Source organism: Pantoea sp. K16 (assembly GCF_048452805.1).
Classification (GTDB): domain Bacteria; phylum Pseudomonadota; class Gammaproteobacteria; order Enterobacterales; family Enterobacteriaceae; genus Pantoea; species Pantoea agglomerans.
Genome location: NZ_JBLWNV010000008.1, coordinates 115522 through 172182 on the forward strand (window position 1 = coordinate 115522; position 56661 = coordinate 172182).

General features: G+C 54.9%; 49 protein-coding genes (1 of these 49 only partly in view). 38 read left to right on the forward strand and 11 right to left on the reverse strand.

Features of this window, described 5'->3' with window-relative positions; all coding sequences use genetic code 11:
• From truA to hisP, 12 genes are all read left to right on the forward strand, one after another.
• On the forward strand, positions 1-124 hold the 3' end of the coding sequence (gene truA, locus ACK13D_RS12525) for a tRNA pseudouridine(38-40) synthase TruA (protein WP_008926481.1). Its footprint begins 680 nt before the window's first position; the window shows 124 of its 804 coding nt (coding positions 681-804); the start codon falls outside the window, past its left edge; the stop codon is at positions 122-124.
• Positions 125-153: 29 nt separating this feature from the next.
• On the forward strand, positions 154-816 hold the full coding sequence (locus ACK13D_RS12530) for a DedA family protein (protein ID WP_010257990.1): 663 nt from the start codon (positions 154-156) through the stop codon (positions 814-816).
• Between the two features lie 144 nt (positions 817-960).
• Positions 961-1875, forward strand: a complete 915-nt coding sequence (gene accD, locus ACK13D_RS12535) for an acetyl-CoA carboxylase, carboxyltransferase subunit beta (protein WP_010257992.1) — start codon at positions 961-963, stop codon at positions 1873-1875.
• 94 nt (positions 1876-1969) lie between these two features.
• Complete coding sequence (gene folC / locus ACK13D_RS12540; protein ID WP_418796509.1) at positions 1970-3238, forward strand: bifunctional tetrahydrofolate synthase/dihydrofolate synthase; 1269 nt, start codon at positions 1970-1972, stop codon at positions 3236-3238.
• Complete coding sequence (gene dedD / locus ACK13D_RS12545) at positions 3228-4016, forward strand: cell division protein DedD (protein ID WP_167423467.1); 789 nt, start codon at positions 3228-3230, stop codon at positions 4014-4016. The genes folC and dedD overlap by 11 nt, the downstream gene beginning before the upstream one ends.
• Before the next feature lie 265 nt (positions 4017-4281).
• Positions 4282-4767: a colicin V production protein gene (gene cvpA / locus ACK13D_RS12550; protein WP_003854265.1), complete on the forward strand. Its 486-nt coding sequence runs from the start codon at positions 4282-4284 to the stop codon at positions 4765-4767.
• 37 nt (positions 4768-4804) lie between these two features.
• Complete coding sequence (purF, locus tag ACK13D_RS12555; protein WP_010258001.1) at positions 4805-6322, forward strand: amidophosphoribosyltransferase; 1518 nt, start codon at positions 4805-4807, stop codon at positions 6320-6322.
• A 112-nt stretch (positions 6323-6434) separates the two neighbouring features.
• On the forward strand, positions 6435-7004 hold the full coding sequence (locus ACK13D_RS12560) for a UbiX family flavin prenyltransferase (RefSeq protein ID WP_010258003.1): 570 nt from the start codon (positions 6435-6437) through the stop codon (positions 7002-7004).
• Positions 7005-7263: 259 nt separating this feature from the next.
• Positions 7264-8046 carry a lysine/arginine/ornithine ABC transporter substrate-binding protein ArgT gene (gene argT, locus ACK13D_RS12565; RefSeq protein WP_010258004.1) on the forward strand — a complete coding sequence of 261 codons (783 nt, stop codon included), beginning with the start codon at positions 7264-7266 and terminating at the stop codon, positions 8044-8046.
• Positions 8047-8225: 179 nt separating this feature from the next.
• The gene (locus ACK13D_RS12570; RefSeq protein ID WP_010258006.1) at positions 8226-8915 is read left to right on the forward strand and encodes a histidine ABC transporter permease HisQ; all 690 of its coding nucleotides are present in this window, start codon (positions 8226-8228) and stop codon (positions 8913-8915) included.
• The gene (locus tag ACK13D_RS12575) at positions 8908-9624 is read left to right on the forward strand and encodes an ABC transporter permease (RefSeq protein WP_418796513.1); all 717 of its coding nucleotides are present in this window, start codon (positions 8908-8910) and stop codon (positions 9622-9624) included. Before ACK13D_RS12570 ends, ACK13D_RS12575 begins: the two co-directional genes overlap by 8 nt.
• A gap of 8 nt (positions 9625-9632) precedes the next feature.
• Positions 9633-10406, forward strand: a complete 774-nt coding sequence (gene hisP, locus ACK13D_RS12580; RefSeq protein ID WP_010258014.1) for a histidine ABC transporter ATP-binding protein HisP — start codon at positions 9633-9635, stop codon at positions 10404-10406.
• A 135-nt stretch (positions 10407-10541) separates the two neighbouring features.
• Here hisP and ACK13D_RS12585 read toward each other — a convergent pair whose 3' ends face one another.
• Complete coding sequence (locus ACK13D_RS12585; protein ID WP_010258017.1) at positions 10542-11489, reverse strand: sugar-binding transcriptional regulator; 948 nt, start codon at positions 11487-11489, stop codon at positions 10542-10544.
• Positions 11490-11684: 195 nt separating this feature from the next.
• On the opposite strand from ACK13D_RS12585, the gene dalD reads away from it, so the two are divergent.
• From dalD to ACK13D_RS12600, 3 genes are read left to right on the forward strand one after another with little or no spacing between them, the layout of a single operon-like run.
• Positions 11685-13073: a D-arabinitol 4-dehydrogenase gene (dalD, locus tag ACK13D_RS12590; RefSeq protein ID WP_418796515.1), complete on the forward strand. Its 1389-nt coding sequence runs from the start codon at positions 11685-11687 to the stop codon at positions 13071-13073.
• Between the two features lie 2 nt (positions 13074-13075).
• On the forward strand, positions 13076-14545 hold the full coding sequence (gene xylB / locus ACK13D_RS12595; RefSeq protein WP_033778732.1) for a xylulokinase: 1470 nt from the start codon (positions 13076-13078) through the stop codon (positions 14543-14545).
• Between the two features lie 27 nt (positions 14546-14572).
• Positions 14573-15853, forward strand: a complete 1281-nt coding sequence (locus ACK13D_RS12600) for an MFS transporter (protein WP_010258025.1) — start codon at positions 14573-14575, stop codon at positions 15851-15853.
• Between the two features lie 33 nt (positions 15854-15886).
• Here the strand turns inward: ACK13D_RS12600 and ACK13D_RS12605 are convergent, their stop codons facing one another.
• Positions 15887-16783, reverse strand: a complete 897-nt coding sequence (locus tag ACK13D_RS12605; protein WP_010258028.1) for a TIGR01777 family oxidoreductase — start codon at positions 16781-16783, stop codon at positions 15887-15889.
• A gap of 182 nt (positions 16784-16965) precedes the next feature.
• Here ACK13D_RS12605 and yfcF point away from each other — a divergent pair, with 182 nt between their 5' ends.
• Both yfcF and yfcD read left to right on the forward strand, forming a co-directional pair.
• A complete protein-coding gene (gene yfcF, locus ACK13D_RS12610) occupies positions 16966-17607 on the forward strand; it encodes a glutathione transferase (protein WP_010258032.1) in 642 nt (213 codons plus the stop codon).
• Positions 17608-17715: 108 nt separating this feature from the next.
• On the forward strand, positions 17716-18240 hold the full coding sequence (gene yfcD / locus ACK13D_RS12615; RefSeq protein ID WP_010258035.1) for an NUDIX hydrolase YfcD: 525 nt from the start codon (positions 17716-17718) through the stop codon (positions 18238-18240).
• Between the two features lie 109 nt (positions 18241-18349).
• Here yfcD and pta read toward each other — a convergent pair whose 3' ends face one another.
• Both pta and ackA read right to left on the reverse strand, forming a co-directional pair.
• A complete protein-coding gene (gene pta, locus ACK13D_RS12620) occupies positions 18350-20482 on the reverse strand; it encodes a phosphate acetyltransferase (protein WP_031292718.1) in 2133 nt (710 codons plus the stop codon).
• An 85-nt stretch (positions 20483-20567) separates the two neighbouring features.
• Complete coding sequence (gene ackA / locus ACK13D_RS12625) at positions 20568-21770, reverse strand: acetate kinase (RefSeq protein WP_418796518.1); 1203 nt, start codon at positions 21768-21770, stop codon at positions 20568-20570.
• 337 nt (positions 21771-22107) lie between these two features.
• Between ackA and yfbV the strand changes: the two genes are divergently transcribed.
• The 3 genes from yfbV (at position 22108) to ACK13D_RS12640 (ending at position 23873) form a co-directional block, all read left to right on the forward strand.
• Positions 22108-22560 (forward strand): terminus macrodomain insulation protein YfbV, encoded by a 453-nt coding sequence (gene yfbV, locus ACK13D_RS12630; protein ID WP_045139796.1) that lies wholly within the window; start codon positions 22108-22110, stop codon positions 22558-22560.
• Positions 22561-22705: 145 nt separating this feature from the next.
• Positions 22706-23200, forward strand: a complete 495-nt coding sequence (locus ACK13D_RS12635) for a YfbU family protein (RefSeq protein WP_010671451.1) — start codon at positions 22706-22708, stop codon at positions 23198-23200.
• A 13-nt stretch (positions 23201-23213) separates the two neighbouring features.
• A complete protein-coding gene (locus ACK13D_RS12640) occupies positions 23214-23873 on the forward strand; it encodes a sugar phosphatase (RefSeq protein ID WP_045139799.1) in 660 nt (219 codons plus the stop codon).
• 29 nt (positions 23874-23902) lie between these two features.
• On the opposite strand, the gene yfbR is transcribed toward ACK13D_RS12640, so the two are convergent.
• Positions 23903-24502, reverse strand: coding sequence for a 5'-deoxynucleotidase (yfbR, locus tag ACK13D_RS12645; RefSeq protein WP_010258048.1), 600 nt, complete (start codon positions 24500-24502; stop codon positions 23903-23905).
• Between the two features lie 75 nt (positions 24503-24577).
• Positions 24578-25795, reverse strand: coding sequence for a pyridoxal phosphate-dependent aminotransferase (locus ACK13D_RS12650; protein WP_010258051.1), 1218 nt, complete (start codon positions 25793-25795; stop codon positions 24578-24580).
• A 960-nt stretch (positions 25796-26755) separates the two neighbouring features.
• Between ACK13D_RS12650 and lrhA the strand changes: the two genes are divergently transcribed.
• The 15 genes from lrhA (at position 26756) to ACK13D_RS12725 (ending at position 44062) form a co-directional block, all read left to right on the forward strand.
• The gene (gene lrhA / locus ACK13D_RS12655) at positions 26756-27679 is read left to right on the forward strand and encodes a transcriptional regulator LrhA (protein WP_010258055.1); all 924 of its coding nucleotides are present in this window, start codon (positions 26756-26758) and stop codon (positions 27677-27679) included.
• 638 nt (positions 27680-28317) lie between these two features.
• On the forward strand, positions 28318-28761 hold the full coding sequence (locus ACK13D_RS12660) for an NADH-quinone oxidoreductase subunit A (protein ID WP_418796521.1): 444 nt from the start codon (positions 28318-28320) through the stop codon (positions 28759-28761).
• Positions 28762-28776: 15 nt separating this feature from the next.
• Positions 28777-29454, forward strand: coding sequence for a NuoB/complex I 20 kDa subunit family protein (locus ACK13D_RS12665; protein ID WP_003854245.1), 678 nt, complete (start codon positions 28777-28779; stop codon positions 29452-29454).
• Between the two features lie 113 nt (positions 29455-29567).
• Positions 29568-31367, forward strand: coding sequence for an NADH-quinone oxidoreductase subunit C/D (nuoC, locus tag ACK13D_RS12670; RefSeq protein ID WP_010258063.1), 1800 nt, complete (start codon positions 29568-29570; stop codon positions 31365-31367).
• Between the two features lie 2 nt (positions 31368-31369).
• Entirely contained in the window at positions 31370-31885 is a 516-nt protein-coding gene (nuoE, locus tag ACK13D_RS12675; RefSeq protein WP_010258066.1) for an NADH-quinone oxidoreductase subunit NuoE, read from the forward strand.
• A gap of 2 nt (positions 31886-31887) precedes the next feature.
• Positions 31888-33228: an NADH-quinone oxidoreductase subunit NuoF gene (gene nuoF / locus ACK13D_RS12680; protein ID WP_029519446.1), complete on the forward strand. Its 1341-nt coding sequence runs from the start codon at positions 31888-31890 to the stop codon at positions 33226-33228.
• 112 nt (positions 33229-33340) lie between these two features.
• Positions 33341-36064, forward strand: a complete 2724-nt coding sequence (gene nuoG / locus ACK13D_RS12685) for an NADH-quinone oxidoreductase subunit NuoG (RefSeq protein ID WP_010258072.1) — start codon at positions 33341-33343, stop codon at positions 36062-36064.
• The gene (gene nuoH, locus ACK13D_RS12690; protein WP_003854240.1) at positions 36061-37038 is read left to right on the forward strand and encodes an NADH-quinone oxidoreductase subunit NuoH; all 978 of its coding nucleotides are present in this window, start codon (positions 36061-36063) and stop codon (positions 37036-37038) included. Before nuoG ends, nuoH begins: the two co-directional genes overlap by 4 nt.
• Positions 37039-37049: 11 nt before the next feature.
• Positions 37050-37592 carry an NADH-quinone oxidoreductase subunit NuoI gene (nuoI, locus tag ACK13D_RS12695; RefSeq protein WP_003854239.1) on the forward strand — a complete coding sequence of 181 codons (543 nt, stop codon included), beginning with the start codon at positions 37050-37052 and terminating at the stop codon, positions 37590-37592.
• A 10-nt stretch (positions 37593-37602) separates the two neighbouring features.
• Positions 37603-38154: an NADH-quinone oxidoreductase subunit J gene (gene nuoJ / locus ACK13D_RS12700; protein ID WP_010258075.1), complete on the forward strand. Its 552-nt coding sequence runs from the start codon at positions 37603-37605 to the stop codon at positions 38152-38154.
• On the forward strand, positions 38151-38453 hold the full coding sequence (nuoK, locus tag ACK13D_RS12705) for an NADH-quinone oxidoreductase subunit NuoK (RefSeq protein ID WP_003854236.1): 303 nt from the start codon (positions 38151-38153) through the stop codon (positions 38451-38453). The genes nuoJ and nuoK overlap by 4 nt, the downstream gene beginning before the upstream one ends.
• Complete coding sequence (nuoL, locus tag ACK13D_RS12710; RefSeq protein WP_418796525.1) at positions 38450-40285, forward strand: NADH-quinone oxidoreductase subunit L; 1836 nt, start codon at positions 38450-38452, stop codon at positions 40283-40285. Before nuoK ends, nuoL begins: the two co-directional genes overlap by 4 nt.
• 210 nt (positions 40286-40495) lie before the next feature.
• Positions 40496-42016, forward strand: a complete 1521-nt coding sequence (gene nuoM / locus ACK13D_RS12715; RefSeq protein WP_010258081.1) for an NADH-quinone oxidoreductase subunit M — start codon at positions 40496-40498, stop codon at positions 42014-42016.
• 6 nt (positions 42017-42022) lie between these two features.
• Positions 42023-43480 carry an NADH-quinone oxidoreductase subunit NuoN gene (gene nuoN / locus ACK13D_RS12720; protein ID WP_010258083.1) on the forward strand — a complete coding sequence of 486 codons (1458 nt, stop codon included), beginning with the start codon at positions 42023-42025 and terminating at the stop codon, positions 43478-43480.
• Between the two features lie 123 nt (positions 43481-43603).
• Entirely contained in the window at positions 43604-44062 is a 459-nt protein-coding gene (locus ACK13D_RS12725; RefSeq protein ID WP_010671456.1) for a GNAT family N-acetyltransferase, read from the forward strand.
• 32 nt (positions 44063-44094) lie between these two features.
• On the opposite strand, the gene ACK13D_RS12730 is transcribed toward ACK13D_RS12725, so the two are convergent.
• A complete protein-coding gene (locus ACK13D_RS12730; RefSeq protein WP_029519710.1) occupies positions 44095-45753 on the reverse strand; it encodes a glucan biosynthesis protein D in 1659 nt (552 codons plus the stop codon).
• 335 nt (positions 45754-46088) lie between these two features.
• Here ACK13D_RS12730 and elaB point away from each other — a divergent pair, with 335 nt between their 5' ends.
• Both elaB and ACK13D_RS12740 read left to right on the forward strand, forming a co-directional pair.
• A complete protein-coding gene (gene elaB, locus ACK13D_RS12735; protein ID WP_010258091.1) occupies positions 46089-46400 on the forward strand; it encodes a stress response protein ElaB in 312 nt (103 codons plus the stop codon).
• Positions 46401-46639: 239 nt separating this feature from the next.
• Positions 46640-47836 carry a nicotinamide mononucleotide deamidase-related protein YfaY gene (locus ACK13D_RS12740; RefSeq protein WP_418796527.1) on the forward strand — a complete coding sequence of 399 codons (1197 nt, stop codon included), beginning with the start codon at positions 46640-46642 and terminating at the stop codon, positions 47834-47836.
• 337 nt (positions 47837-48173) lie between these two features.
• Here ACK13D_RS12740 and yfaE read toward each other — a convergent pair whose 3' ends face one another.
• From yfaE to ubiG, 4 genes are all read right to left on the reverse strand, one after another.
• Positions 48174-48434 (reverse strand): class I ribonucleotide reductase maintenance protein YfaE, encoded by a 261-nt coding sequence (gene yfaE, locus ACK13D_RS12745; RefSeq protein ID WP_010258095.1) that lies wholly within the window; start codon positions 48432-48434, stop codon positions 48174-48176.
• A 2-nt stretch (positions 48435-48436) separates the two neighbouring features.
• Complete coding sequence (gene nrdB, locus ACK13D_RS12750; RefSeq protein ID WP_010258096.1) at positions 48437-49567, reverse strand: class Ia ribonucleoside-diphosphate reductase subunit beta; 1131 nt, start codon at positions 49565-49567, stop codon at positions 48437-48439.
• A 72-nt stretch (positions 49568-49639) separates the two neighbouring features.
• Positions 49640-51925: a class 1a ribonucleoside-diphosphate reductase subunit alpha gene (gene nrdA, locus ACK13D_RS12755; protein WP_010258098.1), complete on the reverse strand. Its 2286-nt coding sequence runs from the start codon at positions 51923-51925 to the stop codon at positions 49640-49642.
• 526 nt (positions 51926-52451) lie between these two features.
• Positions 52452-53177 (reverse strand): bifunctional 2-polyprenyl-6-hydroxyphenol methylase/3-demethylubiquinol 3-O-methyltransferase UbiG, encoded by a 726-nt coding sequence (gene ubiG, locus ACK13D_RS12760; RefSeq protein ID WP_010671459.1) that lies wholly within the window; start codon positions 53175-53177, stop codon positions 52452-52454.
• Between the two features lie 177 nt (positions 53178-53354).
• Between ubiG and gyrA the strand changes: the two genes are divergently transcribed.
• Entirely contained in the window at positions 53355-56027 is a 2673-nt protein-coding gene (gene gyrA / locus ACK13D_RS12765; RefSeq protein ID WP_089413983.1) for a DNA topoisomerase (ATP-hydrolyzing) subunit A, read from the forward strand.
• Positions 56028-56661 lie beyond the last annotated feature (634 nt).

Below are 56661 nucleotides of genomic sequence, written 5' to 3' on the forward strand. Positions count from 1 at the left end.
GAAGGATCGGACATTAGCCGCAGCCACAGCCCGGGCAGAGGGGTTGTATCTGGTGGCGGTGGATTACCCATCCCACTTTGCGTTACCACAGCCGTCGATGGGACCGTTGTTCCTCGCGGATTAATTCACTTTCAGGACTTAAAAGGGCGCGCCATGGAGTTTCTCCATTTTCTGGTTGATTTTATTCTGCACATTGATGTGCATCTTGCCGAACTGGTTGCACAGTACGGTATCTGGATTTACGCTATTTTGTTCCTGATTTTGTTCTGCGAAACCGGTCTGGTGGTGACGCCCTTCCTGCCGGGTGACTCGTTGCTGTTTGTGGCGGGCGCACTGGCGGCGTTGCCGGGTAACGATCTTAATGTGCATGTGATGGTGGCATTATTAGTGGTGGCCGCGGTTCTGGGCGACGCAGTGAACTACACCATTGGCCGCCTGTTTGGCGAACGGTTGTTCAGTAACCCGAACTCGAAGATTTTCCGTCGCAGCCATCTGGATAAAACCCATGCGTTTTATGCCCGTCACGGCGGAAAAACCATTATCCTGGCGCGCTTCGTGCCGATCGTGCGAACCTTTGCGCCGTTTGTTGCCGGTATGGGCCATATGTCCTATCGCCACTTCGCGCTGTTCAACGTAACGGGTGCGCTGCTCTGGGTGCTGCTGTTCTCCTATGCCGGCTACCTGTTTGGCGATCTGCCGGTGGTGCAGGAAAACCTGAAGCTGCTGATTGTGGGCATTATCCTGGTCTCGATTCTGCCAGGTGTGATTGAAGTCTGGCGTCATCGCCGTCAGGCTAAGCAGCAGAAGCAGCCGTAAGGCTGCGCTCAGGGGTAAGACCAGATTTTTATCCACAGTCTGAACAGGTTGTGGTTTAATGAGCGACATTTACCGTCTGCTGAAGCGGTTTTCAGCAGTATCAAGACGACTGGACCAGGTCAGTTTTAAACAGAAAGGTCATCAATGAGCTGGATTGAACGCATTCTTAATAAAAGCACCGGAACGCCTGTGCGCAAAGCCAGTATCCCGGAAGGGGTCTGGACCAAGTGTGACAGCTGTGGTCAGGTGCTCTACCGCGCCGAGCTGGAGCGTAATCTTGAGGTCTGCCCGAAGTGTGACCATCACATGCGGATGCACGCACGTGAGCGCCTAGGCAGTGTCCTCGATCAGGGCACGATGGTTGAGCTGGGTAGTGAACTTGAACCTAAAGATCTGCTCAAGTTCCGTGACTCCAAAAAGTACAAAGATCGTCTGATCGCGGCCCAGAAAGACACCGGTGAGAAAGATGCGCTGGTGGTCATGAAAGGTCAGCTGCACGGCATGCCGGTTGTTGCGGCGGCCTTTGAATTTGCCTTTATGGGCGGTTCAATGGGCTCAGTGGTCGGTGCGCGTTTTGTACGTGCGGTTGAGCAGGCGTTAGAAGATAACTGCCCGCTGATCTGCTTCTCCGCCAGCGGCGGGGCGCGTATGCAGGAAGCGCTGCAGTCGCTGATGCAGATGGCGAAAACCAGTGCGGCACTGGCCAAAATGCGGGAGCGCGGTTTGCCTTATATTTCCGTGCTGACTGACCCGACTATGGGTGGTGTTTCGGCCAGTTTTGCCATGCTGGGCGACCTCAATATCGCGGAACCTAAAGCACTGATTGGCTTTGCCGGCCCACGCGTTATTGAGCAGACCGTGCGTGAAAAACTGCCGCCGGGCTTCCAGCGCAGTGAGTTCCTGATTGAAAAGGGCGCGATTGATATGATTATTCGCCGTCCGGAAATGCGCTACAAACTGGCAAGCCTGCTGGCAAAAATGATGAACCTGCCGGCACCGCTGCATGACGGTGAACAGTCCGCTCCGGCGACGACTGAATCGGAAAGCAACGAGGCCTGACAGGAGATAGAGAGGTGCGTCCAAAGCACCTCTTACCAATGCACCGTATACCGCAGCAGCAGCCTGCCAGGTATAAATAAGCAAAACGGGACATATGGACAATCTTCACCTTCCCCAAGCCACGTCGCCTTTGGCCACGTGGCTTTATTATCTTGAGCACCTGCATACTCAGGCCATTGAACTGGGTCTGGACCGTATTCGTCAGGTAGCGCTTCGTCTCGACCTGCTGAAACCCGCTCCTTTTGTCTTTACCGTGGCCGGTACCAATGGCAAAGGCACCACCTGTCGTACCCTGGAAACGCTGCTGATCGCCGCGGGCTACCGCGTGGGCGTGTACAGCTCACCGCATCTGGTGCGCTATACCGAGCGCGTTCGGGTTCAGGGAGAGGAGCTGAGTGAAGCGCAGCACTGTGCCAGCTTTGCGGAGATTGAAGCCGGACGAGCAGATATTTCGCTGACCTATTTTGAATTTGGCACGCTCTCCGCGTTGAATCTGTTCCGCCAGGCGCAGCTGGATGTCGTGATCCTCGAAGTCGGCCTCGGCGGACGGCTGGATGCGACAAACATCGTGGATGCCGATGTCGCGGTGGTCACCAGCATTGCGCTCGATCACACCGACTGGCTTGGCCCGGATCGCGAAAGCATCGGGCGTGAAAAAGCCGGTGTGTTCCGGGCGGGAAAACCTGCGGTAGTGGGTGAACCGGATATGCCGCAGAGTATTGCCCTGGTCGCACAGGAAAAAGGTGCGCAGCTGTTGCAACGCAACCATGACTGGTCGTGGCATGCGCAGGCAGAAAGCTGGTCACTGCGTGATGCGACAGGTGAGCTGAACGATCTGCCGCTGCCGCAGGTGCCGCTGCCTAACGCGGCGACCGCGCTGGTGGCGCTGCGGGTCTCCGGGCTTGAGGTCAGTGAGGCGCAGATTCGCGCCAGCCTGCCGCTGGCGATGCTGCCAGGCCGTTTTCAGACCCTCAGCGAATCACCGCGCGTTATTCTGGATGTCGCCCATAACCCGCATGCGGCAGCATATCTGGCGTCGCGGCTGGCGGCACTGCCGAAACGCGGCAAAGTGCATGCCGTGGTGGGCATGCTGCATGATAAAGATATCGCCGGAACGCTGGCGGCGCTGGCACCGGTGGTCGATGCCTGGTACTGCGGGCCCCTCGCGGGTCCGCGCGGCGCCAGTGCTGAGCAACTGCTGAACAACCTGCCGCAGGGCGAGGCTTTTAGTTCGGTTGAGCTCGCCTGGCAGCAGGCACGCCAGCGGGCAGCGCCGCAGGACATTGTGCTGGTCTGTGGTTCATTCCACACCGTTGCACAGGTCATGGAATCGATTGAAACGGAGAAAGGACGTGGCAAGTAAGTTTCAGAACCGTTTAGTCGGCACCGTTATTCTGGTCGCCGTTGGCGTGATTGTGCTGCCAGGGCTGCTGGATGGTCAGAAAAAGCATTACAAAGAGGAGTTCGCCGCCATTCCGCTGGTGCCGAAACCTGACGATCAGCAGGACAGCGAAATGGTGCCGCCGGTAACCCAGTCGCTGCCGGCACAGCCGCCGGAAGGCGCGGGCAATGCGGTCAGCAGCAGCAATGGCAATGGCAACGGTAAAACCAACGCTACGGCAGAGCAGGGTCGGACTCAACCGGAAGACGAGAGCGATCCGGTAGTGGTCTCGCCGCCGCCGGTTCATCAGTCTGTGCCCGCACAGACGGTGACGAAGCCGAAGGTCGTTGAGCAGCAGAAACCGAAAGTAACAGAGCAGCCTAAGCAGAAGCCGGTCGAACAGCAGAAGCCAAAAGTCGTGGAGCAGCCTAAACCTAAACCGGTTGAACAGCCTAAAGTGGTCGAACAGCCGAAGCAGGAAGAGGCGCCAAAATCAGCAGAGACGACAGCGCCGGCAGGGCAGGCTTATGTGGTGCAGTTAGGTGCGCTGAAAAACGCCAGCAAAGTGAATGAGATTGTCGCGCAGCTGCGGCTGTCGGGCTATCGCGCCTTTACCGTGCCTTCAACGCCGGTACAGGGTCAGATCACCCGCATTTACGTTGGGCCGGATGCGTCGAAAGCCAAAATGCAGAGTGCGGTTGGCGAGCTGAAAAGTATCTCAGGACTGGGCGGTGTCGTGAAGCCCTACAGCGCCCGCTAAAACGGGCGATTGGCGCTGCCGATAGCAGTAACAGGCAGCGTCTTTTACCCCTCAGACAGCGCGTTTAATGCGCGCTGCCGCGAAAAAAATTGACGATTTTCAACGGCCTGTCCGGCTGAGAATCACCCGGGCGATAGCGTTTTTTTTCATCGCCTTTTTTATGGATGCAGAAAAAGAAAACCGCTACGCAAACGTTTTCTTTTTCTGTTAGAATGCGCCCCGAACTGGATGCAGGGGTGCAATTGCACTGGCGCTGGAAGAGTTCATGATCTGGATTGATTACGTCATTATTGCGGTAGTTGGTTTTTCGGCTCTGGTCAGCCTGGTCCGTGGGTTTGTCCGTGAAGCCTTATCTCTTGTTACCTGGGGATGCGCGTTTTTTGTCGCCAGTCATTACTACGCCTACCTTGCAGTCTGGTTTACAGGTTTTGACGACGAACTGGTTCGTAACGGTATCGCTATCGGTGTGCTGTTTGTGGCGACCCTGATTGTGGGGGCCATTGTGAACTACGTTATCGGCACGCTGGTGGAAAAAACCGGCCTGTCGGGAACCGACCGGGTGTTGGGCGTCTGTTTCGGGGCATTGCGTGGTGTGCTGATCGTAGCCGCTTTGCTGTTCTTCCTCGATACATTCACTGGGTTTTCCAAAAGTCCGGACTGGCAACAGTCTCAACTCATTCCCGAGTTCAGTTATATAATCAGGTGGTTTTTTGATTACCTGAAAAGCACGTCGAGTTTTTTACCCCGGTGATGTGACCGGGAGTGCGGCTTAATGAGGAAATGACAACATGTGCGGTATTGTCGGTATCACCGGTTTCATGCCGGTCAACCAGTCGATCTATGACGCGTTAACGGTGCTCCAGCACCGCGGGCAGGATGCCGCAGGCATTTGTACTATCGATGCGCTGAAATGTTTTCGCCTGCGAAAGGCAAACGGCCTGGTCAGCGACGTTTTCGAAGCACGCCACATGCAGCGTCTGCAGGGCAATATGGGGATCGGTCACGCGCGTTATCCAACCGCGGGAAGCTCCAGTGCCTCTGAAGCGCAGCCATTCTATGTAAACTCCCCGTATGGCATCACCCTGGCGCACAACGGTAATCTGACCAACGCCCACGTGCTGCGTAAGCACCTGTTTGAAAAGGGCCGCCGTCACGTTAATACCACCTCAGATTCTGAAATCCTGCTGAACATCTTTGCGCAGGAGTTAGATCGTTTTCAAAACGATCCGCTGACAGCCGACAACATCTTTGCTGCGGTTGCTGCCGTGCATCAGCAGGTGCGCGGTGCCTATGCGGTGGTGTCGATGATTATCGGCCACGGTATGGTCGCCTTCCGTGATCCTAACGGTATCCGTCCGCTGGTGCTGGGCAAGCGCGTTATCGCTGATGGCCGCACCGAATATATGGTCGCCTCCGAGAGCGTGGCGCTGGATACGCTGGGCTTTGAGTTCATCCGTGACGTTGCACCGGGTGAAGCGGTTTATGTGACTGAAGCGGGCCAGCTGTCTACCCGCCAGTGCGCTGAAAATCCGAAAAGCAATCCGTGCCTGTTCGAGTATGTCTATTTTGCGCGTCCCGACTCCTTCCTCGACAAAATCTCGGTCTACAGCGCCCGTGTTCGTATGGGCACCAAGCTGGGTGAGAAAATTGCGCGCGAGTGGGAAGATCTCGATATCGACGTTGTGATTCCGATTCCTGAAACCTCCACCGATATCGCGCTGGAAATTGCACGTATTCTCGACAAACCCTATCGCCAGGGCTTCGTGAAGAACCGGTACGTTGGCCGTACTTTTATCATGCCGGGCCAGCAGTTACGTCGCAGCGCGGTGCGCCGCAAGCTCAACGCTAACCGCGCCGAATTCCGTGATAAAAATGTGCTGCTGGTGGATGACTCTATTGTTCGCGGTACCACCTCAGAGCAGATCATTGAGATGGCGCGTGAAGCGGGCGCAAAACGGGTTTATCTGGCGTCAGCAGCGCCGGAAATTCGTTTCCCGAACGTCTACGGTATCGATATGCCCAGCGCCACGGAACTGATTGCGCATGGCCGTGAAGTGGAAGAGATTCGCCAGCTGATTAAAGCCGATGCGCTGATCTTCCAGGATCTGGACGATCTGATCGAAGCGGTTCGCGAAGAGAATCCGGACATTGCACAATTTGAGTGCTCGGTGTTCAACGGCATTTACGTGACGAAAGATGTCGATCAGCAATATCTGGAGTATCTCGAGTCGCTGCGTAATGATGATGCCAAAGCGCTTCAGCGGCAGAACGAAGTCGAAAACCTCGAGCTGCACAACGAAGGCTGATACCTTCAGCAGGCGGGCAGCATAAAACAGGGCGGGAGCAATCCCGCCCTGTTTGTTTTCAGAAACCCGCAGGCCGCGTATGATGGCCCATTGGCTGACATAAGGTTGGAATATGAAACGACTCATCATTGGCATCTCTGGCGCAAGCGGGGTGATCTATGGCGTGCGCATGCTGCAGGTGTTGCAGCAGGTGGAAGAAGTAGAAACGCATCTGGTCATGAGTCAGGCGGCGCGTCAGACGCTGGGACTGGAGAGCGATTATTCGCTGCGTGACGTGCAGGCGCTGGCCGATGTGGTGCATGACGTGCGCGATATTGCAGCAAATATCTCATCTGGATCGTTTAAAACGCTGGGCATGGCGATTTTACCCTGCTCAATGAAAACGCTCTCTGGCATCGTCCACAGTTACAGTGACTCGTTGCTGACCCGTGCGGCTGACGTGGTGTTAAAAGAGCAGCGTAAGCTGGTGCTGTGCGTGCGCGAAACCCCGCTGCATGTTGGCCATCTGCGAATGATGACCACCGCCGCAGAGCTGGGTGCCATTATTATGCCACCCGTGCCGGCATTCTATCATCGGCCTGAAACGATCGATCAGCTGATCGATCAGACCGTTAACCGGGTTATCGACCAGTTTGATATCGAATTATCGGAAGATCTCTTCACGCGCTGGCAGGGTGCATAAAGTTCCGCTGGCGCACTTATTTAGTGCATAAGCGCGCCTCGGATCACTCTTCGTGCATTTGACGCACCAAAAGTTAACAACGTCGCTTTTTCTCTTTTACTTCACTGCTATATTCCCCTCACAAATACAGCGTTTTCGCCTGTCTGACATCACGCTAACAGCGTGGTTAACTTGCAGAACTGGCATGAAACATGCAAATTACTTTGCGCAAACACATCACGAACCACATAACAAAAAGCACTTCACTTGAGGGTAATCTATGAAAAAGCGTGTTCTGGCTCTTTCCCTGATGCTGGGCTTATCCAGTGCTGCCAGCGTCTTCGCGGCGGTTCCGGGTTCAATCCGTATCGGCACAGATCCAACTTACCCACCGTTTGAGTCGAAAAACGCGCAAGGCAAGTTAGTGGGCTTCGATATCGACCTCGCTAACGAAATCTGTAAACGTATTCATACCCAATGTACCTATGTTGAGAGCGACTTTGATGCGCTGATCCCTTCGCTGAAAGCGAAGAAAATTGATGCCATCATCTCCTCACTTTCCATCACAGCGAAACGTCAGGAAGAGATCGCCTTCTCGGAAAAACTCTACGCCGCTAACGCGCGTTTAGTCGCGCCGAAGGGATCGAAAATTGAGCCGACCATTGAGTCCCTGAAAGGCAAAAACATCGGTCTGCTGCAGGGCACCACCCAGGAAACTTACGCCAATCAGAACTGGCGGCCAAAAGGGGTGAACGTCACACCTTATGCAAACCAGGATCTGGTCTATCAGGATCTGAATGCCGGTCGTATTGATGCTGCCTTCCAGGATGAAGTGCAGGCCAGCGAAGGGTTCCTGAAGCAGCCGGTCGGTAAAAATTACGCCTTCGCCGGTCCGGCCGTGAAAGATGACAAGATTTTTGGCGTCGGTACCGGCATGGGACTGCGTAAAGATGACAGCGAACTGAAAGCCGCCATCGACAAAGCCTTTGCTGACATGCGTAAAGATGGCACCTACGACAAGATTGCGAAGAAATACTTCGATTTCAACGTGTACGGCGACTAACCATCCTGTCGCTTTACCCTCTGTGTCCGTTTTGCCGGGTCTGAGCCGGTTCTGCCAGGTGCAGAATCGGGTTCTTTTCCGCTAATGGCGGATGGCATCTGCAACAGAGAGGTAAAGCTAAACTGCCCGTCTCGCTTGCGGGCAGCGTTTCGTTTTCACCCCACGACAGGACCCTTTCGATGCTGTATGGCTATTCTGATGTAATTCTTCGGGGCACGCTGGTGACGCTGGAGCTGGCGCTCACTTCGGTCGTGCTGGCAGTGCTGCTGGGCCTGATTGGCGCAGGCGCGAAACTGTCGCGCAGCCGGCCACTGGCGATGATTTTTGAAGGCTACACCACGCTGATTCGTGGCGTGCCAGACCTTGTACTGATGCTGCTGATCTTCTACGGTCTGCAGATTGTCCTCAACCAGATAACCGATGCGCTGGGCATGGCGCAGTTTGATATCGACCCGATGGTCGCCGGTATCATCACGCTCGGCTTTATCTATGGTGCCTACTTCACCGAAACGTTCCGCGGCGCCTTTATGGCCGTGCCTCAGGGGCAGATTGAAGCAGCAACCGCGTTTGGTTTTACCGGCGCGCAGGTGTTCCGCCGCATTCTGTTTCCGGCCATGATGCGCTACGCGCTGCCGGGCATCGGCAACAACTGGCAGGTGATTCTGAAAGCCACTGCGCTGGTCTCGCTGCTGGGGCTGGAAGATGTGGTGAAGGCGACGCAGCTGGCAGGAAAAAGTACCTGGCAGCCGTTCTACTTCGCCATTGTGGCCGGTGTGATTTATCTGGTATTTACCACGCTGTCAAACGGTGTGCTGTGGTGGCTCAACCGGCGCTATACGGTAGGTGTAAAGAGGGCGAGTTATGATTGATATTATTCAGGAATACTGGAAATCGCTGCTCTGGACTGACGGTTATCGTTTTACCGGTGTAGCTATCACCCTGTGGCTGCTGATCCTCTCGGTCACCATTGGCGGATGTCTGGCAGTCCTGCTGGCGATAGCGCGGGTTTCCCCTAACCGGTTTATCAGCTTTCCGGTCTGGCTCTTCACCTACGTCTTTCGCGGCACGCCGCTCTATGTGCAGCTGCTGGTGTTCTACTCCGGCATGTACACGCTGGAGATTGTGAAAGGCACTGAACTGCTGAATGCCTTTTTCCGCAGTGGTCTGAACTGTACGCTGCTCGCCTTTACCCTCAACACCTGCGCCTACACCACGGAAATTTTTGCTGGTGCGATTCGCTCGGTGCCACACGGTGAAATTGAGGCGGCACGGGCATACGGCTTCTCCACCTTTAAACTCTATCGCTGCATTATCCTGCCATCGGCGCTGCGTACGGCACTGCCGGCCTACAGCAACGAAGTGATTCTGATGCTGCACTCCACGGCGCTGGCCTTCACCGCCACCGTGCCGGATCTGCTGAAAATCGCGCGGGATATTAACTCGGCGACCTATCAGCCGTTTACCGCCTTTGGTCTGGCGGCTGTGTTGTACCTGATTATCTCTTACGTGTTGATCAGCCTGTTCCGCCTGGCGGAACGTCGCTGGCTGGCCCACGTGAAACCCTCTTCATCGCATTGAGTAGAACTATGGCTGACAATAAATTAAGCGTCACCGAATTGCATAAGCGTTACGGTGAACATGAAGTGCTGAAAGGGGTCTCGTTAACTGCTAAAGCGGGCGATGTGATCAGTATCATTGGATCGTCCGGCTCAGGGAAAAGTACCTTTTTACGCTGCATAAACTTCCTCGAAAAACCGAGTGAAGGCAGCATCATGGTGAATAACCAACAAATCACCTTAGTCCGTGACAAAGATGGTCAGCTCAAAGTGGCTGACAAAGAGCAGCTGCGCGCGTTACGTACCAGCCTGACCATGGTGTTCCAGCATTTTAATCTGTGGAGTCACATGACCGTGCTGGAAAACGTGATGGAAGCCCCGATTCAGGTGCTGGGGCTGAGTAAAGCGGCGGCGCGTGAGCGTGCCATCAAATACCTCGATAAAGTCGGGATTGATGCGCGGGCACAGGCAAAATATCCGGTTCACCTCTCCGGCGGTCAGCAGCAGCGTGTGTCGATTGCGCGCGCGCTGGCGATGGAGCCAGAGGTGTTGCTGTTTGACGAACCCACTTCGGCGCTTGATCCGGAGCTGGTCGGGGAAGTACTGCGCATCATGCAGAAGCTGGCTGAGGAGGGCAAAACCATGGTGGTCGTGACCCACGAGATGGAATTTGCCCGTCACGTCTCCAGTCATGTCATTTTCCTGCATCAGGGTAAAATCGAAGAGCAGGGACCGCCTGCGGAACTGTTCGGCAGTCCGAAAAGCCCGCGTTTACAGCAGTTCCTCAAGGGATCGCTGAAGTAACGGTTAGATGTTAGTTAAGGCGAGGGAATCAGGGCACCGGCGTAACGTGCCCTGCGCAGAATAAGTGCGAGCCGCGTTTGAGATTTTGCGTCATCTCTGCGTTCTGCCCTCGCACTCTGCATCCATGCTGAGATATCACTTTTGCAGTAGCTTCAGCGCCGTATCCTCATCGGTCACCAGTCCCGATACCCAGCCGCCCTGTAATGCGGCACGGATTGCTGGATACTTGCGCTCGCTACCCGCAAAGCCAATAATTTTACGCTGAGTCCGGCTTTCCAGTCGCACGCTGGTCAGTAGCTCATCCGTTTCGCCCCATACCCGCTCACCCTGCTGATTGAAAAAGTGACCGAGCATTTCGCCCACCACGCCGCGCCCATTTAGCGCCTCGACCTGCGCATCTGTGATGAATCCCTCGGCATTCAAAGGACAGCCCGGCATCACTTCGCCAATACCCACAAAAGCCACGTCCGCCTGTAATGCGCGATCAATGACGCGCTGGTAAACCTTATGCTGAACCCACATCGCTTTATCCTCTGGGGTGTCGGCGTATAAGGGCGCTGGGATAAAGAAATACTTACCTTGCATCTTTTCGGCCATCTTCAACGGTACGTCATAGCGTGTACCGGAATCATCCCGCGCGATGGCACCAATCATGGAAACGCAATGATGCTGCGGGCGATCAACCCAGGGTAGCGCATCGATCATTGAGCGCAGGGTTTTACCGGAACCAATACCGAACACCTGAGGCGTTTCCTCATTGATGAATTGTGTCATCACCGCCGCGCCTTCAACTGCCAGCATTTGTTGAATAGCCTCATCATTCAGACTGGCAGATGGCACAACGCGGCACAAATCCAGACCAAACTTCGCCTGTACCTCACGCGCCAGCTGCAGACAGTGTGTGACGGGATGATCAATTTTTACGTTCACCATGCCCATTTCACGTGCACTGGATACCAGCCGCTGCGCTACCTGTCGTGACAATCCCAATGCCTGCGCAATCTCCTGCTGTGTCACGCCTGCGACGTAATACATCCATGCGGCACGTGCGGCCAGCTCCTGCTTTTTTTCTTCTCTGCTCATCACGATGTTCCGTCGAATTTGAGGGGACATCTTAACGCCGTGCGGGTCGAAAAGCACTAACTGAGCAAAAGCCCGGGATGTGAGCAAAAATATTATTTGTGACTCAGCTCGCAGAAGGATCTTCGTAATAGGCACTATGCTACAGGTCATCGGGCAAATGCCCTTAGGTGTGGCAAATGTTTAAATGAGGCGATTATGAACAACCAATCAGTGTGGATGCACATCGGCGCGGGATCTTTTCATCGTGCACATCAGGCGTGGTATCTGCATAAACTGCGTGAGCAGGGTGATGAAAGCTGGAGCATCGCGCTCGGCAATATCCGTAATGACGCAGTGCCGCTGCTCAATCAGCTCGCGGCGCAGCAGGGAGAATATGTGCTGGAAACCGTGACGCCTGAAGGTAAGCGCGACTACGAAACCATCACTTCGCTGCGCAAAATTTTGCCCTGGGACAGTGATATCAGTGCGTTGAACGAGCAGGGGGCCAGTGCGGAAACGCGTGTGATTAGCTTTACCGTGACCGAAGCGGGTTACTACCTGACGCCCGCGTTTACCCTGGATCTCAATCAGGCAGATGTGAAGGCCGATCTGGGTGGCGATATCCGCACCCTCTACGGCGCACTCAGCCATATTCTGACACAGCGTGTTGCGCAAGGCGGTCCGCCTGTTACGCTGCTGAACTGCGATAATCTGCGGCACAATGGTGCGCGTTTCCGTGACGCCTTCCTGGCGTTTCTTACGGCCAAAGGCGATACCGCGCTGGCCGACTGGGTGCGCACGCAAACCCGTTCACCGAATACCATGGTTGATCGCATTACACCCCGTCCTACTCCGGAGGTGGCAGAACGCGTGCAGGCGGCGACCGGCAAACAGGATGGCGCAGCAGTAATGGCCGAATCTTTTATTCAGTGGGTCATTGAGGATGATTTTATTGCCGGGCGCCCGGCGCTGGAAAAGGTCGGTGTTGAACTAGTGGAATCGGTACTGCCGTGGGAAGAGGCGAAAATTCGCATCCTCAATGCGACACATGCTGCGATTGCCTGGGCGGGCACACTGATTGGTCTGAACTATATCGATGAGAGCACCAGCCATCCGGCGATTTATCAACTGGCTCACGACTATGTGACCCAGGATGTCATTCCTTCTCTGTCTCCCAGCCCGCTTGATTTAGCGGATTATCGTGACGTGGTGCTGGCCCGCTTCAGTAATCCTTACATTAAAGATACCAATCAGCGCGTCGGTGCCGATGGTTTATCCAAAATTCCCGGCATGGTGACGCCAACCCTGCAACAGTGCTACCAGCGCGGTGCGCAGCCCACCGCAACGGCGGTGATTCCGGCACTGTTCTTCCTGTTTATGCAGCGATGGGCCGATGACAATTTACCCTATTGCTATCAGGACGGTGCGCTACAGGTCGATACGCTGCGTAAGCAGTTCGCCAGCGCCGATCCGCTCCATGCATACCTGAGTGATAGCGCGCTGTTTGCGGAACTGGCATCTGATAAGGCGTTTCATGAATTAGTCACCCGCCGTGTTGCGAGTTTGCAGCAGTGGCTGAAACAGCCTGAACTGGCGGCGGTGTAATTATGTATCTCGGCATTGATATTGGTACCTCAGAGCTTAAAGCGCTGATCATTAATACGCACGGTGAGATTGTGGCGGCTCAGCACGCCACGCTGAGCGTGCAGCGTCCCCATCCCCACTGGGCTGAACAGGATCCTGAATGCTGGTGGCAAGCCTGCAGCGAGGTTCTGGCGGGATTACGTCATCAGTTTCCTCTGGCATGGGCCGCGATTCGCGCTATTGGATTATCGGGACAGATGCACGGGGCCGTGTTGCTGGATGCCGGGGGGAAGGTGCTGCGTCCGTGTATCCTCTGGAACGACACGCGCAGTGCACCGCAGTGTGAAAGGCTACGGAAGAGCAATCCCCGGATAATGGAAATTAGCGGCAATATGATTATGCCCGGCTTCACTTTGCCGAAACTGCACTGGGTCGCGGAAAATGAGCCAGAAATTTTCAGCCGCATCGATAAGGTCCTGCTGCCGAAAGATTACCTGCGCTGGCGTCTTACCGGGCGCTTTGTCAGTGAGCCTTCGGATGCTGCCGGAACGCTGTGGCTCGATGTCTCCCGGCGTGACTGGTCGGAAGAACTGCTGGCCATCACCGGACTGAAGCGTGCCCAAATGCCTGAACTGGTAGAAGGCAGTGCCATAAGTGGACGCCTGCAGCCGACGCTGGCGAGCGAGTGGGGTTTATCTACTGCGGTTACTGTCGCGGGAGGCGGCGGTGACAATGCCGCATCGGCAGTCGGTGTGGGGGCGGTGAATCCCGGTGATGCGTTTATCTCATTGGGTACCTCCGGTGTGATTTTTGTCGTAAACGACCGCTTACGGGCTGACCCTCAATGCGGGGTGCACGCCTTTTGCCATGCGTTACCGGGCCGCTGGCACCAGATGAGTGTGATGCTTAGCGCCGCCAGTTGTCTGCGCTGGTTGTGCAATCTGCTGTCGGTCAGTGAAAGCCAGCTGATGGAGGAGATGGTCCAGCTCAGTGATGAGCAAGTGCGTAGCGCCCCGGTTTTCCTGCCCTATCTGTCTGGTGAACGCACACCACATAACGATCCTGACGCATCCGGTTCTTTCTTCAATCTGCGCCATGAAACCCCGCGCGCCTTGCTGGGCTATGCGGTGGTTGAAGGCGTGGCATTTGGGCTGGCTGATGGGTTGAGTGTGCTCGGCGATGCCAGGCATCACATTCAGCAGTGCAGCCTGACCGGTGGTGGCGCACGTAGCACATTGTGGGCTCAATTGATTGCCGATGTGCTGCAACTGCCCATTGTTACCCATCCCGCCAGCGCATCTGGCGCGCTGGGTGCGGCACGTTTAGCGTGGCTGGCTGATGGCGGCCTTGAGCATGAGGTGTGTCTGAAGCCGGCTGTGCAGGCGTGCTACCAACCGGACGAGACGCGCGGTGCCGTGCTGCAAAAGCGGCTATGTCTGTTCCGGGAACTCTACGTCCAGCAACAACAGGTGCGCAGTTTGCTGCCTGCATAACGACTAACCAGACAGAAGGTAATTGTGATGCAATCGAACGAATACTGGTTTGGCTTACCGAAAAAGATGTTCTGGGGTTTCCTCGCTATCGCAATCTTTATGGCGGGTGATGGCTTTGAAATGGCGTTTCTGTCGCGCCATATCACCGATATGGGCTTTACGCCCGCGCAGTCTGCAGTCGTATTCACCTTCTATGGCTTAGCGGCAGCCCTGGCGGCCTGGGCATCTGGCGTGGTAGCCGAGTTGATCACACCGCAGCGCGCGATGATGATTGGCTTTGTGTTATGGATCGTGATGCATACGCTGTTTATGTCGCTGGGGCTTGGCCTGCGCAACTATCCGCTGATGGTGCTGTTCTACGGCATTCGCGGGCTGGCTTATCCGCTGTTTATCTACTCTTTCATGATGATGCTGGTGCAGGTCTTACCGCGCGAAAAACTGGCGGCGGCGACCGGCTGGTTCTGGGCGATGTATTCTGTCGGCATCGGGGTGATTGGCAGCTATCTGCCAAGTCTCACCATTCCGATGCTGGGGGAAACGGGGACGCTGTGGCTGGCTATTATCTGGGTGGCATGTGGTGGGATCCTCGCATACTTCAGCCTGCGCAAGGTACCGGTGGATCGCTCTCGTGTGAATTTGCCGATGCGTGACAAGATGACAGAGATGGCGCGTGCCGTGACCATCCTGTTCACCAATCAGAATGTGTTTTATGCCTGCCTGATTCGCATCATCAACACGCTGTCGCTGTTTGGTTTCGCCATTATCATGCCACTGCTGTTTGTCGATCGTCTCGGCTTTACCATCTCTGAATGGCTACAAATCTGGGCGGTGTTCTTCTTTGTCACTATATTTACGAATATCTTCTGGGGCCTCACGGGAGAGAAGCTGGGCTGGATCCGTCAGGTGCGCTGGTTTGGTTGCCTGGGGATGGCCATCTCCAGCCTGACCTTTTATTATCTGCCGCTGTATGCGGGTCATAACTTCTGGGTCGCATTAATCCCTGCGGTAATGCTGGGCATTTTTGTCGCCGCGTTTGTACCGATGACCGCTGTATTTCCCACGCTGGAACCGCATCATAAAGGCGCTGCGGTCTCTATTTACAACCTCTCCGCAGGACTCAGTAACTTTGTGGCACCGGCTATCGCCTCAGTCATGCTGCCGTTCTTCGACATTGTCGGTGTGGTATGGGCCTATACCGGGCTATACGTGTTCGCTGGCGTGCTGACCTTTATTATTCGTGTGCCACAACCGGGGCATACGCGTGAAGAGAAGGTAGTGAAGTCGCGTGTAGCAGAGCAGCGTAACTAACGAAACATACGGCGGCCCGGGGCCGCCGTATGTTTATCCTGCGACATCCTGCAGCGCTTCCTGCAAATCGTACCAGCGGAAACCAAAGCCTGAGGCTTCCAGCCGTTTTGGCAGCACATGCTGTCCTCCCAGCACCAGCACCGACGATTCGCCCATCATCAGTTTAATGGCGCTGGCAGGCGTGCGCATAAAGGCCGGACGATGCATCACCCGGCCCAGGGTGGCGGCAAACTGCTCGTTACGCACCGCGTAGGGAGCGACCATATTGAACGGACCCCGCAGATCGTCATGCTCCAGCAGCCAGATAATGGCGTTTAGCATGTCATCAATGTGAATCCACGGCATGTACTGTTTACCACTGCCAATCGGCCCGCCGATGCCGAGTTTAAAGGGCAGCTTCATTTTGCTGAGTGCGCCGCCCTCAGACGCCAGCACCACGCCGGTTCGCAGCAGGCAGACGCGGGTGCGTTCGCTTTCAGCCGCGAGCGCCAGTTGCTCCCAGCGGGCGCAGAGCTGATGAGTAAACTCATCCTGACCCTGATCCTCTTCAGTCAGCACCAGATCGCCGGTGTTGCCATAAAAGCCGGTTGCCGAACCTGAGATCAACACGGACGGTGGCGTGGCGCTGGCGTTGATCAGTGAGACAATCTGCTCGGTTATCTGCCAGCGGCTTTCACACAGCTGCTGTTTATGCGGCTCCGTCCAGCGTTTGTCGGCAATAGGTTCTCCCGCCAGATTAATGACCGCATCGATCGTATCCAGGTTCGACTGTTGCGCCAGCCCTGACCAGAGCGCGACCTCTTCGCCCAGTTTTTCACGCGCGCTGACCACGTCACGCGTCACCACACTGATCTGATGCCCCAGCTGTTGCAGGCGCGGAATCAGGTGACGGCCAATCAGTCCCGTGCCACCGGTAATAAGAATGTGCATGTTGCGGCTCCCTTGATGTTTTTGTTATTTGCATCTTTCAGCATAGAAGAGTCGAGCCACTCTATCGTGAGTCGCGTCGCGCTTTCTTATTCCGGAGGCAGAGATCGGATCAGCTCAGCGTTGCCTTCCCAAATAAAAATCGGTAAACATGATGCAACCCTGACAGCCAATTGAGGTAACCGATGAATTATCCGTCCATCACCCTGTGGTCAGATTCATCATTTTTCAGTCCTTACGCCATGTCGGCCTATGTTGCTCTTACCGAAAAAGGGATCCCTTTCCAGCTGAAGCGCGTCGATTTGTCGCAGAATCAGCAATACGCCGCGGCTTACCGCGAGCTGTCGCTGACCTGCCGGGTCCCGACCCTGCAGATTGATGCGTTCCTGTTAAGCGAATCCTCGGCGATTACCGAATATCTTGAAGAGCGCTTTCCGGCGCCCGAATTTGAGCGCCTCTATCCCCGCGACCGCGAGAAGCGTGCCCGCGCCAGAGAGATCCAGGCCTGGCTGCGCAGTGACTTCCTGTGGATACGCCAGGAGCGTCCCACAGAAGTGCTGTTTGCCGGTGAGCGCTTTGCGCCGCTGACCGCATCAGCGCAGCAGGCGGTGGATAAACTGGTTATGGCCGTCGATCGCCTGCTGCCGGACGGGCAACAGAACCTGTTTGGCGAGTGGTCAATTGCGGATACCGATCTGGCGGTGATGCTTAACCGGCTGGTATTGCATGGCGATCCTTTGCCCGCGCGTCTGCGGGATTATGCTGAGTTTCAGTGGCAGCGAGCCTCAGTACAGCTGTGGTTAGCAGAAAGTGGTAAAAATCGGTAACAGCCAGGGCTTGCTCAGGCTGCCGGAAGTGATTACCTTACGCCACATAAAAATAAAGACGTGGCAAACTGCGTACCCAAGTGTACGCCAAACAGGAAAGGGTTACGGATGGTGGATCAAACTGCGGGTGACGGCATCGAGTGGGTCGATATCGTAAACGAAGAGAATGAAGTTGTTGCTCAGGCAACACGTGCGCAGATGCGCGCTGAGTGCCTGCGTCACCGCGCTACCTATATTGTGGTTCATGACGGTATGGGCAAGATTCTGGTGCAGCGTCGCACAGAGATAAAAGATTTTATGCCGGGCAAACTGGACGCAACCGCAGGCGGCGTGGTGCAGAGCGGTGAAGATATGCTGGAGTCTGCGCGACGTGAAGCGGAAGAGGAGTTAGGGATTGCCGCGGTGCCGTTTGCTGAGCATGGCAAATTCTACTTCGAAGATCAGCACTGTCGCGTCTGGGGCGGTTTGTTCAGTTGTGTGTCACATGGGCCATTCGCCATGCAGGAATCGGAAGTCGATGAGATTATCTGGATGACGCCCGATGAGATCACCGCACGTTGTGATGAGTTCACTGACGATTCGCTTAAAGCGCTCTCTCTGTGGATGAGCCGCAACGGCGATAACCGGGCCTGAAAACGGGCGCTTTAACGCGTCTCAGCGATCCGCATTAAAGCCTCTAGCTCTGTTACCGGCGAAAAAAAGGCATGCCCTGGGGCATGCCTTTTGCGTTCTTACCTGACGCTTAGCCTTGTTCAGCCTGCTGAGACTGAATAGCGGTTAAGGCGATGGTATAGACGATGTCATCAACCAGCGCACCGCGCGACAGGTCGTTAACCGGCTTACGCATACCCTGCAGCATCGGCCCGATTGAGATCAGATCGGCTGAACGCTGTACCGCTTTATACGTGGTGTTACCGGTGTTCAGATCCGGGAAGATAAAGACGGTGGCGCGACCGGCAACCTGTGAATCTGGCGCTTTCGACTTCGCCACATCTTCCATAATCGCGGCGTCATACTGCAGCGGACCATCAATGACCAGATCAGGACGTTTTTCCTGCGCGATACGCGTTGCTTCACGCACTTTTTCAACGTCGCTGCCTGCACCTGACGTGCCGGTAGAGTAGGAGATCATCGCAACACGTGGATCGATACCAAAGGCTTTAGCAGAGTCGGCTGACTGAATTGCGATCTCAGCCAGCTGCTCAGCGGTGGGATCCGGGTTAATCGCGCAGTCTCCGTAAACCAGCACCTGCTCCGGCAGCAGCATAAAGAACACCGATGAAACCAGTGAGCTGTTAGGCGCAGTTTTGATCAGCTGCAGAGGCGGACGAATGGTGTTGGCGGTGGTGTGAACCGCACCTGAAACCAGGCCATCCACTTCGCCACTTTCCAGCATCATGGTGCCCAGCACCACGTTATCTTCCAGTTGTTCCTGGGCGACCACTTCGGTCATCCCTTTGCTCTTACGCAGCTCAACCAGACGCGGCACGTAGTTTTCACGCACCTGTTCCGGATCAACAATCTCAACCCCTTTGCCCAGTTCGACACCCTGAGCCGCAGCAACACGCTGAATCTCATCCGGGTTGCCTAACAGTACGCAGGTGGCGATACCGCGTTCAGCACAGATAGCAGCCGCTTTAACCGTACGCGGCTCGTCACCCTCTGGCAGCACGACGCGTTTGCCCGCTTTACGCGCCAGCTCAGTCAGCTGATAGCGGAAGGCCGGTGGCGACAGGCGACGGCTGCGCTCTGACGTGGCGGTCAGTGACTCAATCCAGTCAGCATTAATGTAGCTGGCAACATATTCCTGCACTTTCTCGATGCGCTGCGTATCGTCAGCGGGCACTTCAAGATTAAAGCTCTGCAGGCTCAGAGAGGTCTGCCAGGTATTGGTTTTCACCATAAACACCGGCAGGCCGGTCTGGAAGGCACGGTCACAGAGGCGCGCGATGCGATCGTCAATCTCGTAGTTACCGGTCAGCAGGATAGCGCCAATCTCAATGCCGTTCATGGCGGCCAGACAGGCGGCGACCAGTACATCCGGGCGGTCTGCGGAAGTCACCAGCAGTGAGCCTGGACGGAAATGCTCCAGCATGTGCGGGATACTACGGGCGCAGAAGGTGACCGATTTAACCCGGCGGGTCTGAATCTCACCTTCGTTGATGATGCGCGCATCCAGGTGGCGGCACATATCGATTGCGCGGGTGGCGATCAGATCAAAGCTCCACGGCACGCAGCCCAGCACCGGCAGCGGGCTGTCTGAGAACAGCTGCTTAGGATCGATATTGGCGATGCTGGCTTTTGACGAGTCATCAAAAATTTCTGACAGGTCAGGGCGGGTACGCCCCTGATCATCGACCGGCGCGTTGAGTTTATTGATGATCACGCCAGTGATATTTTTATTCTTCTGACCGCCGAAGCTGCTCTGCGTCAGTTCAATGCGCTCTTTCAGCTGTGCCGGAGAGTCATTGCCCAGCGCCATCACGAAGACGATTTCCGCATTCAGAGTTTTCGCGATTTCATAGTTCAGCGCGTTGGCGAACTGATGCTTACGGGTAGGGACCAGACCTTCAACCAGCACCACTTCCGCATTCTGCGTGTTGGCATGGTAACGGGAGATGATCTCTTCCATCAGCACATCCTGCTGGTTCGATCCCAGCAGTGATTCAACACGTGACATCTGCAGCGGTTCAGCGGCAGGAATCGAGGAGTTCTTACGGATAATAGTGGTGGTTTGATCCGGCGTATCGCCTCCGGTACGCGGCTGAGCAATCGGCTTAAAGACGCTGAGTCGAACGCCTTTGCGCTCCATGGCGCGGATAACGCCGAGGCTGACGCTGGTCAGGCCGACGCTGGTGCCGGTCGGAATGAGCATAATTGTACGTGACACGTTTGAACCTCTCAGTAATGGCAGGGTGTCAAAAACAACTCCGTCAGCCTGAGCTGACGGAGAGAAGTGTTTACGCAGTCAGACGCGCGGCGTCCTGGGCGATGACCAGCTCTTCGTTGGTCGGGATCACCAGCGCCGGGCGGGTGCCTTCTTTATTGATGTAACCAGACTTGCCGAAACGGGCCGCCAGGTTGCGATCGTGATCGACGTCAAAGCCCAGCAGTGCCAGTTTTTTCAGTGAGAGTTCACGAACCATCGCGGCGTTTTCACCAATGCCGCCAGTAAATACCACGGCATCAAGGCGGCCATCCATCAGCGCAGTGTAGCTGCCGATATATTTCGCCAGGCGATGACAGAAGACATCCATTGCGCGCTTCGCATCTTCTTTGGTGGTGTAGTTATCTTCCACGTAGCGGCAGTCGCTGGTGACTTCAGTCAGACCTAACAGGCCAGACTCTTTGGTCAGCAGTTTATTGATGGCATCGACGCTCATACCCAGCGTATCGTGCAGGAAGAAGATAATTGCCGGGTCGATGTCGCCACTGCGGGTACCCATCACCAGGCCTTCCAGTGGGGTCAGGCCCATTGAGGTGTCCACACACTCGCCGTTGCGAATGGCAGAGACAGAACCGCCGTTACCGAGGTGGCAGGTAATAATATTCAGTGACTCAAGCGTCTTGTTGAGCATTTTGGCCGCTTCATGGGTCACATAGAAGTGGCTGGTACCATGCGCGCCATAGCGACGAACGCCATGCTCTTTATACAATTTGTACGGCAGCGCATAGAGATAAGACTCTTCCGGCATTGTCTGATGGAAAGCGGTGTCAAATACCGCGACATTCTTATCTGACAGGTGCGGGAAGTTTTTCATCGCTTCATCAATACCGATCAGATGAGCCGGATTGTGCAGCGGTGCAAAAGAAGAGGCGTCTTTGATGCCCTGTACCACTTCTTCAGTGATGATGACTGACTGAGTCAGCTTCTCGCCGCCATGAACGATACGATGGCCGATTGCAGCAATTTGTGCCGAAAGCTCAGGTTTTTGTGCCAGAATGGTTTTAACGATAAAGTTCAGCGCTTCACTATGCGCTGCGCCAGCACCCAGAGGCGCTTCCTGTTTTTCGCCTTCCAGCTTCCATTTGATGCGGGCTTCAGGAAGGTGGAAACATTCCGCCAGGCCAGACAGGAATTCTTCACCGCTGGCAGGGTTGAGGATGGCAAACTTAAGGGAAGAGCTGCCACAGTTCAGAACCAGAACTAACTTACTCGACATGGAAGTACCTATTTTTTGAGAGTGGCTAAATAAAACGCAATCAGACTAACAGCGTAGCCCATGAAAGCTGGTAGATTAATGACAAACATCATGCGGTAGACAGAATTCTGCATTTCCGCAAAAAATTTCGGCAATCTTACGCGAAAATTTGAAGATTGCCTCGTCTGAACCTGGCTCAGGCCTCTTCCCAAAAGCGCAATCCGCTTCCGGAAAGGGGGTAAAACGGCGTCAGAATAGCTGGAGTCACCTTTAAAGACAAAAATAATTGAAGGATGTCACGTAAAGTTGTGTAGTTATAACTATTTTTTAATTTTTACAGTATTAGTTGAGGTGAGCCATGGCGAATGAATCTGGCAGTACCAATTGGTTTCGGATGTTTCAGCGCGGCCAACACTATATGAAGACCTGGCCGGCTGATAAGCGCCTGGCACCTATGTTCCCGGAAAACCGTGTTTCATCGGCAACGCGTTTTGCTATTCGCTTTATGCCCCCTTTGGCGATTTTTACGCTGACCTGGCAGATCGCGATGGGCGGTCAGTTAGGCCCGGCCGTGGCGACCGCGCTGTTTGCCTGTACCCTGCCGATGCAGGGATTATGGTGGCTGGGAAAGCGTTCTGTGACGCCGCTGCCGCCGACGCTGCTTAACTGGTTTCATGAAGTTCGTGCCCGGCTGGAAGAAGCGGGGCAGGCGATAGCGCCAGTAGAAGGCAAGCCGACCTATCAGGCGCTGGCCGATCTGCTAAAGCGGGCGTTCAAACAACTCGACCGCACTTTCCTCGACGATCTCTGACCTATCCCGGGCTGGCGGTAAAATATTTACCGCTAACCTGCGGCCAAATCAAAGAATGGTGATACGGCGATTTCCGTGTCGCTAACGCTGTGCAATGATTTCTCCATTGTCGATTAACTGAGCGGTCTCTGACCGGGAGTAAATGATGGAAATGACCCATGCGCAGCGTTTGATTCTCACTAATCAGTACAAAATGATGGCCATGCTTGAGCCGGAAAATGCGGAGCGTTTTCGCCGTTACCAGACCATCATCGAGCGCGGTTATGCGCTGCAGATGCGGGAGCTGGACAAAGAGTTTGGCGAACTCAGCGAAGCGATCTGCCGGACGGTGATCGATATTATGGAAATGCATCACGCTCTCCACGTCTCCTGGTCGAACCTTAAAGAGAAAGGTGAGCTTGAAGAGCGGCGTCTGGCCTTTCTGGGCTTCGATGCGGCAACGGAAGCGCGCCTGCTGGGTTATGTCCGTTTTATGGTCAATACAGAAGGGCGTTATACCCACTTCGATTCCGGCACCCATGGTTTTAATGCGCAGACCCCAATGTGGGAAAAGTATCAACGGATGTTAGCTTTGTGGCAGACTTGTCCGCGCCAGTACCATTTAAGTGCAAACGAAATTGCGCAAGTGATTAATGCCTGATGAGGAGGAGCGCGTGACCTACAGAGGTTTTCTATTTGATTTAGACGGCACGCTGGTGGATTCACTGCCAGCGGTTGAACGAGCCTGGAGCCAGTGGGGTGCCCGTCATGGCATCGCGGCTGATGAGATTCTGGATTTCATTCATGGCAAACAGGCGATCACCTCTCTGCGTCATTTCATGGCAGGCCAGTCGGAAGAGGCTATTCAGGCGGAGTTTGTTGCGCTGGAGCAGGCTGAAGCGGCGGACACCGACGGTGTGCAGGCGCTGCCAGGGGCCAACGCGTTGCTGAACCGGCTGAACGAACTGCAGATTCCCTGGGCGATTGTCACTTCCGGTTCAGTGCCGGTCGCACATGCACGTCATAAAGCCGCAGGCTTACCGAAGCCCGCCGTGTTTATTACCGCTGAACAGGTGACTAAGGGCAAACCGGAGCCCGATCCCTACCTGCTTGGCGCGGAGAAGCTGGGATTAGCGGCGACATCGTGCGTGGTTGCAGAAGATGCACCTGCCGGAATCTTATCCGGCCTGAATGCTGGCTGTGCGGTGATTGCCATCAATGCGCCGGCGGAGACACCCCGGCTGGATGAGGTAGCGCTTCAGCTCGACTCACTGGCGTCACTGGTGATAACCCGCGAGTCTGACGGCAGCTTTACCTTCCGTCAGCAGGCTTAAGGGCTGGCCCGGCGGCCAGACCGTCGGGCTTAGAGTGGTGTATCCTGCGAGATTTCATCCAGTGACAGGCTGAAGCTCGGAATAAACACCTCAACGAAGTAATCCATCTCCGGTGAACGCCGAAGTGCCAGGGTCTTTTCCAGCCGCGCTTTGGCCAGTAAAAATTCGTTGTTCCCAGCAGACAACTCCTCAAGACATTTTACATATGCACAGAGCGCATCCGCCTGTTTCACAACCGCCTGCTCCTCTTCGCTGTGCAGATGCTCATCGATCAACGGGCGATAGATCGCCTGAAACTCTTCAGGCAGCATCTCAATCAGCTTCTGCTGAGCAATCTTCTCGATTTTCTTGTATTCGTGGGCGATCTGCGCGTTGTAATACTTTACCGGAGTCGGTAAATCGCCGGTGAGCACTTCACTGGCATCGTGGTAAAGCGCCAGCATGGCAATGTGATCGGCATTAAGCGACCCGTTGAATTTAAGGTTTTTGATCACGGCCAGGGCATGCGCCACCATAGCGACCTGCAGACTGTGTTCGGAGACATTTTCGGTGCGCACATTGCGCATCAGCGGCCAGCGATTGATCAGCTTAAGACGGGAGAGATGAGCAAAGAAGTGACTTTGTGTCATGAGCGTTCCTGTTGGCTGGCGGGGGAGAGACAGGCTCTGGCTCTCCCCAAATAGCGTCAGTATACGCGGGCCTGATTATTGACGATAGCCTTGCAGGAAGCGGCCAAACTTATTGATCGCCATCTCAAGATCATCCACACGTGGCAGCGTAACAATGCGCAGGTGATCGGGCCAAGGCCAGTTAAAGGCACTGCCCTGAACCAGCAGCACCTTCTCCTGTAACAGAAAATCCAGCACCATCTTCTGATCGTCGAAAATGTTGAATTTTTTGGCATCGATTTTCGGGAACATATAAAGCGCGCCCTGTGGCTTCACACAGCTGACGCCTGGGATATCATTAATCAACTCCCAGGCGCGCTGCCGCTGCTCGTAGAGACGACCACCCGGCATGATAAATTCGCTAATGCTCTGGTAGCCGCCCAGCGCCGTCTGAATCGCATGCTGCGCCGGTACGTTGGCACACAGGCGCATCGAGGCGAGCATCTCCAGTCCTTCTATATAGCCTTTAGCATGTTTCTTTGGCCCGTTCAGTACCATCCAGCCCTGACGGAAACCGGCAACGCGATAGGTTTTAGAAAGGCCATTAAAGGTAACAGTCAGCAGATCGGGTGCCAGCGCTGCGATGCAGTGATGCTGTGCATCGTCATAGAGGATCTTGTCGTAGATCTCATCGGCGAAAATAATCAGGTTATGCTGACGCGCAATTTCAACCACCTCTAACAGCAGCTCTTTGCTGTAGACCGCGCCAGTGGGGTTATTCGGGTTGATAATCACGATGCCGCGGGTACGAGGCGTTATCTTGCTGCGGATATCATCGAGGTCAGGGAACCAGCCTGCTGATTCGTCACAAAGATAGTGCACTGCTTTACCGCTGGAGAGGGAAACCGCAGCCGTCCATAACGGATAGTCGGGGGCCGGCACCAGCATTTCGTCGCCGCTGTTCAGTAACGCCTGCATCGCCTGCACGATGAGTTCTGAAACACCGTTGCCAATGTAGATATCTTCTACGGTGACATCGCGCATGTCGCGCGCCTGGTAGTGCTGCATGATCGCTTTACGGGCGGAATAGAGACCCTTGGAGTCACAATAGCCCTGAGAGCTGGGAAGGTTACGAATAACATCGACCAGTATCTCATCCGGTGCTTCAAAACCAAACGGCGCCGGATTGCCAATGTTCAGCTTCAGAACTTTGTTACCTTCTTCTTCGAGGCGCTTAGCCTCTTTCAGTACCGGGCCACGGATGTCATAGCAGACGTTATCGAGTTTTCCGGATTTATCAATTTGAAAAGTCATTGTTACCGCCTTAATGGGCAGAATCCTTTTGGCTGCCACAGAAATCCAACCAGCACAATGTACTCTCCTGACAGTCACAAAAGAAGGGTGCCGCCCCGTTTTGGCGGGTTCAACAACTTTTTGCCCAGTGCGCAGCGTAAAAAATATTTGTTGTCGCGTAAACTGGTTAATAAAACCATAAATTGGCATTAATGCAGGATTTTAACTTGTCCAAAGCGCTGCTGAACCGACATATGGCTTTAGCATCATGAACGCTATCTGGAAGTTATTGAAATGGAACTTTTCTTTGCACCTGAAATATACACTTAGAGAAATAGTTAAAGGATATTTTATAAATGTTCAAATTATGGACGATTTTATAACGTGCCTGAAGATTACGCCTTAACGCTGCTTAAGAGTGGCGCGTTTAAGGCCTTGTGTTCGCCGGAAAAGTGCCAAAAGCAGAGCTTCATATGGCACCTTTATTGCAGGATTGTGAGCCGTACTTAACACTTCCTCACTAAATTTCAGAACGCTGAAGGCTTAAAAAGTGATCAATAATGTGGCATAAGGGTCTGGAAATGCCTTTAGCACAAAATTTACAGCGCTTTTCACAAAATCATTTCCATTTTGAAGTCAAAAATGATTAAGTATAATTTATTATTTAGTGCACTTTGCCGCTTCGCTTTGATAGCCCGTAAAGTGCGCTTTCTATCCCGCACGATTCTTTCTGGTGGGAATAAGACAACTACGCAGCTTCCTGCATTTGCGCACCCAGCGCCATCGGTTCAGAAGTTGTATCTGTCTTGAATAGCACTATGACCCTTCAGAGGAGTCAACAGTGCAGGATCCACATAAACTTTTTTTGTGTCAGTCTTCACACAGGACTGTCATTGAGCACCATTACTGCTTATCACTTTGATAAGCTTGTGATAACACCAGGGTAGTAGTTCGTAAAAATCTTATAAGTGAAGAAAAAACATGACTAATGCAAATCGTCCGATACTGAATCTCGACCTCGATCTGCTGAGAACCTTCGTTGCCGTTGCGGATTTGAATACCTTTGCAGCTGCTGCTGCAGCGGTCTGCAGAACCCAGTCAGCAGTCAGTCAGCAGATGCAGCGTCTGGAACAATTGGTAGGTAAAGAGCTGTTTGCCAGACATGGACGTAATAAGCTTCTGACAGAGCACGGTATCCAGCTTTTAGGCTATGCGAGAAAAATTCTTCGTTTTAACGACGAAGCCTGCACATCTCTGATGTACAGCAACATTCAGGGCGTGCTGACTATTGGCGCCTCTGATGACACCTCTGACACTATTCTGCCGTTCCTGCTAAACCGGGTGACCTCGGTTTATCCGAAACTGGCAATCGATGTGCGGGTTAAACGTAATCCGTTTATGATGGAAATGCTCAATCAGGGTGAAGTGGACCTGGTTGTGACGACTTCCAGCCCGGGCAATTTTACCTATCAGGTACTGCGTACTTCACCTACCTTGTGGTACTGCGCAGCGGATTATATCTTCCAGCGTGGCGAAGCCATTCCACTGGTATTGCTGGATGAGCCAAGTCCTTATCGTGATATGGCTATCGATCATCTCAACGAAGCGGGCATCCCGTGGCGTATCTCTTATGTCGCTTCCACACTGGCTGCAGTACGCGCAGCGGTGAAAGCGGGACTGGGCGTGACGGCACGTCCGGTCGAGATGATGAGCCCGGAACTGCGTGTTATGGGTGCAGCTGAAGGACTGCCGGTACTGCCGGATACGCAATATCTGCTGTGCCGTAATCCTGACAGCGATAATGAACTGGCGCTGGCTATCTTCAATGCCATGCAGTCCACCAATGATCCTTATAACCTGAGCAATAATCCCGACGGTTCACTGTTGCTGGATGACGAAGAGTAATTTCGCTAACGTGTTGTACTCAATACCTGCGTGATTGCCTTAATAAACGCTTATAAATAAGCCTCTCCTTCCCTGAAAAGAACGAGAGGCTTTTTTGTGCCTGACCCTCGTCCGATGTTCCTTACTGCTCATCTGCCTCTCCTGACCCGACTAAAAAAGTTTCACCACCTGCTTAATTGAAACATCCAGACCAAAAAACCGAACGCTTTGTTCCGAATCACCGTTTCAGGTGGGGAAAATTAACGCATAAAGGGCAAAAGTGTGTTCTGGATCAAAAAAATAGCCCTGGAAAGGGGAGGGAAAATTCAGTGATACCTGTCAAAATATGTTTGTTAAATGCACGATCCATGCATGTGAATACCCGCTACACTAAAATTAACCCTACAGACTGAAGCGATTTAGCTGGAAAGCGGGGCATCATTTGTTAATAATATGATGCAGGTGTGAAATAATGTTTGGATACTTTTGTCAAAGTTGACAAAAGGTTATAGAAAGGAGTAAAAAACCCCATAAAATAGCTGCTTATTACGTAATAACAGCGACATTTGAAAGGTTTTTATCCTTCCCTTGAATCGATGTGGTCAGTTTGCTGCGGGAAACGCGTGCAGGATGCCAGCGCCACTTTTGATGAGTAAGCAATGAGTATGTCAACTACCACCGAAATCATCGCTCAGCACTGGGCGTTTATCGTATTTATCGTTATTGCCTTTGGCCTGTGTGCTTTCATGCTGACCGGAGGATGGCTGCTTGGCGGCAGAGCGCGCGCCCGCTACAAAGACACGCCATTCGAATCGGGCATTGAATCCGTTGGTGATACCCATATCCGCCTGTCGGCGAAATTTTATCTGGTTGCGATGTTTTTCGTCATCTTCGACGTCGAAGCCCTCTTTTTATACGCATGGGCGACTTCAATCCGTGAAAGCGGTTGGATCGGCTTTGTGGAAGCCGCAATTTTCATTTTGGTGCTCCTGGCGGGTCTGGTCTATCTGGTACGCATTGGCGCACTGGACTGGGCTCCAGCTCGCCGTCGCGTGGTGGTCAAAATCACTACGGTCAGCCACACCAATCCTCATAAGCAGTAAAAGAGAGGCAATAAGATGGACTATACGCTCACCCGCATAGACCCGAACGGTGGTGAGAACGACCGTTATCCTCTGCAAAAGCAGGAAATCGTCAGCGATCCGCTGGAGCAGCACGTTCATCGCAGCGTTTATATGGGCAAACTCGAAAATGCCCTGCATGACATGGTGAACTGGGGGCGTAAAAACTCCCTCTGGCCTTATAACTTTGGCCTGTCCTGTTGTTACGTTGAGATGACAACATCGTTCACCGCGGTCCACGACGTGGCACGTTTTGGCGCCGAAGTTATGCGCGCTTCGCCACGTCAGGCCGATTTCATGGTCATTGCCGGTACGCCGTTCACCAAAATGGCCCCGGTTATTCAGCGTTTGTACGATCAGATGCTGGAACCAAAATGGGTGATTTCCATGGGTGCCTGCGCCAACTCTGGCGGCATGTATGACATCTATTCCGTGGTGCAGGGTGTCGATAAATTCCTGCCGGTCGATGTTTATATTCCTGGCTGTCCGCCACGTCCTGAAGCGTATATGCAGGCACTGCTGCTGTTGCAGGAGTCGATCGGCAAAGAGCGCCGTCCGCTCTCATGGGTGGTTGGCGATCAGGGCGTTTATCGCGCCAACATGCCATCTGAGCGTGAAAGAAAACGCGGCGAGCGCATTGCAGTCACAAACCTGCGCAGCCCGGACGAAGTTTAAAACCGTATGGATGGAAAACAGCGCCTGCAGCAGAACATCACAATTTAATGCATGGCCCCATCCTGACGCCTTCATTTGAGTGCCTGAGACCAGGCCGGAATGGTGAGTAACGTATGACAGATTTGACCACGCAAGATCTCGCTCAGCCTTCATGGCAAACCCGTGATCACCTTGATGACCCGGTGATCGGCGAGTTGCGTAACCGTTTTGGGCCGGATGCCTTCACTGTTCAGCCAACCCGTACCGGTATTCCGGTGGTGTGGGTGAAGCGTGAACAGATACTGGAAATTATCGAGTTCCTGCGTAAATTACCCAAGCCTTACGTCATGCTGTATGACCTGCATGGCGTGGATGAGCGTTTACGTACCCACCGTGCAGGCCTGCCTGCGGCGGATTTTTCCGTTTTCTACCATCTGCTGTCGATTGAACGCAACCGCGACATCATGCTCAAGGTGGCACTCTCTGAAAACGATATGCATCTGCCGACCATCACCCGCCTTTTCCCGAATGCCAACTGGTATGAGCGTGAAACCTGGGAGATGTTTGGTATCACCTTTGATGGTCACCCGCATCTGACGCGCATCATGATGCCGTCGACCTGGGAAGGCCATCCGCTGCGTAAAGATTACCCGGCGCGCGCCACCGAATTCGATCCCTTTACGCTGACCAAACAGAAAGAAGATCTGGAGATGGAAGCGCTGACCTTTAAGCCTGAAGACTGGGGCATGAAGCGCAGCACCACCAACGAAGACTTCATGTTCCTGAACCTCGGGCCTAACCACCCGTCGGCGCACGGTGCGTTCCGCATCATTCTGCAGCTGGATGGTGAAGAGATTGTCGACTGCGTGCCTGACATCGGCTATCACCATCGTGGTGCCGAAAAGATGGGCGAGCGTCAGTCGTGGCACAGCTACATTCCTTACACTGACCGCATCGAGTACCTCGGCGGCTGCGTAAACGAAATGCCGTACGTACTGGCGGTGGAGAAACTGGCCGGTATCGTGGTGCCCGATCGCGTTAATGTGATCCGCGTGATGCTCTCTGAACTGTTCCGCATCAACAGCCACCTGCTTTATATCTCCACCTTTATTCAGGACGTCGGGGCCATGACGCCGGTGTTCTTTGCCTTTACCGACCGTCAGAAAATCTATGACGTGGTTGAGGCGATTACCGGTTTCCGTATGCACCCGGCGTGGTTCCGCATTGGTGGCGTCGCGCATGACCTGCCGCGAGGCTGGGAACGTCTGCTGCGTGACTTCCTCGACTGGATGCCAAAACGTCTTAAAGAGTATGACAAAGCGGCACTGCGCAACAGCGTACTGATTGGCCGTTCCAAAGGCGTTGCCGCTTACAATATGGAAGAGGCGCTGGCGTGGGGCACTACCGGTGCCGGTCTGCGTGCTACCGGTCTCGACTTTGACGTACGTAAATGGCGTCCCTACTCCGGCTACGAAAACTTCGATTTTGAAATCCCGGTCGGCGACGGCATCAGCGATGCTTACAGCCGCGTCATGCTGAAAATGGAAGAGATGTGGCAGTCGCTGCGCATTCTTGAGCAGTGTCTCAACAACATGCCAGAGGGTCCGTTTAAAGCGGATCATCCGCTGACCACGCCGCCACCGAAAGAGCGCACGCTGCAGCACATTGAAACTCTGATCACGCACTTCCTGCAGGTTTCGTGGGGGCCGGTGATGCCAGCCAATGAGTCGTTCCAGATGATTGAAGCGACGAAAGGGATCAACAGCTACTACCTGACCAGCGATGGCAGCACCATGAGCTACCGCACCCGCGTGCGTACGCCGAGCTTCCCGCATCTGCAGCAGATTCCTTCAGTAATCCGTGGCAGCCTGGTATCCGACCTGATCGTATATCTGGGTAGTATCGATTTTGTTATGTCAGACGTGGACCGCTAATTATGCACGATCAACACATTGCCATTAAAACGATCGACCCTAACGAGGTCTTCGTGCTGAGCGCGGAAGAGCATCACGCCATTGAGCACGAAAAACACCACTATGAAGATGCGCGTGCAGCCTCGATTGAAGCGCTGAAGATCGTGCAGAAACAGCGCGGATGGGTGCCGGACGGCGCCATCAATGCGATTGCCGAGGTTCTGGGTATCCCGGCGAGTGATGTTGAAGGTGTGGCGACATTTTACAGCCAGATCTTCCGTCAGCCGGTTGGCCGTCATGTGATCCGTTACTGTGACAGCGTGGTCTGTCATATCACCGGTTATCAGGGCATCCAGTCAGCACTGGAACAGCAACTGAATATCAAACCGGGTCAGACCACTGCCGATGGCCGCTTTACACTGCTGCCAACCTGCTGTCTGGGTAACTGCGATAAGGGGCCAACGATGATGGTGGATGAAGACACGCATGTGCATCTGACGCCGGAAGGCATCCCTGGTTTGCTGGAGCAGTATCAATGACAATTAAACAGATCATTCGCACTGCAGAAACTCATCCGCTGACCTGGCGGATGCGTGACGACAAGCAACCTGTCTGGCTTGACGAATATCGCAGTAAAAACGGCTATGCCGGTGCGGAAAAAGCGCTGAAAAGCATGTCGCAGGATGAAATCGTTGCGGCAGTCAAAGATTCAGGCCTGAAAGGGCGCGGCGGTGCGGGCTTCTCCACCGGGCTGAAGTGGAGCCTGATGCCGAAAGATGAGTCGATGAACATCCGTTACCTGCTGTGTAACGCCGATGAGATGGAGCCGGGCACCTATAAAGACCGCCTGCTGATGGAGCAGATGCCTCACCAGCTGGTGGAAGGAATGCTGATCAGCGCCTTTGCGCTGAAGGCTTACCGTGGCTATATCTTCTTACGTGGCGAATACATTGAAGCCGCGGTGCATCTGCGTCGTGCGATTGCTGAAGCGACGGAAGCGGGCTATATCGGTAAAAATATTCTCGGTACCGGCTTTGACTTTGAGTTGATTGTCCACACCGGCGCAGGTCGTTATATCTGCGGCGAAGAGACGGCACTGATTAACTCACTGGAAGGCCGTCGTGCCAATCCGCGTTCGAAACCGCCATTCCCGGCGAGTGCGGGCGCGTGGGGCAAACCGACCTGCGTGAACAACGTGGAAACCCTCTCCAACGTTCCGGCGATTCTGGCCAACGGCGTGGAGTGGTACAAAAACATCTCTAAAAGCGAAGATGCCGGTACCAAAATGATGGGCTTCTCCGGACGGGTTAAAAATCCCGGCGTCTGGGAGCTGCCATTTGGTATCACCGCACGTGAAATCCTTGAGGATTATGCGGGCGGTATGCGTGACGGACTGAAGTTCAAAGCCTGGCAGCCCGGCGGGGCAGGGACTGACTTCCTGACCGACCAGCACCTGGATCTGCCCATGGAGTTTGCCAGCATCGGCAAAGCGGGCAGTCGTCTGGGTACGGCGCTGGCGATGGCGGTCGATCACGAGATCAACATGGTCTCGCTGGTGCGTAACCTGGAAGAGTTCTTTGCTCGTGAGTCGTGCGGCTGGTGTACACCGTGTCGCGATGGCCTGCCGTGGAGCGTCAAAATTCTGCGCGCGCTGGAGCAGAAGCAGGGTCAGCCAGGCGATATCGAAACCTTACTGCAACTCTGCCGTCAGCTTGGCCCGGGTAAAACCTTCTGTGCGCATGCGCCGGGTGCGGTTGAGCCCCTGCAGAGTGCGATTAAATATTTCCGTGAAGAGTTTGAAGCCGGCATGGCACCGCAGGTGTTTGGCAATACCCGCGCCATTGGCGGGATCCAGCCAAACCTGCTGAAAGCGCGCTGGTAATTCGCCGAAGAACACGGAACAGGCCTGGTGCCGCCGCCCCGACAATGTCGTGCGTCGGGGCAAGAATATGATTAACGCTCGTCTCTGACGAGCCTTACGGAAGCATGTCACTATGGCTACAATTCATGTAGACGGTAAAGAGTATGATGTGAACGGAGCGGACAACCTGCTACAGGCATGTCTCTCTCTGGGCCTTGATATTCCTTACTTTTGCTGGCATCCGGCGCTGGGAAGCGTTGGGGCCTGCCGCCAGTGTGCGGTAAAGCAATTCCAGAATGCCGAAGATACCCGCGGCCGTCTTGTCATGTCCTGCATGACGCCGGCCTCTGACGGCACATTCATCTCCATCGATGATGGCGAAGCAAAAGAGTTCCGCGAAAGCGTGGTGGAGTGGCTGATGACCAACCACCCGCACGACTGTCCGGTGTGTGAAGAGGGCGGTAACTGTCACCTGCAGGATATGACAGTAATGACCGGCCACAGCTTCCGCCGCTATCGCTTCACCAAACGTACCCACCGTAATCAGGATCTCGGCCCGTTCATCTCCCATGAGATGAACCGCTGTATCGCCTGTTACCGCTGCGTGCGTTACTACAAAGATTATGCCGATGGCAAGGATCTGGGTGTCTACGGCGCACACGACAACGTCTACTTCGGTCGTCCGGAAGATGGCACGCTGGAGAGCGAATTCTCCGGTAACCTGGTTGAAATCTGCCCGACCGGCGTCTTCACCGATAAAACGCACTCCGAACGCTATAACCGTAAATGGGATATGCAGTTTGCGCCGAGCATCTGCCAGCAGTGCAGTGTGGGCTGTAACACCAGCCCGGGTGAGCGTTATGGTGAGTTACGCCGTATCGAAAACCGTTATAACGGCACCGTAAACCACTATTTCCTGTGTGACCGTGGCCGCTTTGGCTATGGCTACGTGAACCGTAAAGATCGCCCACGCCAGCCGATGCTGCTGCGCGGCAACGACTGGGTGACGCTGAACGCAGAGCAGGCGGTCAATGCCGGTGCAGATTTGCTGCGTCAGGCGAAAAAAGTGATCGGTATCGGCTCGCCGCGCGCCAGCATTGAAAGTAACTTCGCGCTGCGTGAACTGGTCGGTGCAGAGAACTTCTCTACCGGCATGCCAGCGGGCGAGCAGGCCCGGCTTGAACTGATGCTGAAAGTTCTGCGTGAGGGCGGTATCTATACGCCATCGCTGCGTGAAATTGAAAGCTACGATGCGGTGCTGGTGCTGGGCGAAGATCTGACCCAGGTTGGCGCACGCGTGGCGCTGTCAGTGCGTCAGGCCGTGAAAGGCAAAGCGCGCGACATGGCTGCCGCTCAGAAAGTAGCAGACTGGCAGATCGCCGCGATCCTGAACATCGGACAGAATGCGAAACATCCGCTGTTTATCACCAACGTCGATGAAACCCGTCTGGATGATATCGCGGCATGGAGCTATCGCGCACCGGTTGAAGATCAGGCGCGTCTCGGTTTCGCTATCGCCAGTGCGCTGGATGAAACCGCTCCGGCGGTGACCGATTTCGACAGCAAACTGAACGGCAAAATGGATGTCATCGTGCAGGCGCTGGCCGGCGCGAAAAAACCGTTAATTATTTCCGGGACCCATTCCGGCAGCAGCGCGATGATCGAAGCGGCTGCCAACGTGGCCAAAGCGCTCAAAGCGCGCGGTGCCGACGTCGGGATTACGCTGCTGGCGGGACACGCCAACAGCGTGGGTCTTGGCCTGATGGGCGGCAATCCTCTGGAAAGCGCGCTGGAGCAACTGAGCAACGGTGAAGCCGATGCGCTGGTGGTACTGGAAAATGACCTCTATCGCCATGCACCGAAAGCGCTGGTTGATGCGGCGCTGGCCCAGACCACTAACGTGATTGTGGTTGATCATCAGCGCACCGCGACGCTGGAGAAAGCGGGTCTGGTGTTATCAACCGCCAGCTTCGCCGAAAGTGATGGCACCTCGATCAACCATGAAGGCCGCGCACAGCGTTTCTTCCAGGTTTACGATCCTTCTTACTATGACAACAACGTAGTGATGCTGGAGAGCTGGCGCTGGCTGCATTCGCTGCACAGCACGCTGGAAAGCCGTCACGTCGACTGGACGCAGCTGGACCACGTGATCGATGCGGTGGTGAGTCATCTGCCACAGCTGGCCGGAATCAAAGATGCGGCACCGGATGCCAGCTTCCGTATTCGTGGACAGAAACTGTCGCGTTCACCGCACCGTGCCAGTGGCCGTACCGCGGCGCGCGCCAATATCAGCGTGCACGAACCGCGTCAGCCGCAGGATCAGGACACGATGTTCGCCTTCTCAATGGAAGGGAACAACCAGCCAGGCGCACCGCGTTCGCAGATTCCGTTTGCCTGGGCACCGGGCTGGAACTCACCACAGGCGTGGAACAAGTTCCAGGTTGAAGTGGGCGGCAAACTGCGTAATGGCGATCCGGGTGTACGGCTGTTTGAAGCCAGCGCAGCCAGTCTGCCCTGGTTCAGCAACGTTCCGGCGGCATTCGTCAGTGAAGCGCAGTGGCGCGTGGCCCCTCTCTACCAGCTGTTTGGTAGTGAAGAGATGTCACAGCGTTCACCGGTCTTCCAGCAGCGTATGGCACCGCCTGCCCTGGTGATTAACCCGGAAGATGCAGCGAAGCTGGGCGTCAACAATGGCGCGGCGGTTGAGTTCATCTGTGCCGGTGAGACAGTGCGTCTGCCGGTCCGTTTCTCGGCGTCACTGCAGGCGGGACAGATTGGTCTGCCGCTGGGCATGCCGGGCGTTCCGCCATTCCTGGCGAACGGTAAAATCGACACTCTGCAGGAGGCGGCGCAATGAGCTGGTTAACACCGGACGTTATCGACATTCTGCTGGCCATTGTTAAAGCCATCGTGATTCTGCTGGTGGTTGTGGCCTGCGGCGCGTTCATGAGCTTCGCCGAGCGTCGTCTGCTCGGCCTGTTCCAGAACCGTTACGGACCAAACCGCGTAGGCTGGGGCGGCTCGCTCCAGCTGGTAGCGGACATGATCAAAATGTTCTTTAAAGAGGACTGGGTTCCGCCGTTTACCGACCGCTTTATCTTTACCCTTGCGCCGGTTATCGCCTTTGTTTCACTGCTGCTGGCCTTTGCTATCGTGCCGGTTTCGCCAACCTGGATGGTGACAGACCTGAATATCGGTCTGCTGTTCTTCCTGATGATGGCGGGCCTTGCGGTCTACGCGGTGCTGTTTGCCGGCTGGTCGAGTAATAATAAATACTCGCTGCTGGGCGCGATGCGCGCCTCGGCGCAGACCCTGAGCTACGAAGTGTTCCTGGGTCTGTCGCTGATGGGTGTGGTAGCGCAGGCGGGCTCGTTCAATATGAACGATATCGTCAACAGCCAGACGCACCTGTGGAACATCATTCCGCAGTTCTTCGGTTTCGTAACCTTCTGTATTGCTGGCGTGGCGGTGTGTCACCGTCATCCGTTTGACCAGCCAGAAGCGGAGCAGGAACTGGCGGACGGTTATCACATCGAATATGCCGGTATGAAGTTCGGCCTGTTCTTTGTCGGCGAATATGTGGCGATCACCACCGTTTCAGCGCTGATTGTGACGCTGTTCTTTGGTGGCTGGCACGGCCCATTCCTGCCGCCGTTCATCTGGTTCGCCCTGAAAACGGCGTTCTTTATGATGATGTTCATCCTGATTCGTGCTGCGCTTCCGCGCCCACGCTACGACCAGGTGCTGTCATTCGGCTGGAAAGTGTGTCTGCCGTTGACGCTGTTGAACCTGCTGGCGACTGCCGCAGTGATTCTCTACACAGCGCCGTAAGGGGTTAACAAATGACTTTGAAAGATATTGTCGTAGGCTTTGGCACGACAGTTCGCAGTATCTGGCTGATCGGGCTGCACGCCTTCGCCAAACGTGAAACTCAGATGTATCCGGAAGAGCCGGTTTATCTGCCACCCCGCTATCGTGGCCGTATCGTATTAACCCGCGATCCGGATGGTCAGGAGCGTTGCGTCGCCTGTAACCTGTGTGCGGTTGCCTGCCCGGTTGGCTGTATCTCGCTGCAGAAAGCCGAAACCAAAGATGGCCGCTGGTATCCGGAGTTCTTCCGCATCAACTTCTCACGCTGCATCTTCTGCGGCATGTGTGAGGAAGCCTGTCCAACCACGGCGATTCAGCTGACCCCCGATTTCGAACTGGGTGAGTTTAAGCGTCAGGATCTGGTGTATGAGAAGGACGATCTGCTGATTTCGGGGCCGGGTAAATATCCGGAGTACAACTTCTACCGCATGGCAGGTATGGCGATTGACGGTAAAGATAAGGGCGAAGCAGAAAACGAAGCGAAGCCTATCGACGTCAAAGGCTTATTACCTTAAGGAGCAAGGCATGGAATTTGCGTTTTATCTTTGCGGGCTGGTGGCGGTGCTGACGACGTTGCGCGTCATTACCCACACTAATCCGGTACATGCGTTGCTGTACCTGATCGTTTCGCTGTTATCGATCGCGGGCGTCTTCTTCTCTATGGGAGCCTATTTTGCCGGTGCGCTGGAGATCATCGTCTACGCCGGTGCCATCATGGTGCTGTTCGTCTTCGTGGTCATGATGCTGAACCTGGGCAAACAGACCGAGAAGCAGGAGCGTGAGTGGCTCAGCCCGTCACTGTGGATTGGTCCGGGTATCGTCTCGTTGCTGCTGCTGGTCGTAATGGTCTACGCCATCCTGACCGCCAACGATCAGGGCATCGATGGCACCATCATCGACGCCAAAGCGGTCGGCATCAGCCTGTTTGGTCCTTACGTACTGGCGGTTGAACTGGCCTCAATGCTGCTGCTGGCGGGTCTGGTCGTGGCGTTCCATATCGGTCGCGAAGAGCGTCAGGGCGAAGTCCTGAGTAACCGTAATGCTGACGCCGCTCAGGTGAAAAAGGAGAACGCATGATCCCGTTACAACATGGATTGATTCTTGCTGCCGTGCTGTTTGTCCTTGGACTGACGTCGCTGGTAATACGCCGCAATCTGCTGTTTATGCTGATCGGCCTTGAAATCATGATCAACGCCGCCGCCTTAGCCCTGGTGGTTGCCGGGAGCTATTGGGGTCAGGCCGATGGACAGGTGATGTATATCCTGGCGATCAGCCTGGCGGCAGCGGAAGCCAGTATTGGTCTGGCACTGCTGCTTCAGCTCTATCGTCGTCGTCAGACGCTGAACATTGATACTGTGAGCGAGATGCGCGGATGAATCTTCTCTATTTAACTGTCTTGTTTCCGCTGATCGGCTTTCTGCTGTTAGCGTTTTCGCGCGGTCGCTGGTCAGAGAACCTGTCGGCCACGATTGGTATGGGATCCGTGGGTCTGGCGGCCCTGACCACGGCGATGGTCGGTTTTGACTTCTTCGCCAACGGTCAGCAAGCCTACACGCAGGCGCTCTGGACCTGGATGCATGTCGGCAACTTCGACATGAAGGTGAACCTGACGCTGGATGGCCTGTCGCTGACCATGCTGTCTGTCGTGACCGGTGTCGGTTTCTTCATTCACATGTTCGCCTCCTGGTACATGCGTGGAGAAGAGGGCTACTCCCGCTTCTTCGCCTACACCAACCTGTTTATCGCCAGCATGGTTGTTCTGGTGCTGGCCGATAACCTGATGCTGATGTATCTGGGCTGGGAAGGGGTAGGCCTCTGCTCTTATCTGCTGATCGGTTTCTACTACAGCAATCCGGAAAACGGCAAAGCGGCGATGAAAGCGTTCATCATTACCCGCGTGGGCGACGTCTTCCTGGCATTTGGTCTGTTCATCCTCTACAACGAGCTGGGCACGCTGAACTTCCGCGAGATGATGGAGCTGGCACCTGCGCACTTTGCCGCAGATAACCATATGCTGCAGTGGGCAACGCTGATGCTGCTGGGTGGCGCGGTCGGTAAATCGGCTCAGCTGCCGTTACAGACCTGGCTGGCAGATGCGATGGCTGGTCCGACACCGGTTTCGGCACTGATCCACGCCGCGACCATGGTGACAGCCGGTGTCTACCTGATTGCCCGTAGCCACGGTCTCTTCCTGCTGACGCCGGAAGTGCTGCATCTGGTCGGGATTATCGGGGCGATTACCCTGGTGCTGGCAGGCTTTGCCGCGCTGGTACAGACCGACATTAAACGTGTTCTCGCTTACTCCACCATGAGCCAGATTGGCTACATGTTCCTGGCGCTGGGTGTTCAGGCGTGGGATGCGGCGATTTTCCATCTGATGACGCACGCCTTCTTTAAAGCGTTGCTGTTCCTCTCTTCGGGTTCAGTGATTCTGGCCTGCCATCACGAGCAGAACATTTTCAAAATGGGTGGCCTGCGTAAGAGCATTCCGCTGGTCTACACCTGCTTCCTGGTGGGCGGCGCGGCGCTGGCGGCACTGCCGCTGATTACGGCGGGCTTCTACAGTAAAGATGAGATCCTGTTTGGCGCACTGGCTAACGGTCACATCAACCTGATGGTTGCGGGTCTGGTGGGGGCGTTCCTGACCTCTATCTATACCTTCCGTATGATCTTCATCGTGTTCCACGGCGAAGAGAAAATTCATGCGCACGCCGGTAAGGGCATTACCCATCATCTGCCGCTGATTGTGCTGCTGCTGCTCTCCACCTTTATTGGTGCGCTGATCACGCCGCCGCTGGCAGGTGTACTGCCAGCCAATGAGTTCGGTGAAGCGGGCAAAGTGGGACTTGAAATCACCTCGGGCGTCGTAGCGATTGTCGGCATTCTGATCGCTGCCGCGCTGTGGCTGGGCAAACGTGAGCTGGTTACCCGTATCGCAAACAGTGCACCAGGCCGTTTCTTCGGCACCTGGTGGTTTGCGGCCTGGGGCTTCGACTGGCTCTACGATAAAGTGTTCGTCAGACCTTATCTGGGTATTGCGTGGCTGCTGAAGCGTGACCCACTGAATGGCCTGATGAACCTGCCTGCGCTGCTGTCACGTATTGCCAACAAAGGCCTGGTAGTCAGTGAGAATGGCTACCTGCGCTGGTACGTTGCGTCAATGAGCGTGGGCGCCGTGCTGGTGCTGGCTCTGCTGCTGGTGATTTAAAGATTGATGAGCGGGGCAGGTTAGCTAATCTGCCCATTGAGAATGTCAAAAATTGTCCTGAGCAAGGGCGTTATCGTCGCGGCCAGTTTGGTTACCGCCAGCGCACAGCAACCGGAGCATACCGAGGTATGTGAGGATTGCGAGCACTGCCGGGAGCCAAAATGGCAAGTAAGATAGCCCGAACTAAGACAAAGAAAAGGGAAGTGTGCCGTGTTATTACCTTGGCTAATTATCATACCCTTCGTCGGTGGTCTGATCTGCTGGCTCACTGAGCGCCTCGGCGCGAAGGTGCCACGCTGGATCGCACTGATCACTATGGGGCTGACGTTGGCGCTTTCACTGCAACTCTGGTTGCAGGGAGGCTATTCACTGACGCAGGCAGCGGGCATTCCGCAGTGGCAGTCAAGTTTCTCCGTTCCGTGGATCCCACGCTTCGGCATCAGCTTCCATTTAGCCATTGATGGCCTGTCGCTACTGATGGTGGTGCTGACCGGCTTGCTCGGTCTGATGGCGGTGCTCTGTTCCTGGAATGAGATTTCAAAGTATCAGGGCTTCTTCCACCTGAACCTGATGTGGATCCTGGGCGGCGTAATCGGTGTGTTCCTCTCCATCGACCTGTTCCTGTTCTTCTTCTTCTGGGAAATGATGCTGGTGCCGATGTACTTCCTCATCGCGCTCTGGGGTCATAAAGCATCGGACGGCAAAACCCGTATTTCCGCCGCGACCAAATTCTTCATCTACACCCAGGCCTCAGGTCTGGTGATGCTGATTGCGATTCTGGGCCTGGTGTTTGTCCACTACAACGCGACTGGCGTCTGGACATTCAACTACGAACAGCTGCTGCAGACGCCAATGTCGAGCGGTGTTGAATATCTGCTGATGCTGGGCTTCTTTATCGCCTTTGCGGTGAAGATGCCGGTGGTACCGTTGCACGGCTGGCTGCCGGATGCGCACAGTCAGGCGCCAACGGCTGGTTCTGTCGACCTGGCGGGTATCCTGCTGAAAACCGCAGCTTACGGTTTACTGCGTTTCAGCCTGCCGCTGTTCCCGAATGCGTCAGCCGAGTTTGCGCCAATCGCCATGTGGTTAGGCATCATCGGTATCTTCTACGGTGCCTGGATGGCCTTCTCGCAGACTGATATCAAACGTCTGATTGCTTACACCTCGATTTCGCACATGGGCTTTGTGCTGATTGCCATCTACACCGGCAGCCAGCTGGCGCTGCAGGGCGCGGTGATTCAGATGATTGCGCACGGTCTCTCCGCTGCAGCACTCTTCATTCTGTGTGGTCAGCTGTACGAGCGTCTGCATACTCGTGATATGCGTCAGATGGGTGGCCTGTGGTCGCGCATCAAATGGATTCCGGGTCTGTCGCTGTTCTTTGCTGTTGCCAACCTCGGTATGCCAGGCACCGGTAACTTCGTCGGCGAATTTATGATTCTGACCGGCAGCTTCCAGGTGGTGCCGATGATTATCATCATCGCGACCTTTGGTCTGGTGTTTGCCTCGATTTACTCGCTGGTGATGATGCAGCGCGCTTATTACGGCGAAGCGAAATCGAAAGATCCGCTGCCAGGCATGTCACCGCGTGAGTTTATGACCATCGGTGTTCTGGTGGTGCTGCTGGTGCTGCTGGGCGTCTATCCACAGCCGATTCTGGATACTTCGCACGCTGCCATGAGCAATATTCAGCAGTGGTTTACCGCTTCAATTTCAACTACAAGGCCGTAATTCGCCATGACAATAACTCCTCACCAATTGATTGCGTTGCTACCGCTGTTAATCGTCGGATTGACGGTGGTGGTTGTGATGCTGTCCATTGCCTGGCGACGCAACCACTTCGTTAACGCCACGCTAACGGTAGTTGGCCTGAACCTGGCGCTGCTCTCGCTCTACTTTGTCGGTCAGGTCGGGGCGATGGATGTCACGCCGCTGCTGCGCGTCGATGGCTATTCGATGTTCTATACCGCGCTGGTCATGCTGGCGAGTCTGGCGACCTGTACCTTTGCCTATCCATGGCTGGCGGGCTTCCCGGACAACAAAGATGAGTTCTACCTGCTGGTGCTCATTGCGGCACTTGGTGGCATCGTGCTGGCCAGTGCTAACCATCTGGCTTCGCTGTTCATCGGTATTGAGCTGCTTTCGCTGCCGCTGTTTGGTCTGATTGGCTACGCCTTCCGCCAGAAACGTTCACTGGAAGCCGCACTGAAGTACACCATTCTTTCGGCGGCGGCCTCGTCGTTCCTGCTGTTTGGTATTGCGCTGATCTACGCCGACTCCGGTAACCTGAGCTTTGTGGCGCTGGGCCAGAGCCTGACTGACAGCATGATCCACGAGCCACTGCTGCTGGTGGGTCTGGGTATGATGATTATCGGTCTGGGCTTTAAGCTCTCACTGGTTCCGTTCCACCTCTGGACCCCCGATGTTTATCAGGGTGCGCCTGCGCCGGTTTCAACCTTCCTGGCCACCGCCAGCAAGATTGCTATCTTCGGTGTCATCATGCGTCTGTTTATGTATGCGCCGGTGACCGACAGCGAAGCGGTGCGCACAGTGCTGGCCATGATCGCCTTCGTGTCGATTCTGTTCGGTAACCTGATGGCGATTTCGCAGAGCAACATCAAGCGTCTGCTGGGTTATTCCTCTATCGCCCACCTCGGTTATCTGCTGGTGGCACTGATTGCGGTGAAAGATCATCAGCTGTCGCTGGAAACGTCGGGCGTTTACCTGGCCGGTTATCTGTTCAGCAGCCTGGGTGCCTTTGGTGTGGTAAGTCTGATGTCCAGCCCGTATCGTGGCCCGGATGCTGACTCGCTCTACTCCTACCGCGGTCTGTTCTGGCATCGTCCTATTCTGTCAGCGGTGATGACGGTGATGATGCTGTCACTGGCGGGTATCCCGATGACGCTGGGCTTTATCGGTAAATTTTACGTTATCGCTTCAGGCGTCAGTGCGCACCTGTGGTGGCTGACCGGTGCTGTAGTCGCGGGTAGTGCGATTGGCCTCTACTACTATCTGCGCGTGACGGTGAGTCTCTACCTCAGCCCGCCGGAACTGCATACCCGTGATACCCCGGCTAACTGGGCATTTACGGCCGGTGGTGTGGTGGTACTGATCTCTGCCATTCTGGTGCTGCTGTTAGGTGTTTACCCGCAGCCGCTGATCAGACTGGTGCAGATGGCTCAGCCGCTGATGTAAGCGCGTTGATGCGACTGACGAATCAGGCCTCCGGGCCTGATTTTTTTTGCCTGTAAGAGAGTGTCACCAGCAGGTGCTGGCGACACCGCGCTGATGTAGAGTGTGTGGTTTAAAGGAGAGACCATGGACATTAACTGGCAGGATAAACACCATAGCGAACTGACCCCCTCACAGCTCTATGCACTGCTGGCGTTGCGCAGTGCCGTGTTTGTGGTGGAACAGCAGTGCGCTTACCTTGATGTGGATGGCAAAGATTTGCACGCGGAAAACCGGCATCTGTTGGGAATGGCGGATGATCAGCTGGTGGCCTATGCGCGACTGCTCTCCCCGGAGGATGAGACCAGCCCGGTGAAAATCGGACGGGTGATTGTTTCAGATCGGGTTCGTGGTGCGCGGCTGGGGAATCGTCTGATGGAGCAGGCAATCAACAGTTGTCAGCAGCACTGGCCGGGCCGCGATCTGTTTCTCTCCGCGCAGGCGCATCTGGAAAGTTTCTATGGGCAGCATGGCTTTGTCGCGGTGGGGGAGAACTACCTGGAAGATGGGATCCCTCACGTCGATATGCTGAAGAACGCGCCATAAAAAAGGCGAGGCCTGAGCCTCGCCTGTTTACATCAACCCACCGTCATCTGGCGGTCATCGACATATTTACGCTGATCCGGCGCAGGCGGGAAATATTGATAGAGCCAGGTTTCACTCAGCGTCTCATCTTTGCTGCGCAGGAACAGACGCATCTCTACCGGCTCGGTGGAATCGCTATTCGGATACCAGTCAAACAGGATGCGATAGCCCTTAAGCGGATCGACATACAGAATCTCAACCTGCTTCACGCTGCCGGATGAAACGGTAATCACCGGCTCAATACCTTTCGGCGCAGCAGCCTGCAGATCGCCACCAATAAAATCAATGGCGAAGCGGCGGCACCAGGTTTCCGGGAAGTGTTCGCCAGGCGCCCAGCCTTCCGGGAAACCACCGATACCGGTACGGGTTGCATCCACGCGCGCCAGACCGCTACGCACCGGCGGCAGACCACTCCAGTAAAGCTTGTAAGAGAAGTTCAGCTCGCTGCCCGCTTTGACCGGCTCAGCCGGTTGCCAGAAGCAGACCACGTTATCCAGCGTTTCACCCGTGGTCGGGATCTCCATCAGGTTGATCGCGCCTTTGCCCCACTTACCGACCGGCTCAACCCACAGGCTGGGACGTTTGTCATACCAGCCAATCACATCCTGATAATCTTTGAAGTCGTGATTAAGCTGCAGCAGGCCAAACCCACGTGGATTCTCATCTTCATAGGCGTTGAACTGCAGACGCTGAGGATTATTCAGCGGACGGGCAATCCATTCACCTTTACCGGTCCACATCGCCAGGCGATCGGAGTCATGGATCTGCGGATGGTAAGTGTTACACATACGGCGTTCGTTGGTGCCGCAGCTGAACATACTGGTCATTGGCGAGATGCCAATCTGACGGATCTCTTTACGGGCAAACAGGTGGTTTTCCACCTCCATCACCACGCGTTTCTCTTCGCAATGGATGATGAATTTATAAGCACCGGTGACGCTGGCACCATCCAGCAGGGCGTAGCAGGTAAAGGTGGTATCTTCCGCTTTTGGCGTTTCAAACCAGAAGGCGGTGAAATCGGGAAACTCTTCCTGGCCATTGCTGAAGGTGTTGATCGCTACGCCACGCGCCGAGAGGCCGTACTGGAAAGTATCGTCAACGGCACGGAAGTAGCTTGCGCCAAGGAAGGAGACGATGTCGCGACGGGCCAGTTCCGGTTTTTTAAAGGCGCGGAAACCGGCGAAGCCGAGGTCAGTTTTGCCCTCCAGCTGCTTCGTATCGACCTTGGCGTCGTTGTAGTTGAACAATTCGGGACGGAAGTGAATTTCGCGTGCTTCGCGACTCTCGCCGTCAACAGAGAACATACGGATGCGCCGCTTGAAGCCCATACCGACATGGAAGAACTGAACGTCCAGTTGACGATCGGGCAGGTTGTTCCAGAGTGAGTGGTTGGCGTCATACTGAATTTCGTTGTACGCCTGCGGGGTCAATGTGGCCAGCGTCTCCGGCAGCGCGCCCGGTGCTCCGCCCCAGGGTTTTTTCGCCAGCGCAGCCGCGTTTTTCTTCAATACGTCGAAATCGAAGCGTACGGCGGTTCCGTCAGCAATGCCATCTTCTGCCCATGCGGATTGCGCAAACAGCGTTGACAGGCCGGTCATGCCGCTGACGGCGGAGAAGGCCATTGACGCTTTCATAAACATTCTTCGATTCATGCCAGAGATTATTCCTTAGCTGTTCGAGGGTGTCGTGACTGTCGTGCAAAATGCACTTTCATGGCCCGATAATCACAGGCAACAGAGGGGTACGACAGTAGGGTTACTGGAAAATTCAGTCACGACAAAATTTATCAGATTAATCAAAGAAGCGAAGCGAAATTCCGCGGTTGCCGCTGCGTCTTACACTTCTTAGCGTAGCGAAACGGCGCACAGCCTGCACTGAGCAAGATTAACAGATGAAAAATCAGGTGATTCCTGGAGCAGGAAATCAGCAGAGCGCCAGATTATGACTATAGTTAATGAACTGCTTTGCAATTCACACGGAGGAAACGATGGTAAATCAGACAAATCAATTCGAAACGGGCCTCGATGACGATATTGCGTTACTGACTGAAACGCTGGAAGAAGTTCTTAAGGCATCAGGTGATCCGGCCGATCAGAAGTACATTGAGCTTAAGAGCAAAGCCGAACAGGCGCTGAACGATGTGAAATCCCGTGTCAGCCAGGCGTCCGATAGCTACTACTATCGCGCTAAACAAGCGGCTTACCGTGCAGACGACTACGTGCACGAAAAACCGTGGCAGGGTGTCGGTATCGGTGCAACAGCCGGTCTGGTACTTGGTCTGCTGCTGGCGCGTCGTTAATCGCGATTCGCTGACCTGGTTGTAGCAGACAACTGTAGTAAAAAAGCGGCGGGGTAATCCCGCCGTTTTTATTGGTTTTTAACTCCCTGAACACCTTCACCTCCCTTGTTCCTGCTTCACTCTCGCTATCTTTATGCGCAACGTGCCTGAGACGCAATGGTCACAATCCCTGGTGATGCCGATTGTGTCTGGCGGGAGGAGTTCGTACAGTAAAGCAAACGTGAAAAGGAGAACTCAACGTGATTAGAGTAGAGATGCTGTCGACCGGGGATGAGGTGCTGCATGGCCAAATCGTCGATACCAACGCAGCCTGGCTGGCGGATATGTTGTTCCAGCAAGGGTTGCCTATGACCAGCCGTACCACGGTAGGAGATTCACTCGAATCGCTAATCGCCACGCTACAGGCGCGCAGCCATGAGGCAGATGTGCTGATTGTGAATGGCGGTCTGGGGCCGACCAGTGACGATCTCAGTGCGCTGGCAGCCGCCAGAGCCTGTGGCGTTGAGCTTGAGGTGCAGCAGGAGTGGCTGGAACAGATGGAAGCCTGGTTCGCCAGCCGGGGACGCGTGATGGCGGCCAGCAATCGCAAGCAGGCGGAAATCCCGGCCAATGCGGAGCTGATTGATAATCCGGTCGGTACCGCCTGTGGCTTTGCCCTGCAACTCAATCGCTGCTGGATGTTCTTCACGCCTGGTGTGCCGTCTGAATTTAAAGTGATGGTGGAGCAGCAGATCATACCCCGTCTGAAAGCGAAATTTTCGCCGCCCGAGCCACCGATTTGTCTGCGGCTGACCACCTTCGGTCGTGGTGAAAGCGATATTGCCGCCGAACTGGAGCCGCTGGCGCTGCCGGAAGGCGTGGTCATGGGATATCGCTCGTCCATGCCGATCATTGAGATCAAGCTCACCGGCCCGGCCAGTCAGCGGGTGGCGATGGAGCAGGTGTGGCAGCAGGTGCGTCTGCAACTGGCGGAGTGCACCATTTTCGAAGGCACCGAAGGCTTACCGGCGCTGCTGGCACGTGAGCTGGAGCAGCGCGGTGAGCAGCTGGCAATCAGTGAGCAATACACCGCCGGACTGCTCTACTGGCAGTTGGCTGGCGCCAGCGTGCCGCTGCGTGGCGCTGACATCTTTCCACTCCGGCAGGAGACGCTGGAGCAGCAGGTGATCCGCACCCGCGAACTTGCTGCACAGCAGCAGGCTGCGCTGGCGCTCTCTGTTGGCAGCCTGGAGCAGGAAGAGATTTCGGTGGCGCTGCATACACCGGATGGCAGTTTTGGTCAGCGCGTGAAGTTCAGTACCGGTCGCCATAATCTGGAGACGCGGCAGAAGGTGGTGGCAATGATGGCGATGAACATGCTGCGCCGCTGGTTACACGGCAGCGAAGTGAGCACCGGTCACGGCTGGATTGATGTGGTTGAAACTGTCAGACAGTAATATCAGTGAAAATAAAACGGGCGCCTGAGGCGCCCGTTTTTGTATGTGACTGCGAATTAACCCCCATACAGCGTCATTCTCGCAGCAATAAATTAGCTCAAAGCGCAGGGAACACGGGCAGAGGAGGAAAGCGTCCCGCGCCTGGGACAAAAACGCCGGGAGCGTTTTTGAACAACGCAACGCGTTGGCCCGGCTACGGGCGCACCTCAGGGATGAGGTGCGTAATCGCGCGGGCCGAGCTGTCAGGGATGACGCTTTTTGCGTCTTTCCGATCTGACCGTGTTCCCTAAGCTGACTCGATCTCACAGCAAATCAAGCCAGACTTATTCCACCTCAGTTATAACTCCAGCTCAATCTCGCCTTTGGCTTTGCAGCAGCAGGGCAGAATCTCATCCTGCTGCACAAAGGCCAGCGGCCGCTGTGGGTAATGCACTTCGCCTTTCAGCAGCCGCATCCGGCAGGAGCCGCAATAACCTTCGCGGCACTGAAACTCCACGCAGAGATTGTTGGCTTCCAGCAGCGTCAGCAGATTGGTATGCTCGTCTGTGCATTCCAGCCGGGTGCCGGAACTGCGCAGAATAACAACGTCGCGGCTCATAATTAAAGCTGGAAGTCGTCGAAGTCGTTAGCGCCTACTTCAGAATCGATCTGACCCACCAGATAGGAGCTCACTTCCACTTCCTGCGGCGCAACCTGAACGTTGTCAGAGACCAGCCAGGAGTTAATCCATGGGATTGGGTTTGAGCGCGTCTGGAACGGCAAATCAAGGCCAACAGCCTGCATACGGATATTGGTGATGTACTCAATGTACTGGCAGAGAATATCTTTGTTCAGGCCGATCATTGAGCCGCCGCTGAACAGATATTCTGCCCACTCTTTCTCCTGCAGCGCTGCTTTCTTAAACAGCTCGAAGCACTCTTCACGGCACTCTGCCGCAATCTCTTTCATCTCCGGATCGTCTTCACCGCTGCGCAGCAGGTTCAGCATGTGCTGAGTGCCGGTCAGATGCAGCGCTTCATCGCGGGCAATCAGCTTGATGATTTTGGCATTGCCTTCCATCAGCTCGCGCTCGGCGAACGCGAATGAACAGGCGAAGCTGACATAGAAACGGATCGCTTCCAGCGCATTGACGCTCATCAGGCAGATATAGAGCTGCTTCTTCAGGGCGCGCAGGCTGACGACGACCGGTTTGCCATTGACCTGATGCGTGCCTTCACCCAGCTGATGCCAGTAGTTGGTCATCTCAATCAGATCGTCGTAATAGCGTGAGATATCCTGAGCACGCGCCAGAATCTGCTCATTGGTAACGATATCGTCAAACACCACCGCCGGATCGTTAACAATGTTACGGATGATGTGGGTGTAAGAACGGGAGTGAATCGTCTCTGAGAACGCCCAGGTTTCAATCCAGGTTTCCAGTTCAGGAATCGAGATCAGCGGCAGCAGCGCGACGTTCGGGCTGCGGCCCTGAATCGAATCCAGCAGCGTCTGATACTTCAGGTTGCTGATAAAGATATGTTTTTCATGATCCGGCAGCGCCTGGTAATCGATGCGATCGCGTGAAACGTCGACCTCTTCCGGACGCCAGAAGAAGGAGAGCTGCTTTTCGATCAGCTTTTCAAAGATGTCATATTTTTGCTGGTCGAAGCGCGCCACGTTTACGGACTGACCGAAAAACATCGGCTCTTTCAGCTGATCATTTTTGTTCTGTGAGAAAGTGGAGTAAGCCATAAAAGTTGTCCAAAAGTAGACGAAGCCAGGCCTCGTGAAATGAATGAGGCGGGAGATTCTCCCGCCTGACCATTAGATCTTACAGGCGCCGCTCTCGCAGCCATCATCCTGGATAGAAGGTGCCAGGTCATCCTGCGCATCTTCAGCACCGTCACGGGTGTTTTGATAGTAGAGCGTTTTCACGCCGAACTTATACGCCGTCAGCAGATCTTTCAGCAGCTGTTTCATCGGCACTTTACCGTTGGTGAAGCGCGACGGATCGTAGTTGGTGTTGGACGAAATCGCCTGGTCGATGAATTTCTGCATCAGACCCACCAGTTGCAGGTAGCCGTCGTTGTTCGGCATTTCCCACAGCAGTTCGTACTGATCTTTCAGACGCTCATACTCCGGCACGACCTGACGCAGGATGCCATCTTTTGACGCTTTGATGCTGATGTGACCGCGCGGAGGCTCAATACCGTTGGTGGCATTGGAGATCTGCGACGAGGTTTCAGACGGCATCAGCGCAGACAGGGTCGAGTTGCGCAGGCCGTGCGTTTTAATCTCTTCACGCAGGCTTTCCCAGTCGAGATGCAGCGGTTCGTTGCTGATCGCATCCAGATCTTTCTTGTAGGTGTCGATAGGCAGAATGCCCTGCGCATAGGTGGTTTCATTGAACCACGGGCAGGCACCTTGCTCTTTCGCCAGCTCGTTTGAGGCTTTCAGCAGGTAGTACTGAATCGCTTCAAAGGTCTTGTGCGTCAGGCCATTGGCGCTGCCATCGGAGTAGCGCACACCATGCTTCGCCAGATAGTAGGCGTAGTTGATGACGCCGATACCCAGAGTACGACGACCCATCGCGCCACGCTGGGCAGCCGGGATTGGGTAATCCTGATAGTCGAGCAGCGCATCAAGCGCACGTACGGCCAGGGTAGCCAGCTCTTCCAGATCGTCGAGGCTTTCGATGGCGCCGAGGTTGAACGCCGAAAGCGTACACAGGGCAATCTCACCGTTTTCGTCGTTAACATCTTCCAGCGGTTTGGTCGGCAGGGCGATTTCCAGGCAGAGGTTAGACTGGCGAACCGGCGCAATGCTCGGGTCAAACGGGCTGTGGGTGTTGCAGTGATCGACGTTCTGAATGTAGATACGGCCGGTAGAGGCGCGTTCCTGCATCATCAGTGAGAAGAGATCGACCGCTTTAACACGCTGCTTGCGGATGCTCTGATCCTGCTCATATTTGGTATAGAGGCGCTCAAACTCATCCTGATTGGCGAAGAATGCGTCATACAGGCCAGGCACGTCAGACGGGCTGAACAGGGTGATATCTTCGCCTTTCAGCAGGCGCTGATACATCAGCTTATTGAGCTGTACACCATAGTCCATGTGACGCACGCGGTTGCCTTCAACACCACGGTTGTTCTTCAGCACCAGCAGGCTTTCGATTTCCAGATGCCACATCGGGTAGAACAGCGTGGCTGCGCCGCCACGAACGCCGCCCTGAGAACAGGACTTCACCGCGGTCTGGAAATGCTTGTAGAACGGGATACAGCCGGTATGGAACGCTTCACCGCCGCGAATCGGGCTGCCCAGCGCACGGATACGACCGGCGTTGATACCGATGCCGGCACGCTGAGAGACATATTTCACAATCGCGCTGGAGGTGGCGTTGATGGAGTCCAGGCTGTCGCCACACTCGATCAGTACACAGGAGCTGAACTGACGTGTTGGGGTGCGTACGCCAGACATGATTGGCGTCGGCAGGGAGATTTTAAACGTCGAGATCGCATCATAGAAACGCTTGATGTAATCCATACGTGTGTCGCGCGGGTAGCCGGAGAAGAGGCAGGCGGCGACCAGTATGTAGAGGAACTGCGCGCTTTCGTAGATTTCACCCGAAACGCGGTTCTGCACCAGATATTTGCCTTCCAGCTGCTTCACAGCGGCATAGGAGAAGTTCATGTCACGCCAGTGGTCGAGGAACTCGTCCATCTGCGCAAACTCTTCCTGGCTGTAGTCTTCCAGCAGGTGGCGATCATATTTGCCCATGTCGACCATCTTAACGACCTGGTCATAGAGCTTTGGCGGCTCAAACTGACCATACGCTTTTTTGCGCAGGTGGAAGATCGCCAGGCGGGCAGCCAGGTACTGATAGTCAGGGGCATCGCGGGAGATGAGGTCTGCTGCGGCCTTGATGATGGTCTCATGAATGTCAGAGGTTCTGATGCCATCATAGAACTGAATGTGAGAGCGCAGCTCAACCTGTGAAACTGAGACGTTGTTCAGCCCTTCAGCTGCCCAGTCCAGCACACGGTGAATTTTGTCGAGATCAATGCGCTCCTGGCGGCCATCGCGTTTAGTAACGAGCAGACTCTGGTTCATGTCGCGTTTTTACCTTTGCGTGAGTATCCAAAAATTAAAAGAAATCCCGGTTTATACACAGCCTATTCATTGTGAATAATGTGTGGATAAACACTACATCTAGGGGGTGATGGGAAAAGCCATAACTACATGGGGGCATATTTTAGTATTTTACGGCCGCTTAACAAGAGCAAAAAATGATGGCTGGAGGGGTTGTAATTCTTGCGAAATTTCTTAGCCCACGCCTTGTAAGGCCTGGCATCATGTCAACCAGATCACACTTTTTTTTCTTATTATGATCGGGCGCGTGTTTCTTATTCAATCCTCAGGATTCAGCAGGAAAAGGGATGAAAAATGGCTAAAAGCCGCTAGCGGGTTGCTGGTCAGCAGAGAATCGGATGCGGTAACGCTGAAGAGGATGGAACCGGGCTGATGTAACCTATTGGCAGACATCAGAATGCCTCTGGCACGGTGAGTGCTGTGACCGGCACAGGGAGAACGGGCGCAGAAGAGGAGATGCCCGCCCTGATTCAGGCGGGCGGGTCACTCAGACGGCGCGGTGGGTGTGCACCATATAATTCACGTCAGTGCCGGGAGCCAGTTTGAATCGGTTAGTCACCGGGTTGTAATGCAGGCCAATGATGTGGCGTTCACGCAGGGCCGTTTCATCGACCCAGCCCAGCAGTTCGGAAGGACGGATAAATTTCTTCACGTCGTGGGTGCCGCGCGGCAGCATGCGCAACACATATTCCGCGCCAAATATCGCCAGCAGCCAGGCTTTTGGATTGCGGTTCAGCGTAGAGAAAAAGACTTCGCCGCCGGGTTTGACCAGCTTCGCACAGGCGTGAACGACTGAGCGCGGATCCGGCACGTGCTCCAGCATCTCCATGCAGGTCACCACATCATATTTTCCGGCGTGCTGCTCCGCATGCTCTTCGACGGTCTGCTGCACGTAGTCCAGTGTCACTCCGCTCTCCAGGGCATGCAGGCGCGCCACGGCCAGCGGTTCCGCGCCCATGTCCAGGCCCGTGACCACGGCACCTTCACGCGCCATGCTTTCGGCTAAGATGCCGCCGCCGCATCCGACGTCGAGCACGGTTTTACCGAACAAGCCGTTGCTATGCTGCGCGATATAGCCCAGGCGCAGCGGGTTAATGCGGTGCAACGGTTTAAATTCACCCTCCAGATCCCACCAGCGCGAGGCAACGGCCTCAAACTTGGCAATTTCCTGCGCATCGACGTTCTGCTGATGATTCTGCGGTTGTGCATTCATTGAATCGTAACTCCTGACAAAATGTGCCCACAGTATAAACGCTTAACCGCAGATGGCACACCTTTCAGGCGCAAGGAAAAGCGGGTGAAATCGGTGGTTAGCGTTCACCAGAGCATTGCAGTGTGATATACTTTCGCACCTTTAAAATCCGGGATTAAGTAGAGGGATAGCGGCTCCATGAGCGACCTTGCGAGAGAAATTACACCGGTCAATATCGAAGAAGAATTAAAAAATTCTTACCTCGGTTACGCCATGTCGGTCATCGTTGGCCGAGCTTTACCCGATGTGCGTGATGGCCTGAAGCCGGTTCATCGTCGCGTACTTTTTGCGATGAGCGTACTGGGTAACGACTGGAACAAACCCTATAAAAAATCTGCCCGCGTCGTCGGTGACGTTATCGGTAAATATCACCCGCATGGTGATTCCGCCGTATACGACACCATTGTACGTATGGCCCAGCCTTTCTCCCTGCGTTACATGCTGGTGGACGGACAAGGCAACTTCGGTTCCATCGACGGCGACTCCGCCGCGGCGATGCGTTATACCGAAATTCGCATGTCGAAAATCGCCCACGACCTGTTAGCTGACCTGGAAAAAGAGACCGTCGATTTCGTACCGAACTACGACGGCACTGAGCAGATCCCTGAAGTTCTGCCGACCAAAATTCCTAACCTGCTGGTGAACGGCTCTTCCGGTATCGCCGTGGGTATGGCAACCAACATTCCGCCGCATAACCTGCGTGAAGTGATTAACGGCTGCCTGGCTTACATTGAAAATGAAGACATCAGCATTGAAGAGCTGATGGAGCACATTCCGGGGCCTGATTTCCCGACCGCCGCTATCATCAATGGTCGCCGTGGCATCGAAGAAGCGTATCGCACCGGACGCGGTAAAATTTATATTCGTGCGCGTGGCGAAGTGGAAGCCGATGCTAAAACGGGCCGCGAGACCATCATCATTCATGAGCTGCCGTATCAGGTTAACAAGGCACGCCTGATTGAGAAGATTGCGGAGCTGGTGAAAGAGAAGCGTGTCGAAGGCATCAGCGCACTGCGCGATGAGTCTGATAAAGACGGCATGCGTATCGTGATTGAGATCAAGCGCGATGCGGTTGGCGAAGTCGTGCTGAATAATCTCTATTCACTGACCCAGCTGCAGACCTCGTTTGGTATCAACATGGTTGCCCTGCATCAGGGTCAGCCGAAGATCATGGCGCTGAAGGAGATTCTGGACGCCTTTGTTCGCCATCGTCGTGAAGTTGTGACGCGTCGTACTATCTTTGAACTGCGTAAAGCGCGCGATCGTGCGCATATCCTGGAAGGTCTGGCGATTGCGCTGGCGAATATCGATCCTATCATCGAGCTGATTCGTCGTGCACCAAACCCGGCAGAAGCGAAAGCGGGTCTGATTGCGCAGTCGTGGGCTCTCGGTAACGTGTCGGCGATGCTGGAACGTGCTGGTGATGACGCCGCGCGTCCGGAGTGGCTGGATCCACAATATGGCATCCGTGATGGTCAATACTATCTGACCGAGCAGCAGGCTCAGGCGATTCTGGATCTGCGTCTGCAGAAACTGACTGGTCTTGAGCACGAGAAGCTGCTGGATGAGTATAAAGCGCTGCTGGAGCAGATCGCTGAGTTGCTGCGCATTCTGTCGAACGCGGACCGTCTGATGGAAGTGATCCGCGAAGAGCTGGAGCTGATGCGTGATCAGTTCGGTGATGAGCGTCGCACAGAGATTACTGCCAACACGGCTGACATTAATATCGAAGACCTGATTAATCAGGAAGATGTTGTGGTGACACTGTCGCATCAGGGCTATGTGAAGTATCAGCCGCTGACCGACTATGAAGCGCAGCGTCGTGGTGGTAAGGGCAAGTCAGCCGCACGTATCAAAGAAGAGGACTTCATTGATCGTCTGCTGGTCGCCAATACGCATGACACGATTCTTTGCTTCTCCAGCCGTGGCCGTCTCTACTGGATGAAGGTTTATCAGCTGCCGGAAGCAAGCCGTGGCGCACGTGGACGTCCCATCGTCAACCTGCTGCCGCTGGAAGCCAACGAGCGTATTACGGCGATTCTGCCGGTACGTGAGTATACCGAAGGCTTTAATATCTTTATGGCGACCGCGCTCGGTACCGTGAAGAAGACCGCACTGAAAGAGTTCAGCCGTCCACGCAGCGCGGGCATTATTGCCGTGAATCTGCGTGACGACGATGAGCTGATCGGTGTGGCGCTGACCAACGGTAACGATGAAGCGATGCTGTTCTCAGCGGCCGGTAAAGTGGTGCGCTTTGCAGAAACCGCAGTCCGTGCGATGGGTCGTACCGCCTCTGGCGTACGCGGCATCAGGCTGGCTGAAGGCGATCGCGTTGTGTCATTGATTGTGCCGCGTGAAGAGGGTGCAATTATGACCGTGACGCAGAATGGTTACGGCAAGCGTACGGCCAACAGCGAATACCCGACCAAGTCGCGTGCGACTCAGGGTGTTATTTCAATCAAAGTGACCGAACGTAATGGTCCGGTGATTGGCGCCGTTCAGGTCGTTGATGGCGATCAGATTATGATGATCACCGATGCCGGTACGCTGGTGCGTACCCGCGTTTCAGAAGTGAGCGTCGTGGGTCGTAATACCCAGGGTGTGATTCTGATTCGTACCGCAGAGGATGAGAACGTCGTGGGTCTGCAGCGTGTTGCCGAGCCGGTTGAAGAAGAAGAGCTGGATTCAATCGACGGTAGCGTGGCGGAAGGCGAGGAAGATATCGCGCCGGAAGCAGAGAACGACGATGAAGAGATTGCGCCGGAAGCGGATGCAGAAGACGAAGACGACGCGGCTGAAGACGAAGAGTAATTTGTCTGGCGTGAGCTGAGGTTCGTTGCAGAAACGGCAGGTCAGGGGAAACCCGGCCTGCCGTTTTTTTTGTGTGATGGGGAGGGAGCAGGGAGCTTAGGGCTGGAGGCTGGAGGCTGGTTGCTGGTTGCTGGTTGCTGGTGGCTGTGAGTTGGGAGCCGCCGAAAGGCCCACTATGCCCGATCGCAAAGGATTCCCGCATCCATGCGGATCGGCCACGCCATCGCGGGCCAGACGCTTTGCTCTTCGGGCATAGCAGGCCTTTCTTGTTGGGGTTGTGATGTCGCTTTGATGGGATGGGCGTGTTGTTTGAGGTCTTAGAGGCGGGTCGGGAAAATGGCTGGTGGCTGTGAGTCGGGAGCTGCCGAAAGGCCTGCTATGCCCGATCGCAAAGGATTCCCGCATCCATGCGGATCGGCCACGCCATCGCGGGCCAGACGCTTTGCTCTTCGGGCATAGCAGGCCTTTCTTGTTGGGGTTGTGATGTCGCTTTGATGGGATGGGCGTGTTGTTTGAGGTCTTAGAGGCGGGTCGGGAAAATGGCTGGTGGCTGTGAGTCGGGAGCTGCCGAAAGGCCTGCTATGCCCGATCGCAAAGGATTCCCGCATCCATGCGGATCGGCCACGCCATCGCG

Coding starts and splice junctions, on each gene's coding strand:
- purF (WP_010258001.1), top strand. CDS start 4,805: ATGTGCGGTATTGTCGGTATCACCGGTTTCATGCCGGTCAACCAGTCG.
- ACK13D_RS12605 (WP_010258028.1), bottom strand. CDS start 16,783: ATGCACATTCTTATTACCGGTGGCACGGGACTGATTGGCCGTCACCTG.
- ACK13D_RS12730 (WP_029519710.1), bottom strand. CDS start 45,753: ATGAATCGAAGAATGTTTATGAAAGCGTCAATGGCCTTCTCCGCCGTC.
- ACK13D_RS12585 (WP_010258017.1), bottom strand. CDS start 11,489: ATGAGCAGAGAAGAAAAAAAGCAGGAGCTGGCCGCACGTGCCGCATGG.
- ACK13D_RS12660 (WP_418796521.1), top strand. CDS start 28,318: ATGAGTATGTCAACTACCACCGAAATCATCGCTCAGCACTGGGCGTTT.
- yfbR (WP_010258048.1), bottom strand. CDS start 24,502: ATGACACAAAGTCACTTCTTTGCTCATCTCTCCCGTCTTAAGCTGATC.
- nuoN (WP_010258083.1), top strand. CDS start 42,023: ATGACAATAACTCCTCACCAATTGATTGCGTTGCTACCGCTGTTAATC.
- ACK13D_RS12665 (WP_003854245.1), top strand. CDS start 28,777: ATGGACTATACGCTCACCCGCATAGACCCGAACGGTGGTGAGAACGAC.
- ACK13D_RS12600 (WP_010258025.1), top strand. CDS start 14,573: ATGCAATCGAACGAATACTGGTTTGGCTTACCGAAAAAGATGTTCTGG.
- nuoK (WP_003854236.1), top strand. CDS start 38,151: ATGATCCCGTTACAACATGGATTGATTCTTGCTGCCGTGCTGTTTGTC.
- yfcD (WP_010258035.1), top strand. CDS start 17,716: ATGGTGGATCAAACTGCGGGTGACGGCATCGAGTGGGTCGATATCGTA.
- ACK13D_RS12575 (WP_418796513.1), top strand. CDS start 8,908: ATGATTGATATTATTCAGGAATACTGGAAATCGCTGCTCTGGACTGAC.
- yfaE (WP_010258095.1), bottom strand. CDS start 48,434: ATGAGCCGCGACGTTGTTATTCTGCGCAGTTCCGGCACCCGGCTGGAA.
- ACK13D_RS12530 (WP_010257990.1), top strand. CDS start 154: ATGGAGTTTCTCCATTTTCTGGTTGATTTTATTCTGCACATTGATGTG.
- argT (WP_010258004.1), top strand. CDS start 7,264: ATGAAAAAGCGTGTTCTGGCTCTTTCCCTGATGCTGGGCTTATCCAGT.
- nuoL (WP_418796525.1), top strand. CDS start 38,450: ATGAATCTTCTCTATTTAACTGTCTTGTTTCCGCTGATCGGCTTTCTG.
- ackA (WP_418796518.1), bottom strand. CDS start 21,770: ATGTCGAGTAAGTTAGTTCTGGTTCTGAACTGTGGCAGCTCTTCCCTT.
- dalD (WP_418796515.1), top strand. CDS start 11,685: ATGAACAACCAATCAGTGTGGATGCACATCGGCGCGGGATCTTTTCAT.
- xylB (WP_033778732.1), top strand. CDS start 13,076: ATGTATCTCGGCATTGATATTGGTACCTCAGAGCTTAAAGCGCTGATC.
- cvpA (WP_003854265.1), top strand. CDS start 4,282: ATGATCTGGATTGATTACGTCATTATTGCGGTAGTTGGTTTTTCGGCT.
- yfcF (WP_010258032.1), top strand. CDS start 16,966: ATGAATTATCCGTCCATCACCCTGTGGTCAGATTCATCATTTTTCAGT.
- nuoC (WP_010258063.1), top strand. CDS start 29,568: ATGACAGATTTGACCACGCAAGATCTCGCTCAGCCTTCATGGCAAACC.
- yfbV (WP_045139796.1), top strand. CDS start 22,108: ATGGCGAATGAATCTGGCAGTACCAATTGGTTTCGGATGTTTCAGCGC.
- gyrA (WP_089413983.1), top strand. CDS start 53,355: ATGAGCGACCTTGCGAGAGAAATTACACCGGTCAATATCGAAGAAGAA.
- nuoJ (WP_010258075.1), top strand. CDS start 37,603: ATGGAATTTGCGTTTTATCTTTGCGGGCTGGTGGCGGTGCTGACGACG.
- nuoH (WP_003854240.1), top strand. CDS start 36,061: ATGAGCTGGTTAACACCGGACGTTATCGACATTCTGCTGGCCATTGTT.
- nuoE (WP_010258066.1), top strand. CDS start 31,370: ATGCACGATCAACACATTGCCATTAAAACGATCGACCCTAACGAGGTC.
- pta (WP_031292718.1), bottom strand. CDS start 20,482: ATGCTCATTCCGACCGGCACCAGCGTCGGCCTGACCAGCGTCAGCCTC.
- nuoI (WP_003854239.1), top strand. CDS start 37,050: ATGACTTTGAAAGATATTGTCGTAGGCTTTGGCACGACAGTTCGCAGT.
- ACK13D_RS12635 (WP_010671451.1), top strand. CDS start 22,706: ATGGAAATGACCCATGCGCAGCGTTTGATTCTCACTAATCAGTACAAA.
- nuoG (WP_010258072.1), top strand. CDS start 33,341: ATGGCTACAATTCATGTAGACGGTAAAGAGTATGATGTGAACGGAGCG.
- elaB (WP_010258091.1), top strand. CDS start 46,089: ATGGTAAATCAGACAAATCAATTCGAAACGGGCCTCGATGACGATATT.
- ACK13D_RS12725 (WP_010671456.1), top strand. CDS start 43,604: ATGGACATTAACTGGCAGGATAAACACCATAGCGAACTGACCCCCTCA.
- ubiG (WP_010671459.1), bottom strand. CDS start 53,177: ATGAATGCACAACCGCAGAATCATCAGCAGAACGTCGATGCGCAGGAA.
- lrhA (WP_010258055.1), top strand. CDS start 26,756: ATGACTAATGCAAATCGTCCGATACTGAATCTCGACCTCGATCTGCTG.
- ACK13D_RS12570 (WP_010258006.1), top strand. CDS start 8,226: ATGCTGTATGGCTATTCTGATGTAATTCTTCGGGGCACGCTGGTGACG.
- ACK13D_RS12560 (WP_010258003.1), top strand. CDS start 6,435: ATGAAACGACTCATCATTGGCATCTCTGGCGCAAGCGGGGTGATCTAT.
- folC (WP_418796509.1), top strand. CDS start 1,970: ATGGACAATCTTCACCTTCCCCAAGCCACGTCGCCTTTGGCCACGTGG.
- hisP (WP_010258014.1), top strand. CDS start 9,633: ATGGCTGACAATAAATTAAGCGTCACCGAATTGCATAAGCGTTACGGT.
- accD (WP_010257992.1), top strand. CDS start 961: ATGAGCTGGATTGAACGCATTCTTAATAAAAGCACCGGAACGCCTGTG.
- nrdB (WP_010258096.1), bottom strand. CDS start 49,567: ATGGCTTACTCCACTTTCTCACAGAACAAAAATGATCAGCTGAAAGAG.
- ACK13D_RS12650 (WP_010258051.1), bottom strand. CDS start 25,795: ATGACTTTTCAAATTGATAAATCCGGAAAACTCGATAACGTCTGCTAT.
- nrdA (WP_010258098.1), bottom strand. CDS start 51,925: ATGAACCAGAGTCTGCTCGTTACTAAACGCGATGGCCGCCAGGAGCGC.